The 57671-nt window shown below is 45.4% G+C and carries 62 protein-coding genes, 1 pseudogene and 1 other annotated feature (2 of these 64 cut by a window edge); of the genes and pseudogenes, 44 read left to right on the top strand and 19 right to left on the bottom strand.

The window, feature by feature from the left end:
- From KNO87_RS08710 to KNO87_RS08695, 4 genes are all read left to right on the top strand, one after another.
- Positions 1-392: the 3' portion of a DUF817 domain-containing protein gene (locus tag KNO87_RS08710; RefSeq protein WP_214795094.1), read on the top strand. The gene continues 373 nt to the left of window position 1, outside the view; the window shows 392 of its 765 coding nt (coding positions 374-765); the start codon falls outside the window, past its left edge; its stop codon occupies positions 390-392.
- A 236-nt stretch (positions 393-628) separates the two neighbouring features.
- Positions 629-892 carry a hypothetical protein gene (locus KNO87_RS08705; protein ID WP_214788220.1) on the top strand — a complete coding sequence of 88 codons (264 nt, stop codon included), beginning with the start codon at positions 629-631 and terminating at the stop codon, positions 890-892.
- Positions 893-1055: 163 nt separating this feature from the next.
- Positions 1056-1754 (top strand): ABC transporter ATP-binding protein, encoded by a 699-nt coding sequence (locus KNO87_RS08700; protein ID WP_251126599.1) that lies wholly within the window; start codon positions 1056-1058, stop codon positions 1752-1754.
- Positions 1747-4992, top strand: coding sequence for an ABC transporter permease (locus KNO87_RS08695; protein WP_214795090.1), 3246 nt, complete (start codon positions 1747-1749; stop codon positions 4990-4992). The genes KNO87_RS08700 and KNO87_RS08695 overlap by 8 nt, the downstream gene beginning before the upstream one ends.
- A 120-nt stretch (positions 4993-5112) precedes the next feature.
- On the opposite strand, the gene KNO87_RS08690 is transcribed toward KNO87_RS08695, so the two are convergent.
- Positions 5113-5439, bottom strand: coding sequence for a hypothetical protein (locus KNO87_RS08690; protein ID WP_214795088.1), 327 nt, complete (start codon positions 5437-5439; stop codon positions 5113-5115).
- 208 nt (positions 5440-5647) lie between these two features.
- Here KNO87_RS08690 and KNO87_RS08685 point away from each other — a divergent pair, with 208 nt between their 5' ends.
- The 5 genes from KNO87_RS08685 (at position 5648) to KNO87_RS08665 (ending at position 10328) form a co-directional block, all read left to right on the top strand.
- Positions 5648-6508, top strand: coding sequence for an ABC transporter permease subunit (locus KNO87_RS08685; RefSeq protein ID WP_214795086.1), 861 nt, complete (start codon positions 5648-5650; stop codon positions 6506-6508).
- Positions 6508-7548 carry an ABC transporter permease gene (locus KNO87_RS08680; RefSeq protein ID WP_214795084.1) on the top strand — a complete coding sequence of 347 codons (1041 nt, stop codon included), beginning with the start codon at positions 6508-6510 and terminating at the stop codon, positions 7546-7548. The genes KNO87_RS08685 and KNO87_RS08680 overlap by 1 nt, the downstream gene beginning before the upstream one ends.
- A 103-nt stretch (positions 7549-7651) precedes the next feature.
- On the top strand, positions 7652-8563 hold the full coding sequence (locus tag KNO87_RS08675; RefSeq protein ID WP_214795082.1) for an NAD(P)-dependent alcohol dehydrogenase: 912 nt from the start codon (positions 7652-7654) through the stop codon (positions 8561-8563).
- An 86-nt stretch (positions 8564-8649) separates the two neighbouring features.
- Entirely contained in the window at positions 8650-9693 is a 1044-nt protein-coding gene (locus KNO87_RS08670; RefSeq protein ID WP_214795080.1) for a phosphotransferase, read from the top strand.
- Positions 9690-10328, top strand: coding sequence for a carbon-nitrogen hydrolase family protein (locus tag KNO87_RS08665; protein ID WP_214795078.1), 639 nt, complete (start codon positions 9690-9692; stop codon positions 10326-10328). The genes KNO87_RS08670 and KNO87_RS08665 overlap by 4 nt, the downstream gene beginning before the upstream one ends.
- A 90-nt stretch (positions 10329-10418) precedes the next feature.
- On the opposite strand, the pseudogene KNO87_RS08660 reads toward KNO87_RS08665, so the two are convergent.
- Positions 10419-11098, bottom strand: a pseudogene (locus KNO87_RS08660) (class I SAM-dependent methyltransferase).
- 403 nt (positions 11099-11501) lie between these two features.
- On the opposite strand from KNO87_RS08660, the gene KNO87_RS08655 reads away from it, so the two are divergent.
- The 3 genes from KNO87_RS08655 to KNO87_RS08645 all read left to right on the top strand — a co-directional run bounded on the left by KNO87_RS08655 (position 11502) and on the right by KNO87_RS08645 (position 13667).
- Positions 11502-12179: an HAD family hydrolase gene (locus KNO87_RS08655; protein WP_214795076.1), complete on the top strand. Its 678-nt coding sequence runs from the start codon at positions 11502-11504 to the stop codon at positions 12177-12179.
- A gap of 49 nt (positions 12180-12228) precedes the next feature.
- Positions 12229-12756, top strand: a complete 528-nt coding sequence (locus KNO87_RS08650; RefSeq protein WP_214795074.1) for a DUF2199 domain-containing protein — start codon at positions 12229-12231, stop codon at positions 12754-12756.
- Between the two features lie 221 nt (positions 12757-12977).
- On the top strand, positions 12978-13667 hold the full coding sequence (locus tag KNO87_RS08645) for a glyoxalase (RefSeq protein WP_214795072.1): 690 nt from the start codon (positions 12978-12980) through the stop codon (positions 13665-13667).
- A 514-nt stretch (positions 13668-14181) separates the two neighbouring features.
- Here KNO87_RS08645 and KNO87_RS08640 read toward each other — a convergent pair.
- Complete coding sequence (locus KNO87_RS08640) at positions 14182-14997, bottom strand: diguanylate cyclase domain-containing protein (RefSeq protein WP_214795070.1); 816 nt, start codon at positions 14995-14997, stop codon at positions 14182-14184.
- Between the two features lie 218 nt (positions 14998-15215).
- On the opposite strand from KNO87_RS08640, the gene KNO87_RS08635 reads away from it, so the two are divergent.
- The 3 genes from KNO87_RS08635 to KNO87_RS08625 are packed head-to-tail and all read left to right on the top strand — an operon-like array spanning position 15216 to position 17034.
- Entirely contained in the window at positions 15216-15752 is a 537-nt protein-coding gene (locus KNO87_RS08635) for a Rossmann-fold NAD(P)-binding domain-containing protein (protein ID WP_214795068.1), read from the top strand.
- Positions 15749-16135, top strand: a complete 387-nt coding sequence (locus KNO87_RS08630; RefSeq protein WP_214795066.1) for an NUDIX hydrolase — start codon at positions 15749-15751, stop codon at positions 16133-16135. The genes KNO87_RS08635 and KNO87_RS08630 overlap by 4 nt, the downstream gene beginning before the upstream one ends.
- The gene (locus KNO87_RS08625; RefSeq protein WP_214795064.1) at positions 16132-17034 is read left to right on the top strand and encodes an alpha/beta fold hydrolase; all 903 of its coding nucleotides are present in this window, start codon (positions 16132-16134) and stop codon (positions 17032-17034) included. Before KNO87_RS08630 ends, KNO87_RS08625 begins: the two co-directional genes overlap by 4 nt.
- 16 nt (positions 17035-17050) lie before the next feature.
- On the opposite strand, the gene KNO87_RS08620 is transcribed toward KNO87_RS08625, so the two are convergent.
- The 5 genes from KNO87_RS08620 to KNO87_RS08600 form a co-directional block, all read right to left on the bottom strand.
- A complete protein-coding gene (locus KNO87_RS08620; protein ID WP_353047460.1) occupies positions 17051-18283 on the bottom strand; it encodes an MFS transporter in 1233 nt (410 codons plus the stop codon).
- A 58-nt stretch (positions 18284-18341) separates the two neighbouring features.
- Positions 18342-18596: a binding site (T-box leader), on the bottom strand.
- A 121-nt stretch (positions 18597-18717) separates the two neighbouring features.
- On the bottom strand, positions 18718-19122 hold the full coding sequence (locus KNO87_RS08615; protein WP_214795061.1) for a nucleoside 2-deoxyribosyltransferase: 405 nt from the start codon (positions 19120-19122) through the stop codon (positions 18718-18720).
- Between the two features lie 286 nt (positions 19123-19408).
- On the bottom strand, positions 19409-19888 hold the full coding sequence (locus tag KNO87_RS08610; protein ID WP_214795059.1) for a helix-turn-helix transcriptional regulator: 480 nt from the start codon (positions 19886-19888) through the stop codon (positions 19409-19411).
- Between the two features lie 28 nt (positions 19889-19916).
- Complete coding sequence (locus KNO87_RS08605) at positions 19917-20213, bottom strand: hypothetical protein (protein ID WP_214795057.1); 297 nt, start codon at positions 20211-20213, stop codon at positions 19917-19919.
- Positions 20214-20310: 97 nt separating this feature from the next.
- Positions 20311-21519: a cation:proton antiporter gene (locus KNO87_RS08600; protein ID WP_214795055.1), complete on the bottom strand. Its 1209-nt coding sequence runs from the start codon at positions 21517-21519 to the stop codon at positions 20311-20313.
- 119 nt (positions 21520-21638) lie between these two features.
- On the opposite strand from KNO87_RS08600, the gene KNO87_RS08595 reads away from it, so the two are divergent.
- From KNO87_RS08595 to KNO87_RS08575, 5 genes are all read left to right on the top strand, one after another.
- Positions 21639-22007 carry a PH domain-containing protein gene (locus KNO87_RS08595; RefSeq protein ID WP_031423744.1) on the top strand — a complete coding sequence of 123 codons (369 nt, stop codon included), beginning with the start codon at positions 21639-21641 and terminating at the stop codon, positions 22005-22007.
- A 101-nt stretch (positions 22008-22108) separates the two neighbouring features.
- A complete protein-coding gene (locus tag KNO87_RS08590; RefSeq protein ID WP_214795053.1) occupies positions 22109-22789 on the top strand; it encodes a hypothetical protein in 681 nt (226 codons plus the stop codon).
- Positions 22790-22795: 6 nt separating this feature from the next.
- Positions 22796-23446 carry a hypothetical protein gene (locus tag KNO87_RS08585; RefSeq protein ID WP_214795051.1) on the top strand — a complete coding sequence of 217 codons (651 nt, stop codon included), beginning with the start codon at positions 22796-22798 and terminating at the stop codon, positions 23444-23446.
- A 108-nt stretch (positions 23447-23554) separates the two neighbouring features.
- Positions 23555-24037 (top strand): GNAT family N-acetyltransferase, encoded by a 483-nt coding sequence (locus KNO87_RS08580; protein WP_214795049.1) that lies wholly within the window; start codon positions 23555-23557, stop codon positions 24035-24037.
- 9 nt (positions 24038-24046) lie between these two features.
- Positions 24047-25027, top strand: a complete 981-nt coding sequence (locus tag KNO87_RS08575) for a Gfo/Idh/MocA family protein (RefSeq protein WP_214795047.1) — start codon at positions 24047-24049, stop codon at positions 25025-25027.
- Between the two features lie 145 nt (positions 25028-25172).
- Here the strand turns inward: KNO87_RS08575 and KNO87_RS08570 are convergent, their stop codons facing one another.
- Both KNO87_RS08570 and KNO87_RS08565 read right to left on the bottom strand, forming a co-directional pair.
- Positions 25173-28559, bottom strand: coding sequence for a dynamin family protein (locus KNO87_RS08570; RefSeq protein WP_214795045.1), 3387 nt, complete (start codon positions 28557-28559; stop codon positions 25173-25175).
- Between the two features lie 16 nt (positions 28560-28575).
- The gene (locus KNO87_RS08565) at positions 28576-29196 is read right to left on the bottom strand and encodes an NAD(P)-dependent oxidoreductase (RefSeq protein ID WP_214795043.1); all 621 of its coding nucleotides are present in this window, start codon (positions 29194-29196) and stop codon (positions 28576-28578) included.
- A gap of 175 nt (positions 29197-29371) precedes the next feature.
- Between KNO87_RS08565 and KNO87_RS08560 the strand changes: the two genes are divergently transcribed.
- From KNO87_RS08560 to KNO87_RS08495, 14 genes are all read left to right on the top strand, one after another.
- Positions 29372-30463: an FUSC family protein gene (locus tag KNO87_RS08560; protein WP_214795041.1), complete on the top strand. Its 1092-nt coding sequence runs from the start codon at positions 29372-29374 to the stop codon at positions 30461-30463.
- A 270-nt stretch (positions 30464-30733) separates the two neighbouring features.
- On the top strand, positions 30734-31201 hold the full coding sequence (locus tag KNO87_RS08555) for a hypothetical protein (protein WP_214795039.1): 468 nt from the start codon (positions 30734-30736) through the stop codon (positions 31199-31201).
- A gap of 142 nt (positions 31202-31343) precedes the next feature.
- Positions 31344-32018 (top strand): WGR domain-containing protein, encoded by a 675-nt coding sequence (locus KNO87_RS08550; RefSeq protein ID WP_214795038.1) that lies wholly within the window; start codon positions 31344-31346, stop codon positions 32016-32018.
- A 65-nt stretch (positions 32019-32083) separates the two neighbouring features.
- The gene (locus tag KNO87_RS08545; protein WP_214795036.1) at positions 32084-32611 is read left to right on the top strand and encodes a PH domain-containing protein; all 528 of its coding nucleotides are present in this window, start codon (positions 32084-32086) and stop codon (positions 32609-32611) included.
- Positions 32608-34107 (top strand): PH domain-containing protein, encoded by a 1500-nt coding sequence (locus tag KNO87_RS08540; protein WP_214795034.1) that lies wholly within the window; start codon positions 32608-32610, stop codon positions 34105-34107. The genes KNO87_RS08545 and KNO87_RS08540 overlap by 4 nt, the downstream gene beginning before the upstream one ends.
- A gap of 617 nt (positions 34108-34724) precedes the next feature.
- Positions 34725-35987, top strand: coding sequence for an NCS2 family permease (locus KNO87_RS08535; RefSeq protein WP_214795032.1), 1263 nt, complete (start codon positions 34725-34727; stop codon positions 35985-35987).
- Positions 35988-36095: 108 nt separating this feature from the next.
- A complete protein-coding gene (locus KNO87_RS08530; RefSeq protein ID WP_214795030.1) occupies positions 36096-36563 on the top strand; it encodes a DinB family protein in 468 nt (155 codons plus the stop codon).
- Entirely contained in the window at positions 36560-37051 is a 492-nt protein-coding gene (locus tag KNO87_RS08525) for a DUF3916 domain-containing protein (protein WP_214795028.1), read from the top strand. Before KNO87_RS08530 ends, KNO87_RS08525 begins: the two co-directional genes overlap by 4 nt.
- A gap of 158 nt (positions 37052-37209) precedes the next feature.
- Positions 37210-37983, top strand: a complete 774-nt coding sequence (locus tag KNO87_RS08520; RefSeq protein ID WP_214795026.1) for a hypothetical protein — start codon at positions 37210-37212, stop codon at positions 37981-37983.
- A complete protein-coding gene (locus KNO87_RS08515; RefSeq protein ID WP_214795024.1) occupies positions 37980-38903 on the top strand; it encodes an AAA family ATPase in 924 nt (307 codons plus the stop codon). The genes KNO87_RS08520 and KNO87_RS08515 overlap by 4 nt, the downstream gene beginning before the upstream one ends.
- Before the next feature lie 2 nt (positions 38904-38905).
- Complete coding sequence (locus tag KNO87_RS08510) at positions 38906-39967, top strand: DUF58 domain-containing protein (RefSeq protein WP_214795022.1); 1062 nt, start codon at positions 38906-38908, stop codon at positions 39965-39967.
- A gap of 15 nt (positions 39968-39982) precedes the next feature.
- Positions 39983-40705 (top strand): hypothetical protein, encoded by a 723-nt coding sequence (locus KNO87_RS08505; protein ID WP_214795020.1) that lies wholly within the window; start codon positions 39983-39985, stop codon positions 40703-40705.
- A gap of 122 nt (positions 40706-40827) precedes the next feature.
- A complete protein-coding gene (locus tag KNO87_RS08500; protein ID WP_214795018.1) occupies positions 40828-41415 on the top strand; it encodes a hypothetical protein in 588 nt (195 codons plus the stop codon).
- Positions 41416-41520: 105 nt separating this feature from the next.
- A complete protein-coding gene (locus KNO87_RS08495) occupies positions 41521-42072 on the top strand; it encodes a suppressor of fused domain protein (protein WP_214795016.1) in 552 nt (183 codons plus the stop codon).
- Between the two features lie 34 nt (positions 42073-42106).
- Here KNO87_RS08495 and KNO87_RS08490 read toward each other — a convergent pair whose 3' ends face one another.
- Positions 42107-42817 (bottom strand): GntR family transcriptional regulator, encoded by a 711-nt coding sequence (locus tag KNO87_RS08490; RefSeq protein ID WP_214795014.1) that lies wholly within the window; start codon positions 42815-42817, stop codon positions 42107-42109.
- 136 nt (positions 42818-42953) lie between these two features.
- Between KNO87_RS08490 and bglA the strand changes: the two genes are divergently transcribed.
- From bglA to KNO87_RS08455, 7 genes are all read left to right on the top strand, one after another.
- A complete protein-coding gene (bglA, locus tag KNO87_RS08485; RefSeq protein ID WP_214795012.1) occupies positions 42954-44390 on the top strand; it encodes a 6-phospho-beta-glucosidase in 1437 nt (478 codons plus the stop codon).
- Positions 44391-44483: 93 nt separating this feature from the next.
- Entirely contained in the window at positions 44484-45293 is an 810-nt protein-coding gene (locus tag KNO87_RS08480) for an MBL fold metallo-hydrolase (RefSeq protein ID WP_251126786.1), read from the top strand.
- 69 nt (positions 45294-45362) lie between these two features.
- A complete protein-coding gene (locus tag KNO87_RS08475; RefSeq protein ID WP_214788098.1) occupies positions 45363-45686 on the top strand; it encodes an ArsR/SmtB family transcription factor in 324 nt (107 codons plus the stop codon).
- Positions 45687-45774: 88 nt separating this feature from the next.
- Positions 45775-46599, top strand: a complete 825-nt coding sequence (locus KNO87_RS08470) for an SDR family oxidoreductase (RefSeq protein WP_214795008.1) — start codon at positions 45775-45777, stop codon at positions 46597-46599.
- Between the two features lie 110 nt (positions 46600-46709).
- Entirely contained in the window at positions 46710-46973 is a 264-nt protein-coding gene (locus KNO87_RS08465) for an excalibur calcium-binding domain-containing protein (RefSeq protein WP_214795006.1), read from the top strand.
- A gap of 131 nt (positions 46974-47104) precedes the next feature.
- A complete protein-coding gene (locus tag KNO87_RS08460) occupies positions 47105-47659 on the top strand; it encodes a helix-turn-helix domain-containing protein (RefSeq protein WP_214795004.1) in 555 nt (184 codons plus the stop codon).
- Positions 47652-48605: an alpha/beta hydrolase gene (locus KNO87_RS08455; protein WP_214814651.1), complete on the top strand. Its 954-nt coding sequence runs from the start codon at positions 47652-47654 to the stop codon at positions 48603-48605. Before KNO87_RS08460 ends, KNO87_RS08455 begins: the two co-directional genes overlap by 8 nt.
- A 36-nt stretch (positions 48606-48641) precedes the next feature.
- Here the strand turns inward: KNO87_RS08455 and KNO87_RS08450 are convergent, their stop codons facing one another.
- Positions 48642-49478 carry an alpha/beta hydrolase gene (locus KNO87_RS08450; RefSeq protein WP_214795000.1) on the bottom strand — a complete coding sequence of 279 codons (837 nt, stop codon included), beginning with the start codon at positions 49476-49478 and terminating at the stop codon, positions 48642-48644.
- A gap of 181 nt (positions 49479-49659) precedes the next feature.
- Between KNO87_RS08450 and KNO87_RS08445 the strand changes: the two genes are divergently transcribed.
- The gene (locus KNO87_RS08445; protein WP_214794998.1) at positions 49660-50418 is read left to right on the top strand and encodes a glucose 1-dehydrogenase; all 759 of its coding nucleotides are present in this window, start codon (positions 49660-49662) and stop codon (positions 50416-50418) included.
- 16 nt (positions 50419-50434) lie between these two features.
- Here the strand turns inward: KNO87_RS08445 and KNO87_RS15575 are convergent, their stop codons facing one another.
- The 4 genes from KNO87_RS15575 to KNO87_RS08425 form a co-directional block, all read right to left on the bottom strand.
- The gene (locus tag KNO87_RS15575) at positions 50435-51256 is read right to left on the bottom strand and encodes a helix-turn-helix transcriptional regulator (RefSeq protein ID WP_214794996.1); all 822 of its coding nucleotides are present in this window, start codon (positions 51254-51256) and stop codon (positions 50435-50437) included.
- A gap of 168 nt (positions 51257-51424) precedes the next feature.
- The gene (locus KNO87_RS08435; protein WP_214794994.1) at positions 51425-51754 is read right to left on the bottom strand and encodes a hypothetical protein; all 330 of its coding nucleotides are present in this window, start codon (positions 51752-51754) and stop codon (positions 51425-51427) included.
- 75 nt (positions 51755-51829) lie between these two features.
- Entirely contained in the window at positions 51830-52213 is a 384-nt protein-coding gene (locus KNO87_RS08430) for a hypothetical protein (protein ID WP_214794992.1), read from the bottom strand.
- 25 nt (positions 52214-52238) lie between these two features.
- A complete protein-coding gene (locus KNO87_RS08425) occupies positions 52239-52499 on the bottom strand; it encodes a DUF1294 domain-containing protein (protein WP_214794990.1) in 261 nt (86 codons plus the stop codon).
- A 208-nt stretch (positions 52500-52707) separates the two neighbouring features.
- Here KNO87_RS08425 and KNO87_RS08420 point away from each other — a divergent pair, with 208 nt between their 5' ends.
- Entirely contained in the window at positions 52708-53490 is a 783-nt protein-coding gene (locus KNO87_RS08420; protein WP_214749086.1) for a LysM peptidoglycan-binding and 3D domain-containing protein, read from the top strand.
- A 47-nt stretch (positions 53491-53537) separates the two neighbouring features.
- On the opposite strand, the gene KNO87_RS08415 is transcribed toward KNO87_RS08420, so the two are convergent.
- Positions 53538-54758 (bottom strand): cation:proton antiporter, encoded by a 1221-nt coding sequence (locus KNO87_RS08415; protein ID WP_214794988.1) that lies wholly within the window; start codon positions 54756-54758, stop codon positions 53538-53540.
- A 109-nt stretch (positions 54759-54867) separates the two neighbouring features.
- Here KNO87_RS08415 and cls point away from each other — a divergent pair, with 109 nt between their 5' ends.
- Positions 54868-56334 carry a cardiolipin synthase gene (cls, locus tag KNO87_RS08410; RefSeq protein ID WP_214794986.1) on the top strand — a complete coding sequence of 489 codons (1467 nt, stop codon included), beginning with the start codon at positions 54868-54870 and terminating at the stop codon, positions 56332-56334.
- A 49-nt stretch (positions 56335-56383) separates the two neighbouring features.
- Here cls and KNO87_RS08405 read toward each other — a convergent pair whose 3' ends face one another.
- Both KNO87_RS08405 and KNO87_RS08400 read right to left on the bottom strand, forming a co-directional pair.
- Positions 56384-57361, bottom strand: a complete 978-nt coding sequence (locus KNO87_RS08405; RefSeq protein ID WP_214794984.1) for a hypothetical protein — start codon at positions 57359-57361, stop codon at positions 56384-56386.
- Positions 57358-57671 carry the final stretch of a DUF58 domain-containing protein gene (locus KNO87_RS08400; RefSeq protein ID WP_214794982.1) on the bottom strand. 715 nt of this gene lie beyond the right edge of the window, so only the last 314 of its 1029 coding nucleotides appear in the window; the start codon falls outside the window, past its right edge; its stop codon occupies positions 57358-57360. The genes KNO87_RS08405 and KNO87_RS08400 overlap by 4 nt, the downstream gene beginning before the upstream one ends.

Here is a 57671-nt window from a genome sequence, read left to right as displayed (position 1 = left end):
ATTTACAGTTCACTCAAATGCCTAACCCGATCATCGCCTTTGGACTTGGCATTGCGATTTACTTCAACTTTTTTTGGCACCATGTGTGGTTAGACCTTCGGTGGCTATTGATCGCACTTATCTTTTTGGCGTTTGGCCGCTCGATTGTCTCGTACAGGCTGGATGACCGGCGATTCAAGATGCCGGTCGTGCTTTCGTTCTTCTTGATCGCCTGCTTCATCTGGCTCGCTGAGAATATTGTGACCTTTTACAACGGCTGGGCGTATCCGGACCAGTTGAACGGTTGGGCCATTGTGGATTTAGGAAAACTGTCCTCATGGTTCCTGCTCGTCATCATCAGCATCCTGCTTGTCGCTTGGCAAAAGCGAAAGCTGGAGTATGAAACGACTTAACTCGACGTATGTCGAGTTTTTTTGAGGGATCACGAATCCTTTTTTTGAAGAAAGTCGTATTACAGAATGAGGTGATTGGGTTGTTGGAAATTATATTTTATTGGTTGATTGGATTATTGTGTCTAGGATCTCTTGTCATCTATTGGAGAGAGTGGAGAAAGACTCGGAATCGAGCAAAACTAGGACAAGCTTTTCTCGCGATTTTTTGCTCTGTTCTTGTACTTGGGATGGCAGGCATGGAGACGTACGACCGTATGACGACGAATTACATCGTCGAGACGGGAGAATGTTATGTCGTCGATGACCGATCATCGAAGGGTTCATCGAACGTGACGCTATGGTTCGGTGAGCGGTCATACGGCTTCAAGGAGATTCCGGACGTTGCATATGGTCCAGGACATGTGTTTACATGTCGCGCGACGATGACGAAGCAGTTTCAAAGCGGGATCGATTATGAGTTGAGATCTATGGACGGCGAACTATTGTTTTCGACTGAATAGGAATAGGATACAAGTGACTTGTACTGAATGAATTCAGTACAAGTTTTTTGTTTGCGGTTTCAAGGAAAATAAACCTAATTTACAAAAAAAGGTATCTAAATTCCAAATATTATGTATATTAGAAATATATATATGTTCTGCATATGAAATGAGGAGGGAAGTAATGGGTACATTCGTGTGTAATCAAATGACTCGAACGTTTTCCGGTGAAGGGGTCGAAACAAATGCGTTATCAGATGTTACTTTGACGTTTAAAAGTGGAGATTTCATATCCATCATCGGTCCTTCAGGTTCGGGTAAGTCGACGTTGTTGAGTTTACTTGGAACGTTAGACGCTCCATCGAGCGGTGAACTGTATTACAATGATCAACTCTTGAATAAACTGAAAGCTAAAGAGTTAGCTGACTTCCGATTCGAAAAAGTCGGATTCATTTTCCAACAGTTTCATCTCATCCCGACTCTGACCGCAGTTGAGAATGTGATGGCACCGCTATTCGGTCGTAAAGTCGACTATGATCCGAAAGAACGCGCACTCGCTCTGTTGAATCGGGTTGGGTTGAGCGACAAGGTAGATGCTCTCCCGTCACAGTTATCAGGTGGACAGCAACAGCGCGTCGCAGTCGCACGCGCGCTCATCCATGAGCCGGAATGGCTACTCGCGGACGAACCGACCGGAAACCTTGATTCCGAGACGGGTGAAGTCATTTTTGAACTGTTACGAGAGTTGAACCGGGAGAAGGGATGCGGCGTCATCTGTGTGACCCACGACCCGGGTATTGCCGAGCGAGCCGAGGTGCAGGTTCGGATGAAGGACGGTGAAATCATCGAGGTGATTGATACGAGGGTGACAATCCATGCTTAAGTTCATCTGGAATTCATGGTGGCGTAACAAGGAACGGTTCATCCTGCTCCTCGTCGGTGTCTTGATCGTCAGTACGGGGCTGTCGTATCTCGTAGGTTTGACGGAGTTGAACAAGGGGACGGTTGTCTCTGAGCTCGAGAAACGGTGGAAGTCTTCTTACCATATCGTCGTTCGGCCACCGGGCACGCGGAGCGTGACCGAGGAGTTGAACCTCCTCGAGCCAAACTATATGAGCGGACTACAGGGTGGGATCACGCTCGAGCAGTATGAGCAGATCAAGCAAATCAGCGACATCGAAGTCGCGGCACCGATTGCGATGATCGGGTCATATGACTATTTCAAAGATGTCGGAGAATTTAAACTAGATCAACCAGTTGTCTATCGTGTCAAATTCACGGAGCAAACAGATTCGGGTGCGAAAGTCGAGTCTGACGTCTATTCGACCTATTTTCTAGGACAGTGGCAACCGATGGATGCTGATCCTAATTATGGTCTGAGCCCCGCCATGCCAGGTGGGAAATTTACAGCCGGCTTCGGTTCGAACTTTATGATAGCAGGCATTGATCCAGAAGCTGAGGCGGCGCTTGTCGGGTTAGATGGGGCAATGATTGAGAAGAAAGGCATTAGTCGATACTTCGAGCAGACAGGTCAGACAACAGTGGAGAATGGAATCATTCAAATGCCTGTCATCATGAGTACGAAAACGTTTGTTGATTCAACGATGGCATTTGACTTAGAGGAAGTTAAGTTACCATTTGAATCGACGAACACGAGAGAAATTGCTTCGAAAATTCGAGATGCGGGTGGACAAAAGTACCTTGATACGTTAGATGGAAAGCTCCTTGATCAAATCGAAAGCATTTCCTCCAAACAAGTACACAAAGAGCTAGTCGATACATTTCTAAAAGATGGCACCCTTGATTTTGAGAATGATGATCAAGCCTTTAATTTCCTCGCTTTTAAACCTTCGTCACTCAATTATCAAACTGTCAAAAGTCCATTCGATGAGCGATGGCCATTTGCCTATCAAGTACAACCTTACGAAGTACCCGAGGATAGTATCTATCCTTACAAACAGATGTATCGTCCTTTATCTTTGTATGGCGAAACGAGTGATAATTGGCCGAGAGTCAAACTAAATTACATCGGACTCTTTGATCCAGAAAAGCTAGATATGGCTCGTGACCCGCTCACTGATTTGCCGATGGAAACGTATTTTCCAGCAAAGGCTGATTGGGTGATCGATGCGAATGACGAACCGGTCAACCCGGTGAAGCAGATGCTGCCGGTCAATAACGACCGTGGTTTCTTGACGCGCCCACCTCTCGTCCTGACGACACTCGAGGCGGCCGCCGCCATTATTGGTGAGAAACCTATTTCAGCAATCCGTGTCAATGTGAGCGGGGTCGATGAGCTGAACGAGGAGAGCGAGGCAAAACTCCAAGCAATCGCGAAGGAGATTGAGGAGAAAACGGGACTCATCACTGACGTCACGCTCGGATCGTCCCCGCAAATGGCGCTCACGTATCTGCCAGGCCTCAAAGAAGGAGAAGCGCTCGGCTGGGTTCAACAACCGTGGGTCCGCCTGGGATCCTCGTTCACCATCTTCGAGGAGACGAAGATGGGCATGGGTGGCGTCATTGCTAGTGTCATCCTCGTCGCAATTTTGTACGTGTTCACGTCGAACGTGATTATGCTGTATGCCCGGAAGAAAGAGTTCGCGGTCCTTCTTTCACTCGGCTGGGGACCAAGACAACTCTCACGCCTCCTCTTGATGGAGGCATGCTTACTTGGCAGTGTGGTTGCACTCATCGCATGGTTGATTTTGGGTTCATTTTTGCTCGCAGGTGATACAGGAACAACAGGATTACGTGTGATCCTGATTGGATTCGCAGGTTTAGCCATCTATCTTTTAGGTTCGCTTGTGCCAATGCTGATGATTCGGTGGATTAAACCATATGAGGCTCTACGTTCTGGTGCGACGACACGCGGATTACGGCTCGTTCGGTCCGAAGGCGTGATTGGGATGGCGTTCAACCAGCTCGTCACACAGTGGAAACGAACAATCTTGACGCTCCTCGCGATTGCCGTGCCGACGAGTCTGTTCATGTTCTTCTTATTCGTCTCCGTCCGACTGCAAGGTGTCATGTTCACCTCACTCCTTGGGGAATACGTTGCACTGGAAGTGGGAACGATGCACTATGTCGCCATGGGTGTCTCGCTCCTGATTGCCGTCCTGACAACGACAGAGGTCATGTGGCAGAACATCAACGAGCGCAGAAGCGAGATTGCGATCCTGAAGGCGACCGGCTGGCGCTTTTCGAACATACGTGGACTCGTGCTACTCGAGGGAGGTCTGCTTGGCTTAATAGCAGGGATGCTCGGACTGATAGTTGCAGGAATCCTTGTCTGGAACGTATATGGATCACTCCCGCTCACCGAAGTACTTTTCCTCACGGCGACTTTACTCGTCCCAATTTTGACAGGGCTCGGCGGAGCACTCCTTCCCGCACAGATGGCTGTCAACGTGATGCCTTATCAGGCAATGCGTGGGACACAGGTGAACACGAAGAAGACTGAGAGACGCTTCAAGTGGGTCTTGGGGACCGTCGGAGGTGGTCTCGGAGCAGCCGTAATATTACTCTTTTTCTTTGCATTACCAGAAGGCGGAGAGTTGGAAACGACTGATACGAGCAGACCAGCCGTTCAGGGAACGACGGGTGAGAAATTAGCGGACCTTAAAGAGGATCAAAAGAAAGAGCAACCTGCTAAAGACGAAACTGATTTGGAAGATGCTATTCAAGAGCGAGGGGAAGCCGCATATCAAGTTTTTGAAGTGGATGGCTTAAGACAAGAAAAAGAGGAAATCCAGGTCTTCAAACCGGTTGATTCACCAAAGGAAATTAACATTTCGAATTCTAAATCACGCTTACTCACGATTCCAATAGAACTTACATTGAAAGTAAAAGATGTTCCGGGTCAGGAAGACTTCATCTTTAGATTTATGCCGCAACATTATCCTTTACTAGACGGCAATGGTGACAAATATGAGGTGGAAAAGGTAACGATACTTAAAAAAGATGGATGGGATGGTAAAAATCAATTAACTGCACCGGCGGATATAAGAGCTTTATTGACTTATGAGATCCCAAAAAATGTTGAACAGGTTGCTTTGCTCGTGAATGGGCAATTATTTATTGGTGAGCATGTGTATGTTATAAATTTAGATGTAGAGTAATAGAAGTTGTGATTTGATTATAAGCATATATGATGCCTAAAAAACTAATGTCAAAAAAACTAATGTCAAAAAAACATGTTCGAAGCCAGAAATATAGCTTCGAACATGTTTTATATGTAATTACTTATTTTTAATTGAATCTGATTCCTTTTTTGATTGCATCAGTCTTTTTCGCTTCCCCTCTAAAAATATCGGAAGTATATTCAAAAAGATTGCGGTAATCGTTAAGAACCAAAGCGCGCGTGACATGCCGGGTACGACATCTGTTATGGCACCCCAGTCCTTAGCTTCTACCCAAATGTTGAGCAAGCTATATTCGGCGCATAGCGTGAGAGCGGTCAAGGACAGCGCAATCGCCATCGGTAGTTTGTAATCCTTCTCCATCATAAAGACAGTCAAGTTCAAAAGCGTGGCTCCAATCGCAGCCAGTCCCAAAACAATCCACATCTTTTCAACCTCCTAAATATTTCTATATACATATCATAGCATACATCATTCTCCATATTAATTTCTGAAAATTGTTTCTATTCACATAATAGTTATGCTAGAATCAATGGAAAGTGTCTTTGGATATAATTCCCTTTACAAAATGAAGGAATAACGTACATCCTTCCACACTTATGATTGAGATATGTCATCCAAAGGAGACGGAACTATGGCCTATATTGCACGAAAATCTGCACATCTTGTCATCGCATTCTTTGTCTTGATTGCGATCAGTGCGCTACCGACGCTCGTCGTTCAAACAGATTTTAGTCTGACGAGTTACTGGAACGGCATCCAACAACAGCTGAACCAACTCCAAAAGCTTGATGAGATTACATACTACAACGTCACCGCTCAAACAGATTTACCTTTATTACCTGCACTTGGACCGCTCGTCAAAGAGTCGGTCATCATTTTTACGACGGCGCTTGCCGTGTCGACTATACTTGGTCTCATGTATGCCTACTTCTATTATCGGAGCGGTAAACGGGTTCGTACTGTCCTGCTCCAAACGAGCCAGACGCTTGAGATGGTTCCTGATTTATTTTGGTTAATCTTTTCACAATTTCTCGCCATTTCTATACATAGAGTAACGGGATTTGACCGAATCGAAGTTGCTGGTGGGTTCGCAGAATACATACGATTTCTACCGATTGTTACATTGACACTGACGACGTTGTTCTTCTTTATCAAATGGCTGACCATCCATATTCATGAACAAGAGGCCATCCCTTACCTTGAACTTGCTCAAGCGAAAGGGATTCGACCGAGAGGGCTGTTTTGGAACCATTTGTTGCCGAACATCATCTATCGGTTCTACCTCTTTTTCCGTTCAAACATCATTACCATCTTATCGACGCTTCTCATTGTCGAATATTTATTTAACGTCCAAGGGCTGTTTCGATTCGCCGTCTACAATCCACAGATGGAGATCTTACTCGTCATTTTATTTGTCATCTATATCCCGATTTTTCTGTTGGACCTATTCATTGAGTGGATTATTCCGAATGCTTGGAAAGGAGGGATTTGATGCGACGCGTATTAATGCGGGACCCGATTTTTATCTTCTGCTTTGCAATCGTAGCGGGTCTACTGTTGATGAGTTTTGGAAATACCGTATTTCGTGATGGGAACGTTGATCAAACTCTTATGCTCTACTCGGATGAGGGTAGACTCATCGGTAAACCACCACTTGAACCGTCAAAATATCAATGGCTCGGGACGGACAATGCGGGATATGATTTATTTCAGATGTTCGTCGAAGGTTTTAAGTGGACGGTCGGGATTTGTGCGATTGTCGCGCTTGGACGCATGACGATCGGTTTATTGGTTGGGATACCGCTTGCTTTCAGGGGAGCACGATTGAATCACTTCTTTAAAACGTTGCTCGATGGATTCTTGATTCTACCAATCTCTTTACTCGCATTGATGATGCTCGCGTCGACGATGATCTTTTGGGATTCGACACAAGTACCTCCACTGTGGGATCGAGTGAAGATTGAGCTGATCGTATTGGTCGTTCTCGGACTTCCTGCCGTCACGCTATATCTCATCACGGAGATTCGACAATTGCTACAACAAGAGTTCATGGTTGTTGCCGAGACGCTCGGTGGGAGTGTCTGGCATCGTGTGAGACTACATCTCTTGCCCCACTTGATTCCGACGCTTGTCATCGTCTTCATGCAACAGTTTGTACAGACGCTCATGTTGCTCATTCATCTTTCATTGTTTGGAATCTTCTTTGGGGGGACTGTTCTCTTACAAGAAGGTGTCATGCCAACGATTTATGAATGGTCTTCGATGTTCGGATACTATTTCAGACAATTCACAGCGATGACATGGATGACCAATCATCTATTCATGATCCCGGCAATCGCGCTCGCAGCGCTGATCTTTATTTTTAATGTATTGACGAGTCGACTCGAACGGGCATTCCGTCTAAGGCGTCAAGAGCCGACGGTGACCGAAATGAACGTCGCACAATCAGAAGCAGCTGCCGCATCGCTTGACAATCCGTTTTCCCTCGTCGATGTGAAAGTCTCTTTAAAGAATGGATCGGATGATCTCTAAGAAGGTCATCCGGTTTTTTATGTACCGAATCGACTGAACTGTCATGATTGCGGGAACGTGTATAACAAAATGAAGTGACAAGTCAGAAAAGGAGTGAATCGACGTGAAAGCTGCGATTTGTACCGCATATGGAGGTCCGGAAGTGCTCGTCATCCAAGAAGTGGACCGACCGAAGCCGAAAAGTAATGAGTTACTGATTCAAGTACATGCATCGGCCGTTCATTCAGGAGATCGACGTCTTCGCGCACTGGACGTTCCTGCACTCGGAAAACTACCGATGCGAATGGTGATGGGGTTCAAGGCGCCAAGACAACCGATCCTTGGTGTCGTGTTGGCGGGTGTTGTGGTAGAGGTCGGCAGCGGTGTAAAAAGTTTTCAAGTAGGGGAGAACGTCTATGCGCTCACGGGGATGAGGTTTGGCGGATATGCAGAATTCGCTTGTGTGAACGAATCGAAATGTGTGATGAAGATGCCCGAGCATGCCAGCTTTATTGAGGCGGCGGCACTGCCGTTCGGAGGAACGACCTCGTTACATTTTTTACGGAAGGCACACATCGAACGGGCGAAGAATGTTTTGATTTATGGTGGCGCAGGTGCAGTTGGCTCCACTGCCGTACAGATTGCGAAACATTTCGGCGTACATGTCACGGCAGTTTGCCATGAGCGGAACGTGGAGCTCGTGAAGCGACTCGGGGCAGATGTGGTCATCGATTATTCGAAAGAAGGATACGACCGCGAATTGGGTACGTATGATGTGGTGTTTGATGCGTCTGGAAAAATCGAAAAGCGATTGGCTCGAAAACATGTTGCGGAGAACGGGTCATTCCGTTCTGTTGCGGGACAGGGGCCAGCGAGTGAACGAAAAGAGGATTTGATGTTTTTGAATGAACTGTTCGAATCAGGAGCATTGCAACCCGTCATTGATTCGGTTTACCCACTGGATGAGATTGTCGAGGCGCATCGATATGTGGACCGAGGGAGAAAAATTGGGAATGTGATTGTGAGCATCCAGTGAAAAGAAGGGAAAGCTCGACACAAATTTACCTTTACGACGTAATTGAGATATAAGAAATAAACAAACAGAGAAGAAGTGGTCTAGAAATGAATGATAGTGAAAACAATTATTTGCTTACCATATGTCAGGTTTCTCAACTCGGAGAACTAATGAAGAATCCCGTACAAGTGACAGGTGGATTGATGCACAAGATGTTTAAAATCGAAACAGATCAAGGGCAATTCGCGATAAAATGGTTGAATCCATACATCATGGAACGGAGCGATGCATTACAAAATTTTATCCGTTCTGAAGAAATTGCATCTCTTGCTTCGAGACAGATTCCCGCTTTACCGGCCTTGAGAGTGAGTGCCCAAAGTATTCAACAGGTAGATGGACAATATTTTCTCATTTTCGATTGGGTGGAAGGAACATCCTTAAAACAATACGAGATCACAGCGAAGCATAGTTATGAAATCGGAGTGATTTTAGGAAAAATTCATCAAATGAACTTCTCTCAACAATTATCCAGTCAAGATACGTTTATGGAAGAAGTAAATCGGCTGGACTGGGAAGGTTATATAGCTTTAGGGATAGAGAAACAAGCGGAATGGCTACAGATGTTAGTCGATTTAAAAGATATACTGATTGATTTGAATGAAGCGGCCGTAAGAGCTTCTAACAGTCTTTCTTCTGAACTAGTTTTCAGTCACCGTGATTTAGACTCCAAGAATGTTTTATGGAACTCGATAGGACCGACTATCATCGATTGGGAATCTGCGGGTTCCATTCATCCGATGCAAGACTTAGTCGAGACTATGATTTATTGGTCCCGGGATGAGCAGGGGAAAGATAACCAAAAGAGGTTCAACGCATTTTTAGATGGATACAAAAAGATTCATCCACAGTTACAAGCGGATTGGCAGTCAGTTTTATCAATCAGCCATTGGAGCAAATTGAAGTGGTTAGCGTACAACTTGAAACGTTCAGTCGGAATAGACTATATAGACAGCGATGATCAGTTGATTGGTATGGAGCAAGTCAAATCGACCTTACATGAGTTAACAGGCGAGGTCTCTAACACGCCTCGTCTTCATCAGTGGATAACAGAGCACGGCGATGCAAACAAAGGAGTGGATTCTATTTCATGAATATTTTGATTGGACAACCAAAGATGGAACGAAATCTCGAGCAACTGAAGCTAGAGATTGAGTCGAACCCGACAGTGGACTTGATTCTCTATCCGGAGGGATATTGTACATATACAGAATTAGATAGGGTAAGAGAGTTGGCGATTCAGTTCAAAACGTCTATTGTGTTTGGATATCGAGATGAATCGAATAAAGATCGGGTCCTCATTATAAACAATAAAGGTGAGACACTTTTAACGAGACGGAAGACACCAGAGGATGAATTGTTGTTGATGCCTTCAACTGCTACGGATGGTTCAGAACAATACGGATATTTACTTTGTAGGGAGATTTTTATGGGCAGTGAGGGATTAAAAACGCATGAGCATCTATCAATCATTTTCAATCCAATCGGGGTCGGAATGTATAGTGAAGAACAGTTCACGGAGTGGTCGGAGGAAGCGAGAAAGATTGCGGTAGAACGTAAAGCGATAATCATCGGCACGAGTCATGCGGATGGATCGTATCGTAATTGTGGTGTATCGATACCAATCGCATATTGCTTTGATGAAAAGGGGGAAGACGTGTTCATATCGAAAAATGATACGCGGACGATAGTGGTAGATACAGGTTCAAGAAGTACGAGTATCGTATAACATAAGGGTATTGAAATTAAACTTAGATAGACCATCATAACGAACATCGACTCTTTAAATATTCATTTAAAGAGTCGATGTTCGTGATATTTATTTTTTTCTAAACAAAGCCGTCCACAGACCAGACACGCCGAATACCTCTTCGTCCAAACGCACTTCCTTCATTTCACGCATCTCAACCACTTCATAATCACTAAAGATGGATTGCTACCTTTCAGAAGTGAACCCCAATCCACCATTTAAACTTCTTTGGTGATACACTTCCCAATCCGTGATATTTGAACCACCGATGGCCCCTCCTTCTACAAAACAAGTAATTGCAAAGAGTCCACCGGGTTTTAAAGAATTCCAAACGAGTTCTTTATAGCTAGTACGTCTATGTGGTGCAATATGATGAAAACAACCAGAATCATAAATGATGTCATATGTGTTCGGTTCGAGTTTTACATTAAATAAACTGTCATGAATGAAATGAATATCGACTTGCTTTTCTATCGCGCGTTCCTTTGCCCATTGAATGGACGTAAGAGATAAATCAATTGCATCTACTTCGCAATTCTGTTCTGCAAAATATATTGCATTTCGACCAGGACCGGATCCATGAGACTCGAATTAAAATAGGCTACAAGATTCTCATCCGGTTTATTTTCAAAAAAAGGAATATTTTTATTTCGATCTGCATAAAAGGTATCCCAAAATTCACTCGGTTCCCTCAATAAAGAATCCAGCATCCTTAATAAATCTTCATTCGCTTCAATCGATTCTCTCATACATATTCCACCTTATATTGGTTATTTAATCTCCTCTAATTATACAATTAATGTAATATCTTTGGATTGATATAAGATTACAGTTATTTGATTTCATTCATATTTGATTAATGGTATAAGATGATCAAAATGAATTCAAAGCAATCCAGAAGGTTTTTATAGCTCATTTTGACGATATCTTGTACGTGTGGGAGTCTTCAGTTTCAAATTGAATATACGTACGTTTTTTCCTCTCTGAGAGCTACTCTCTATTTTTTAGAAAAGTATGTTGTTTACAAATATATCTAATTTATTTCATGTGCTACGATTTACTTGACGATTCACTTCGTCTAATTCCGGTCTGAGATAATAAAGCAAGATGAATGTTAAGTGCAAATACAGTCTTTTGAAGGAGAGGAACAATATGTCGCGCATAAAAGCAGTGATTTTTGATCTAGATGGAACGCTATTAAACCGTGATGAGTCGGTACAGAAGTTTATTAAGAGCCAATATAATCGAATCATTTCCTCGGTTGAATCTGTAAACCAAATGGACTATATGGCGAGATTTATTGAACTGGATCGACACGGATATGTATCAAAAGATGAAGTTTATGCACAACTGACATATGATTTTGCCTTTCACACAGTCTCCTCTGACAGGCTGCTCAAAGATTATACGGAACAATTCAACTATTCCTGCGTCCCTTACCCAAATTTGAGCGTAATGTTACACGAACTGAAGCGCCGCAAATACAAACTTGGCATGATTACAAACGGATATGGGCGCTTTCAAATGGATAACATCGAGAGACTAGGTATTGATCATTTGTTCGACACAATCTTGATTTCCGAATGGGAGGGAGTGAAGAAACCGAATCCAGAAATTTTCATGTTAGCACTCGAGCGACTTGGTGTATCATCAAGTGAGGCGATATATATGGGCGACCATCCAATCAATGATATACAAGCTTCAATGCATGTCGGGATGACGTCTGTTTGGAAAAGGACGGATGTGTGGAACGATATTGAAATTGAAGCAGATTTCACGATTGATGAACTAAATGAGATATTAATGAATCCGTTGCTCATCGACATTTAATTATTTCACATACCGAATTATCAACTTAAAAAATAGAAAGTGAGAATGTATGAAACACTTTTTTAAACGAAAACACAACAGTGATTGCAATTGCTCGAAATGTGGCACAAGGAATGAAAGCGAAGTTGGTTTTGGATCGATTATGCCAACCATTTTAGAAGGGCTGTCGAAACGGGAGATGAAGAGGCGCGTCGTCTTGACTGATGATGTGTGTGTCCTCGATGAAACTCACTTTTTCATTTACGGATGCCTCGAGATTCCGGTCATTGGGGAAGAGAATCCATTCATCTGGAACGTCTGGGTATCACTCAGTCCCGATAACTTTTTCAAAGTCATCGATTTATGGGAAGACCCAACACGTGTTGACCTCGAACCGATGTTCGGCTGGCTATCGACAGATCTCCCAATTTACCCGGACACTATCAATCTGAAAACGAATGTTCATATGCGTGAAGTCAGACTACGCCCGTTGATTGAACTCGAACCGACGAATCACCCTCTCGCTGTCGAGCAGCGCAACGGCATCACGAGGTCGCGGATCGATGATATATTCCGACTCGTTGAAAGTAATGGATAAAGGAGGATAACAGGGTGAGTCAATGGAAGTCATCCTTGATTTTCGACGATTCAGGTGAAACGTCAAAGTCAGTGATGGGCTTCAACCCCCACCACTTGGCAGAGGGACGTTTGTAACGAGCTGTTAGGCATGGATATGAGTTTGGCAGCATATAAAAAATACAAACGAATGACCAAGTAAAGGGATGAAGAATAGTGATGAGGAATGTGAGGGAAGATTTCATGAGAATCACAGAAACGATGCTTTACACGAACCGACTTGGTGAAATGAAACGTTTCTATACAAATCAGCTTGGATTATCAGTCATTGAAGAAGACTCGACGAGTTTTCGAATCAATCTAGGTGAAGATGCGTTGGTGTTTCAAGAAGCGACGACCAATCAAGAGCGACAATATCATTTCGCCATCAACATTCCGGCCAATCGATTCAAAGAAGCGAAAAAATGGATCAAATCACGTGTCTCACTTTTACGTGAAGATGGGGAGGATGAGATTTATTTCGAAGGGATTGATGCCTCGTCACTTTATTTTTATGATGCGGACGAGAATGTCGTCGAATTGATTGCGCGACATTCAATTAATGTAGAAAGTGATGCAGATGTATTTTCTACTGATGACTTTCTTGGAATCGGTGAGATGAGCCTGACTGCAATCAATCCGCTTCATGTCGCACAAGAACTTGCGAACATCGAGATCCACCGCCGAGACGGTAACCCAATCGATGAGCGTCACCTGAATTTTTTAGGCGCACCGAATAGCGATACATACATTTTATTGGTTCCACAAGGTCGTGTGTGGCTGTTTTCACCTAAGCTGTCGATACAGAGCCCGATTCAAATGACCATCAATCGACAATACGTCATTGAAATCGATGAGAATCATAAACTTAAAATTCATACGAATAAAAAATGAGTCCAATTCTGAACTCATTTTAGCTTATCGATAAAATAACATGTTCGAACTTGTCCTTCTTTTTTCACGCTCAGATAGAGTGAAGGTCTCACACAATTCCTAGTTCGTTCTTCGAAGATTATTCAAAATATAAAATATATATGGTTCTTATTATTCCCCATAATGAGATAGATGAATAAACTGTCACCATACTCCAATACAATTTAGGATGATTCAATCTTTTAAAGTAATGTACACTTAGAGTTGTAACGCAAACCGAAAAGACCGGAGCCCAAAAAAGGGCTGAAAGTAGCAACAGTGCATAATTTTCAGTTGGAATTAGTATAATCAACTCATCTGCTAATACCCACCAAGCCGTAAAAGAAAGAAGTATAAATATAATTTTTTTCAACATAACCTCCGTATGCAAGGACATATATTCCCACTACTTCTATTTTATGAAGTAATGCCGATTTCACTGCTCGGTAAAATAATTTTTAAAGCCGATATTTTGAAAATGAGTCCATTTCTGAACTCATTTTTTTTCGTCTTCACTCAAGTACATCCGAATCTCATCCAAACTCATAAAGGAATTCTCTAAGGTCACTTCAAATGATTTGTCTAAACAATCAATCACAAGCGGTTCGCTATCAAGACGAGAGTATCCATGTAACAGTGGTTTGATGCGTTCATGAACAATTTGTGCCTTTTCGAGTGAGGTTTGCGGAAAGAGGATGGCGAACGTGTCTGTGGCAACCCGATATTTTTTATCGGTCCGTCGTGTTGCTTCATGTAACTCGTCACTGAAATAATCTAAAAACCATTCATATTCGGATAATCCGTATCGTTTTTCGAAATCGTTTAAAAGCGGCAACGAAATGAATGTGACGACGAACGTTCCACCACTTCGAATCAATCGATCCCGCTCTGCTTCAAGGTCCATGAAAAATCGATTGCGATTATCAAACCCGGTCTCCGGATCGACAGCAATCAGTTGACTGACTCTCGCTTCTGCGACGTTCAAGGCAAATTGTGAGCGGAACAGGATGATTTGAAGCAAGTAAGCTAGAATCGTCAACATCGCTACTACCAGAAGAATCAGTAGTTGAACAATAAAGGGAATCGGAGTTCCAGACATCATGATGAAAAAGTAAACACCAAATCCTATCGAGATCAGGACACCAGAAGCCCGATGGATGAGAAGTGTTGAAAGGTAGAGGACAGGGATATAGATCATCCACCAGATGGGTAGATTGTTCATCATCAGAAGAGAAGATAATAAAGTACTTATTGTCAACGACCCAACGATGAGCGCAATTAGTTGAAGTGACATGGCAGACCAATGCCGCATCTCGTCTCCTCCTCCCTAAAAGAAATAAATTGTAATAGTAACACTATTATCCATTTTCCGAAATAGTGATGGTTCAAACCGATTCGGACACTTGATTCATTATAAGTGATTCTTCAAATGAATAACGGGATATTTTTGAAAAAACGCGAATGTTTCAGAACGCTTCTTTACCGAAAGCGAATTCATTTATTGGTGTATAATGGAAATGAGGTGATGACATGAATCTAAAACATATCTTAATTGTCGGTGGTACCGGAATGTTAGCTGAAGTCACATCTTGTTTGGCAAGCGAACATCTTGTCACTGTTATCGGGCGAGACACGGAAAGAATGGCAAAAGTCGTTCGACAAAACCCTGAAACGTGTCATCCACTAGTTGTCAATTATCGTAACGAACAGGACCTATCAAAAGGGCTTCAAGAATCAATCAAGCGACACGGACCATTTAAACAAGTCATCGCGTGGGTGCACAAGGACTCCGGGAAGGCGATGCAACTCATATTGAATCATTCTTTGCACGCAGATGTTCTACATATTTTAGGGAGTCAGGCGAATCCTGAACATGAGAAGAAGGCTTTGAACATAAGCGAACATCAAACATACCGACAAGTTCAATTAGGTGCGAAGCAGGATGGTGAGAACTTTCGTTGGTTGACGCATGACGAAATTCTGAACGGTGTGATTGATGCGATTGAGCACTCATTCGATTATCAATTACTTGGTCAACTTGTAAATAAGAGAGGTACGAATGGATGAAACAATGGATTGGATCAGCTGCTTTGTGCATCAACAAAAAAAGGGAAATTCTCCTCGTAAAGAACCGTGATGTTCAACGATGGAGTTTGCCATCAGGTGGTCTAGAAGACGGAGAAACTCTGGAACAGTGTTGTCAGCGCGAAGTGTTAGAAGAAACGGGTTATCGCATTTCTGTTAATCAACGACTACACATCAAACAAGCTATCATGTCGAACTATCAAGTCGAGACACATTATTTCTTGGCAAAGTGTGAAGAGCGGGTCGAGACCGCTAGGATTGATTCGGATATAGAGGAAGTCAATTGGTGGTCGCTTCATGAGTTAGAACGATTAGACCATGCGTTTCCAGAGGATCTCGAATTGATTCGAAGGTGGCTTAAATGAATAGAATGATTGAAGTCAATGGGTATGATGTTGAATATCGTTTATTCGGTTCCGGGGAACGCCTGATCGTGGTCATGACAGGTATGGGAGGTTCATTCGAAGAGTGGGTTTCTCTTTCCGAGCAATTAAGTGAGTCGTATCAAGTATTACTTTATCATCGCCCCGGTTATGGTGAGAGTGAGATGAACGATTATTCGAGTCGAATATCATCTCACATTTTGGAATGTACTGAATTATTGAACGCCCTTCAGCTACATCAACCGATTCTAGTAGTCGGTCATTCTTACGGTGGTTTGTGCGCGCAACACATGGCTAAAGTTTTTCCGAATAGAGTAGGAGGAGTCGTACTCGTCGATTCCACTTCCCATGATTTTTCTATATTAGATGACATAGAAACTCCGGTGATGGATCGTCAATATTCCGATGAAGATTGGCGGACGATGTGTCGTTCTTATTCAAATCTAACAAAAGAAGAATTAGAGCGTCTTCATCAACCAGAATTTTCACTCGAGCAACAAGGCTTATCATCAGATGCACGTGCACGTCTTAAACGATTTTATCAATCTCCTCAATTGTATAAAACGATGTTGGAAGAAGAATCGTTCTGGCGTGATGACGCCGCGATCATCAAACAAATGGGCACATTTTCATCGATTCCGTTAATTGTCATCGGCAGAGACCATGAAGCGATGATTCAGGAAGGGATAAATGGAGGGGTGCCTGAGTCAGAAATTCGCTTACTAGAGGAAACATGGCATGAACTCATCCATCAACAATTGAGTTTATCGAATCAATCTGAACTCATCATCGCGGAAAATGCAGGACACCAAATTCACTTACAACGACCAGACATTATCATCGAGGCTATACATCGAATCGAACGAGCCAGTCGCATTTAAACGACCGATCTATGAATTAAGAAGCTTCTTCAATTGAATCGTGAGTGAAATACTCCCGTTTCGAACGGTCACGAATGACGTACAACGTGAAACAACCGATTAAGAAGAAAACAATTGAGAATGCGAGATAGACCGGACGAATCCCGACCAATTCGGCAAGGAGTCCGATCCCGAATGTGAGAACGATGACGAGTAGCGACTCTGCCACACTGATGACACCCGAGAACCGACCCATGATTTCGACCGGGACATGGTGTTGATAGAATGACAAAAAACCGGTATTGGCAAAGGCAAGCGCGAACGTCAGAATGAAAAATCCGATGGAAGCCATCGTGAACGAGGATGAACCTGCGAATAGGAGATAGCCGACTGGTGTCATGATACCCCCGAATCCGATACAAAACGATAAAGAAAGACGGTGACTCCATCTTGAATTGATGAGTGACCCAACGATAATCCCAATTCCAGCGATACTGACGAGAAACCCATATCGGCTCTCAGACAAGTGTAGGACTTGGGTCGCGAATGACGCTTCCAACGAGTCAAGTCCAGACATGAAGATCGTCGTGACGCAGAATAATCCATAAATGAGCGTCACATATCTGGCATTCGAAGCGAAACGGATGACGACCTTCCAATCTTCCATAATCATTCGAACAGAGAATGGTTCAACAGACGCATCTGTTCGAAGATGAGACGGAAGGAGAAGCAGCATGCCTACCGAGACGATGAGTGCGAAGGCGTTCACAAAAATCGCAAATGACGGGCTCCCGACTAGAAAGAGTAATCCCGCAATCGTCGGACCTAAAATAAAACCGGATGACTGCACAAAATTTTTCATCGCATTGAACTTTTGTCGGTTCGAGGCAGGTACGAGTTGCGTCATGTAGACCAGGCTCGATGATTCGAACAATGAACTCATCAAATTCAGGATGAAAACGACTCCATAGATGAGCCACAAAGAATCGATCCAGCCTAAGCTGAATACGAGACATGCGCGCAGGACATCTAGCAACATCATCAATCGTCTCGTATCGACCCGATCAATCAGGCTACCTGACCATAGGTTCGCTGTGATTGAAGCGAGCGGGACTAGTACATAGAGAATCGAGACGGCGAATGGAGACCCCGTCATCTCGAGGACGATCAGGTTGAGCGCGATAAAGTATACCCAGGCACCGAGATTTGAGATTCCGACACTGACGAGCAGCAGCGTAGAGGTTTTTCGAAACGAGTACAAGTCAATCACTCCTTCTATTTTTGATCACTTTCGGAACGCAAAAAAATCCCACCCCCAAGAACGAAGTCTTGGGGACGAGATTCTCATCGTGGTGCCACCCCTGTTCGTCCGCACGTCACCGTACGAACCTTGTTCGGTACTGCCGAACGAGTCGGACTATACCTCAACTCTATAACGGGAGTGCCCGTCGCCATATCGCTCGAGATGAGTTCCATAGCGCTGCTCGGAGTCTTGTTTCGATCCATCCTCTTTACCCTTTTTCACCGGACAGGGCTCTCTTATGAAAGATTCATGAATGTACTCTTCTCTTCATCGCGTTTGTCAGATCATTTTTGTAAGGATAGCATATTGTGAAAATATAGGAAAGATTATTTTGTATAAATATGTATCTATCTAACTCTATGCTGCACCCCCTCGATTTCGTGAGAATCAAGGTCATCTGCTTAAGCGTGAGTAAAGGACTGCAGATGATGATGAATTTGGCGGGGAAGGTCACGGAACGCTCCGTCACAAAGGTGTACCGCATCGACGTGATAGAACGTACTTGTCTCCTCCATATTCATCATCTGATCGCCTAAATCGTATAGGAAAACGAATTTGTTCATCCCGAGAGCGATCCCGAGCTCTACATGTGCGCCTTTTCCTCCAGGTAAGAGGATGACGACGAAGTCCGCTGTTTGAATTCCAGCAACCTCTTCTTCGCCAATCGTACGTAACGCATCGATTGAAGCGGCACGTTCGTTTTGTGTCCAATCGTATGTATGGGCGTGACCGAGCGCAATCAGCTGATCACGGATAAACCGTACTTCTTCGATATTCGCAAAACTTGAACCGACATAAAACCGCATTTGAAACCCTCCAATTCGTTATAGATGCTTCATCTGGTATAATGCTACGACATAAAATAGGATGATTAACAGACAACAGAGTACAAGGAAAAAAATCACGCTAATCAGGACGAATTTCATCAAAGAAAGTGAAACGTATGATTGAATCAAGCGCGTGATTGATAAAGACGAGAGGACGAGTAAAATGATTGTGCCAACGAACCAAATGGAGTCATTCGCGATGTTTGGGATCAGCCAAAAATAGACGATCGTTATGACGATTAGACTGAAAGCCATCATCAAATCTTTATGCTTTTGAGTCATTGGATCCCCCTCGTCGATGTTCCAACTTCAACCGCACTTGTTCGGCATCTTCCGCATCAAACGTGCTGTACCATCTCACATGATCGAGATCGATGACGCGGTAATGTCCGCTGATGATGTTCTGTTGAAGAATGAAGTGGGGACCCTCATTGATTGCATGCCAAAAGACGCGTCCGCCGAGCGTCTTTTCTTTCGGCTCGTATGTGTTCTCGGTTGCAATCAGCTTAACGAACTCGACCGGGTCGTCACCGATTAGATGTATGAGAACCTCACTCTCATTGAATAGTGCACATAATGTCACAACCGTCGACCAACTCGCTTCATTCCGCTCCTTCTCGATTTGAATGAGCGTTTTTTTAGATATGCCAAGTAAATTGGCCATCTCTTCCTGTGAATGCTGGGATTCGATTCGAATCAGCTTGATCTTACGAGAAACTTGTCCGAGAAATTCGGATTTTTGCATATGGGTTCTTCCTTCCTATTCGTAGAACTCAAAGTGACGCCGAGCTAATGAAAATCAGTAACCATGAGATTCCGAGAAACACCGTGAACAAGAGTAGGCAGACAATGATGTAGCAACAAATGTATTGCCAATATGTGAGTCGTTTTGATTGATAGAAGTGGTATGTAAAACTGAACGTCGCAATGCCGATGACTAAGAAGGCGACGAGATCCCAGATGATTCCAACTTTTAAGAACGATGGAGTAAGGTACGATGCAACAAGAGCAAGTACAACCGTCACAACTCCAGTAGAAATGGCAGCGGATGGTGTTGAAGTGTTTTCCAACATAATCACCTCCTAATATATTACAAGTGTAATTTTACACTAAAAGTAGACAAAGTCAATTTTCAATTCGTAAAAAAGCCCTTCTCAAGGAAGGACTCTATCTATCGTCATGCTTGTTCGTTAAATATGTCGTCAGTGGATAGACACCGATGCTTTGCAAAACAAGCGAGAGTAAAATGACGGCGAATGCGAGGGAAATCATCTCGTTCGACCCGTCGATGTTCTCTGCTTCTAGCCAGAGGACGAGGGCAATCGACATCGTCCCTTTGATTCCGGACCAAGTAAGGAGAGAAGTCGCCGTTAAATCATCTTTAAATTCCTTACGCCAGACGGGGACCGAATAGACGAGGCCGCCGACGACGATGAATCGGGTCACGATTGAAAGTAGGAACAAAAGAACGGCGAACGTCCAGAGTGATACAGAAAGATAGCTGGTCGCTTCGATTCCAATCAATAAGAACAAGAGCGCTAGCAACATCGGAATGACAATGTCCCAGAAACCGTCTAGATGACGCTGGACCGATTCGTAATCCTCTTTTGTTCCGAGTTCGTGAGACAACATCATGCCGGCCGTCACCGTTGCGAGGACCCCAGACACTTCTAGCGCATCGGCGAGATAAAAGGCACCATATGCAGTCACGATGGTCAACATGACGAGCTCATGCTTTTTAAAACTGACGATCATCAATTTCTTAAGTAGAAATCCAAAAATAAAGCCGATGCCGATTCCTCCGGCGGACACCATCAAAAATTCGGTCAAAAAGCTGAGTGTGGAGAATCGTTCTCCTGTCGCGAACATACTGAGAAAGATGGTGAAGATGACGACACTCGTTCCATCGTTCACCATCGATTCGCCTTCGACGACGTCAGCAATCCGCTTCTCCCCCTTACTTCGTTTCAAGATAGCCGTCACGGAAACGGGATCCGTCGGAATCAAGATGGATGCTAATAAAAAGGAAGCGGTCAACGTGAGCGGGGTAAACAACTCGCTGATCCAAAACGTACCATATCCCATCAAGATGGCGGTCAAGACAAGCCCGACCGTACTCAATATAGTGATGATCCCGATATTGTCCTTCAAATCCTTATATTTGAACTGGTAAGCCGATGTAAAGAGAAGTGCTGGCAGGAACACCTCGAAAATCATATCTTTTGAGATGAACACCGAATCAAAAAAGGCAATATACGAGAGACCAATCCCAATCAAAACCAAAATAACCGGGACAGGAAAGTAATTTCTTTTGGAATCAATCAAATAAATAAAATAGCCAATCAGTAGTAATGTGATCACCTGCTGCGCGATCATAACGACGTCCTCCTCCACAATCAACATGCTATACAGTATCTTCCCATTCAAGGTCTAATCAAACGAGAATTGTGGAATATAAGAGATAGTACATTTAATTTATTCAGGGAGGAATCAACATGGGAAACCCGATTGGAGATTTATCTTGGACGTTTTATTCGGAGTGTGAGGTGCCGAGTGATATCACGGAGTCATTCATCGATGGGGAGCGGGCGGTAGCGGCTTATAAGACAGTGCGTGACGTCGCTGTCTTCACGAACAAACGACTGATTGTCCGTGACGCACAAGGGTTGACGGGTAAGAAGATTGAGGTCTACTCGCTTCCGTACGATTCGATCAATATGTACTCGACCGAAAACGCAGGACGCATGTTCGACTTGAACTCGGAAGTCCAGCTGTTCACTCGCGCCGGAACGATTAAAATCAATTTGAATAAAAAAGTGGATGTGCGCAAGTTCGACCGATTACTTGCAGAAGCAATCCTTTAAAGCAGGGGACCGAGAAATCTCTCGGTTCTTATTTTTGGATTTTTCTGACAATCCATAATCTTGCATGATACGATAGTACATAATGTGTGACGGAGGTTACGATGAAATTTACAATCCGACTATTGATGGTCATGTTAGGTAGTTTGATGTTGGTGACTGGATTCATCTATCTGGCCCGACTGTTTTGGGACTGGTTTCATGACCCGACAAAAGGTGGGATCGTGCTTCTCTTGTCTGGAGAGGACGGAACCAGCAGTGGTGCTTATGGAGGGAAGTTTCGTCTGAAGGAAGATGAGGACTTTCAAATCTTGAATCATGTCTTTTTAGACTATACGTTCGGAACAGGTGGGACGGTAACAGAGTCGGGAAATTCAGTCTGGTTATGGTTCCTTATAGGAGGTTTGATTGTCTTCCTAATTTTGATGCTCAGCATGATCCGGAAAAGAAAGCGTGTCGCCTCGACTGTTGATTTCTCGAGTGACGTCGTAAAACGAAGAGTGCGAACGGCCAAAGCAAAAGCATTTGTGGAATTTAAAGAGATTCAATGGACCGATAGCGCGATTCGGAATGCGCTCATCCAGTTCAATCTGGATTTACCGGTTTCATTAAAACACCAATCGAATGAGACGGTGTTGGATTGGTTCAAGCGGATTGGTGTAGAAGAGGTGGACCTCTCTCCTTACTGGAGGACGAGGTATGTGGATGAAGTGGTGAGTGATGAAGAGACACGACGATTTCAAGAGGCGTTACAGTTCATGCGATTGGAAGAAGGAAGGGAATGAGTATGTATGTATCAACAAAGAGAATTAGTTGATTTTGATATTCAAGAGCTAATGGGAACCGCTAATTTGGTACAATCCGATCATCATTTCTACATCGAATGGAACGAGTCCGTTATATCTCTCAATCATCACAAACACGTTTCGGGTATTCGGATCATCGACAAGAATCACTTGTTCATCTGGGCGTTTACGTTAGAAGGGGAACCAATCAATGCGTGGGTATTGAATGCACGTGGCCATATCAAGCATTCCTTTCATGCAGGAAATGCGATTGCAGCGGTTGCGATGAATGATACCGGGATTTGGGTCGGGTACGGGGACGAAGGTATCTTTGGAAAAGGAATCTCCACCAATGCACTCGTCTGTTTCTCAAAAGAGGGGGCCGTACGTTTTCGCTATAATCAAGAGGTTAGAAAGGCTCCGGTCCTTCATGATTGTGACGTGATGTGTGCGTCAGAGAAGGGAGTGTGGGTCATTTCTTCAATCGACGGTCGTCTCGTTCATGCCCATGCGAACGGACGGATTGACTCCTTTCCGATGCCACGTCATCTGCTTGACTGTTCTTCGTTGACAATTGAAGACGGTGTTGCCTATGTCGTGAAAGAAGAGCAGGTGTATCGCTGGCCATTCAATGATAGAAAGCGTACCGAAATATGATAAGGGCAATGGAGTCGATAATGAAGAAGCTGAAAAATGGACTGATTTTATATTTCACATACCGTATGTATATAACAGTTTTATATATAAACAACAGAGGTGAGCACCATGATTTTACCAATCGATTCTAGTATGCAAGAACAAGTTCGAGACTTCTATATTAAACAGTGGGGGTCATCTCAAATGGTCGTCTCTTCTGGAACATACGATTGTGCGGAGCTCGGAGGATTCGTCTATATGAAATCCAATAAAATCCGAGGTCTTGTGACATATGTCCTGCGAGATAAGGAAGTAGAGATTGTATCTCTTGATAGTCTGACAGAGAATAGTGGGATTGGGTCTCGTTTACTACGTGCTGTTGAACAAATCGCTATACATCACGGAGCAGTTCAATCGGCCGTCATTACAACGAATGATAATTTGAGAGCGCTCGGCTTTTATCAACGTCGTGGCTATCGTTCAGAACGTATCATTCATGATGCGGTGACGCGGGCAAGAAAACTGAAATCGACAATCCCACAAGTTGGGTATGATAAGATTCCTTTATTGGATGAAATTTTACTCACAAAAAAACTGAAAGAAAAGAAATGAGGAATTCACATGATCCGTTTTGGTATCATCGGAACAAACTTCATCACAGACTGGTTCATCGACACAATCAATCAGTTGGATGACGTAGAAGTGACAGCGCTCTACTCGCGCACAGAATTACGCGCTAAAGAATACGCTGAACGTCATTCCATCGTACATACGTTCACGTCACTTGAAGAGATGGCACAAAGTGATGTCATCGATGCCATCTATATTGCGAGCCCGAACTCACTTCACGCCGAACAGAGCATCTTGTTCATGCAGCATGGCAAGCACGTCTTATGTGAAAAGCCGCTCGCTTCGAACGTCCAGGAAGTCACACGTATGGTTGAAGTAGCGAAGGAGAACCAGGTCGTCTTGCTTGAAGCACTTCGCAATCTATTCATGCCGAACTTTGAACGGATTCAACAGGAGATGGAGCGAATCGCTCCGGTGCGTCGCGCTGTCTTCAATAAATCACAATATTCTTCCCGGTATGACTTATATAAGAAAGGGGAGAACCCGAACACGTTCAACCCTGATTTTTCGAACGGTTCATTGATGGATCTCGGTGTCTATCTTCTAGGGCCCGCTTTAAAATTGTTCGGTCAACCGAATGACGTTCAGGCGAGCGGCGTGAAGCTGGAATCCGGAGTGGACGGGAGCGGAACCGTCGTTCTCTCTTATGACGATTTGGATGTGATCATCATGCACTCAAAGATCCATGCGACATCGATTCCTTCTGAAATTATCGGAGAGAAGGGGCGCATCGTCATCGATGATATTGCGACGTGCGATGAAGTCCGTCTAGAGTTACGGGATGGCAAGTCAGAAATTATTTCAGAATCACAGAATGTTCCGATGTCTTATGAAATCGAAGCGTTCGTTCGTGCAATCGAAGCGCGACATCCGGAGACGATTGTGCATTCAGCAAATGACATGATTCGTCTTGCTGACGTGATGACGAACGTTCGAACACAACTTGGCGTGGTCTTTCCAGCAGACAAATAAATACCAACTTAAAACGGTCCTCGATGTCATGTGCGCATCGAGGACCGTTTCCGTTATTCTTTGTTCAAATAGAGATATCTCAGAAATAGTCCCAGAACAATCGTCATGACGACGGCAGGGATGAGTCCGATGAGCAGTAATGTGTTCATACCGTTTCCTTTCTGAGCGACTCGAGTCGTTCACGCATCTCATCAAAGGAATGGCTGTCCGTCAACATACTGAGCTCTGCATCGGCAAGTTCTTTCAAGTGAGTTGACCATTCTCGTTCAATCTCGACTTCAGCTTTACTGATTTCCGTGTTGGCCCGCTCGACTTGCTTCGCATGAATCGCTTCAAGACGCGACCGAATCATATCGCGAAGAAGTGAGGTCAACTCATCCTTCAGTTGTGTCCGTCCGTCACCTTCAAAGAATTGGCTCGCATTCTTATAGCGCTTCAATACCGATTGATAAGGTGACGTGTCGAGATGAATCGGATCGACGCCATCCCGTAGCCATGCCACGTCGAGTTCACGATCAAATTCAAGCGTGGGAAGGAGAGACGCTTGGCGCTCCGTCTTGCGCTTAATCAATGCTGAAAATTCGCGTTGAACATACCGCTCCAGCCGATACTGGAACACTTGTAGTTCTTGCTGGATGTCGTAGGCGTATTTGTCCAATGTTCTTGCTAGTGCGCGCTCAAGGCTCTTTCTCGACCCGTCGACCTCGACCGGGTGGAATGTCTCCTTGACGAAGTCCGAGAGGCGGAGGAGCGAACGCGTCTCAAGATGGGCGAGAAGTTCTTTCGCTTCTCGGTCAAACAAGTCGATGAGTACTGACACATCGAGTGCCGGCGGGTTGTCAAGTAAGGCAGCCAATTGCTTTCGACGTTGTTCTTTCGCCGTCTCATCTTCTTTTGCTTCGTGCAGGACGCGTTCGAACGCGTCGAGTAGAGCCGTCGTCTCATCTTGGATGCGCATCGCATTCGCGAGACGAAGGTCTTTGTCGACGTAGCGTTCAAGTGTCGAGACGAACCGGTCAAATCCAGCGTCATCCCCTTGGATGGCGTTTCGACTTGAAATCGGGAGGACGGTCGGTCTCCGAACACCAAGTGCGGTCAACTGTTGCGACACATAGTCCGTGACAGCATCCCGTTCTTCTTCATCTTTCGCAAGATCAGACGCATTGACGAGGAAGAACATCTCATGGTCTCCGGTCCCTTGGACACGACCGAGCTGGATGACGAGCTCTCGGTCAGCTTCGGTGAACGCATGATTATAATAGGTGACGAACAAGACAGCATCCGCGTCACGCATATAGCCGAACTGTACCTCGCTATGTCGATTGAACTGTGAATCGGCCCCTGGTGTGTCGACGAAGACGATGCCGCGTCGTGCCCACGGTGAGTCTAGGTACAGTTCAATCTCTTTCACGATACAGCTTTTCTCTTCTTGTGCGACGAACGCGCAGAACGTGTCATAGTCGACGAGCTCCATTTGCCCGAGATAATCGAGCGGTGCTGATTTAACAGCATTGACGAATGGGTGATCGACATCGAGTGAGGCGAGGGAAGTCCCATAACCTTTTAACTCATCCTCAAGTTCATCTCGTGACTTAAAGGTGATTGTCGCTGTACGATTCGTCCGGCCGTTCGGCGGAACAATTTTCGTAATTGACGCCGTGAGCGGGTTCGGCGAGGTCGGTAACACCGTCTCTCCGAGAAGGGCATTGAGGGTCGAAGATTTTCCGGCTGAAAACGCACCGAAGATGGCAAACGTATATTGTTCATGCTTCGCACGCTCGACTTTTTTACGAAGAGTCGTGACACGGGAGCGAAATAAAGGATGATTCTCTAATATTTCACATACCGCATTTTCATAAGAAAAATTAAAATCAAATAAATCGTGATCATCTTCTAACATCGATGTCGACGCAACCTCTGATTGGACAACTCTCGCTTGTTTTTCAGGGAGATACGTTGCATCGACATAGTTTCGAACGGCCAACTGATCTAACTGACCTGAATCAAGTTGCAACGCTTCATATTGACCGATAGCATCTAGACGGTTCAAAAGGCGTAAGCGTAATGCTTCATTATCGAGCGCTTCATACAATTCGTCTCCTTCAGCCGAAAATTGTTCCAAGTGCATGTCGACTTCAGCTTTCATATACATATCCGTCGAATGGACCCAAGGTTCCGAGACTTTCGTCACCCATGACGCAAGGGCCGTCTCGATGTCACGACTGAACTGTAACACTGTATCACCACTGAGTGATGCGCCGGACTTCACTTGTTCAGTGATAAGTGAGCTCGGTGCAATCGGGAGAACATCTCCTTTTGGCAGCAGCGTTTCCGGAAGTTTTAAATCTCGGATGATATCTTCCGCGTACTTCACGAGATGTGGGCGCAAGTTCATGTCAATCAGACGGTTGAACTCTTTGACGGCCACTTCTTCACGGCGCGCACGTTCTTGTCTTGTTTTCTCTTTTGAGAATAAGAGACCGACCTTGAAAGATGGGTCACAACTTTCGAGGTAAGAGCGCAATAACTCACGAAATTCATAGGTCATAATCGGTGCACTTTCGACGATTGGTGCTTGATGTTTAAAGAATTCACGACGGAACGATGTCCACCATGCCCGTTTCTTCTCCAGCCGGTGTAGGCGAGATTGCATTTCCTTCGGACTCTTTTCATACGTTGGCAACTGTTCCAATGTCGACTGAATCGATGTTTCGTTGCGACGGACCAACGTGTCAATCAGAGCATCGGCGTGTTCGACTGTATGCTGTTTTGCCTCGGTGATGACCTGACGTACATAAGACCGCAAGCGCTCGACTTCGTTATGAGGGTGCTGTACATCACGAAGTGAAATATAGAATGTCTCGTTCGGAACAATATCATGATGACGGAACGCCTTTGTTAGTGACGCCTTGAAGTCCACGAAAGAGAGTTCACGCTCATCATGCTTGTCGATTTGGTTGATGATGATGGAGTAGGGCCGTCCTTCCCGGCTAAACTGTTTCATCAGCCCGATGTTTTGTTCCGATTGCACATGGTTGTAGTCCATCATGAAGAACAAGTGGTCTGCTAAGAAGAGCGAACGTTCCGTGGCTTGGCGATGGCGTTCATCCGTTGAATCAATCCCTGGTGTATCCATCAACACGACGTGCTCATCGAACGGGAATCGGTCAATCGTATACTCGACTTCCTTGATCTCCTCGACTTTGCAATAGTCACTGATGTTTGATAGGGAAGAAGAGTCTAATGAAATCCAATCCGTATCATTGATGGCGACGGCTGCCGCTGATTCTCCACCCCGCAACGTGACGATATTGGCACTTGTAGGAATCGGACTTGTCGGAAGGAATCCATCTTCTAGCCAGTCATTGAGCAATGTCGACTTCCCGGCTGAGAAGTGACCACAGACGGCAATCCACACTTCTTCAATCGTTACTTTTTGTAGGGCGGTCCGAGCGAGTCGTGCTGCGTCCGTCATCTCCTCTTGTTCAAACGTTAAAGCAAGTCGTGCTAGTTGTTCTCTTTGTGAGTGCATGTTTCCCATCCCCTAATTATGATTCCGTTGTGATGCCGACACGGTGTCCGACATATTCATCGTCCGTTAAACAAGCCATTACTAAATCGGCAACATCATCTCTCGAAATTGGACCTGAATGTTTAGTCCCCAATACCTCTTTTGATACGATGATTTCACCGTTAGAGGGTTCATTGATCAGTTGAGTCGGACAGATGACAGTGTAGGCTAAACCTGAATCCCGTAATAACTCATAAGCTCGGGCATGATCTTCTGCCGCAGTTGTCATTGAGCGCTTCGATTCTTTTGTTTGAAAGCGGTAGTTGTCACTCTCATGTGCCTGCAAGATGCCGGCGGTCCCAACTGTGATGACACGAGATACGTTGAATTGTTTCATCGCCTCGATCACGAGTGGCGTGAATGTAGACAAGACATCTTGTTTATCCGTCCCTAACGCCGAGATCACGATATCTGATGATTGAACCGTTTCGAAGACGGTCTCGCGGTCCGTCGCATCTCCAATCATTTCAATGACTCCACTGTTCGCATCGATGGAATGTCTCGTTAAAAGTCGGACAGTATGTCCACGTTCAAGTAAGCGTTCAAGTATCCGTTCCCCTGTACGGCCACTTCCGCCGAATAAAGCAATTGTTGACAAGTAAACCCCTCCCCATCAAGATGAAAGAAATATCCAACGCCATCATAACACGGAAGCGTTCACAAAACTGCCTGAAATGGTTCATTTCCCCTTGAAAAGAATATGGTACGTTTTAGAATTGAGGAAGAAGGCAAAAAATACATATGACAGGTGTAAGAGAGGAAGGCACCACTACATGAAATTTGGGGCTAGAACTATTAAGACCGGACTGTCGGTCGCAATCGTCTTGCTGATTGCCGAGGCATTTCAATTCCAACAAATCGTCGTCCCGGCACTCGCTGCGTCACTTGCACTCCTGCCGTCAGTCTATCAGACCGGGCTTCGCTTGATTGAAGAGATGAAAGGGAACTTGATTGGGGCATTGCTCTCCGTCGGGTCCTTGTTGCTCACCCCGAATCCGACACCGATTGCGATCGGATTCGTCATCATCATTGCCATCTCCATCCTTCTGTTTTTAAATTTAGAATCGACGACACGGACCGTCATCTTAACAACGATTCTCATTATGGAAGGGGCAAGTCAGTCGGATATGCCGGTTTGGGTGTTTGCAGGCGAACGTTACTTACTCATTATGATGGGGATCACGGTCGCGTTGATTGTAAATGCACTTTTGTTCCCACCACGATATGAACGGAAACTCGAAGCACAAGTAACCGATGTCTTTCAAATGGTCGTCCGAATCGCGCGCTTATTCTCAGAAACGGAAGGTGGACGCTCCTCTTTCGAGTCGTTACCAGAGACGAAGAAGTTGCATAACGATTCGAAACAGACGTACGCCTATTTCGAAGAAGAAATTAAAGCGAATCGTTGGCTTGAACAGAAAACGCCCATTTTCCGACGAGCCGTCATTAAATCTAAGATGATTGAGACGAACCGGGCAGCACTTCATGTGATTGAGAAACTCGATCATGATTTTTACACAATTGAGCAATTGCCACCACAGTTGAGAGATGAACTGTATCGGCACATTCGTCATCTATTGAGAAGACATGAGCGACTATTTTCTGCCTATGAGCTCGAGAATGAGCATCTTATCGACCGTGAAGAAGATCTCATCCATGAGAACTTTGACTTTGCGAAACTGATGATTGAGCGCATGAGAGAAGAAGAGGAAGAACTCATCTTAATCGTCGTTCCTCTCGTGGCGACAATGACCGACTGGGTCAAGGCGATGAACGAACTCGAACGCTACCTTGTGACGGAAATGAAAAAACATGGAGACAACCTAAAAGTGGAACCACGTAAGAAATGGTTCTTTGAAGATTAAAGGACGAGCAAGCCAGCAATAAAATCGAAATAACTTGTCAAAAAACCGTGATCGAGTACACAGAACCAAGTGTGCCTTCATGGTTTTTTGATGTGATATTTCTTTGATTTTCAATTGAGTATTAGAGATGGACACTGACTATAAGGCAAAGGGTTCTTAACGATGAATTTGGTAATAAACGTAAAATATGTTAGTCTGGAGAAATCGTTGACAATGCCAAGAAGTCTATCGCTATGTTGCTTTCATGACTTACTTTTTAGGGGGATAAAGATGAAAAGGGTTTTAATAATACTCTTACTGATTTTTACTATGATGATGTCGTTGATTGGTTGTGGCGCGACATCCTCAACAGAAGAAGTTGATCCTCGACCGGTTATCGCTTTTGACGCTGGAACCATTCTTGCAGATGCCCAGAATCATCAGATAAAAATGCTGATGTTATCAAGTATATCGATGGATAACGTTGACGTGGCCGGAGCAGTCGAAGAGCTAGAAGGATTCAAAGCAGAAAATGATGCCTATCTTGAAGAACTGAATGGAATGAAACATCAGGAAGCGACTTCTGACGAATACAAAATGTTACTTATCGAATATCTTCAAGAAGAAAATGCCTATATCGACAAAACCATTGAGGCCGTGTACGCCAAAGAACTCTCTCGGCCCAGTCGTTTTTCATTGGAAACACTCTATGCGAGAGCGAACGAAAAAATTGCACGATTCCGTTACGAGCCGAAGTGAAAAATCTGCTCATAAACAAATTCGAGAGCAAAATGATGAAATGACCGAAGAGACGAATCGATTGGACGGTTCGTTTTTTCTGATTCATCCGAGGTACAATTGTCATATGATTGAATGCTCTGAAGACGGGAGGAAACGCTACATGATCAAGCGGTCTTTTGAACATACTACAAAGTATTGGAACATCATCGTTATGGATGATGAGTTTGCTGTAAACTACGGAAAACTAGGAACCATCGGAAAAGTAAAAGTGAAGTCTTTTGAATCCAATGCGGAATGTACGAACGAAGTGGAGAAGCTCATTCGTCAAAAATTGAGAAAAGGGTATGTTGAATCTCTTTTCGATTGGGACAACCATATTTATGTGAATGACCCGGAAGTAGGACCGAGTTTTCTGACCTCACATCCGGAGTATCAGGCATATTTCAATGATGACTTTTATGTAGATTGTACGGAAGAATATGCACCGTTCGGAAATGATGCTGGAGCCGATGCATTGGATATGTATGAAGAAGTGATACGAAAAGACAGAGATCTTTGCTATTTATCGTATGCGTACGCCCTAATCGAAAGTTGGATTAATCGAGATGTATATGCTCCAGAAGACTGGGCCACGTATGAGTATGCCTACACATGTGACCAAGTCGTCGTCGCGGGCGCGTTTGCTTCCGTAAAAATGACCGGGAAGTTAACAGGTGACTTGAAAATGGCAGGATTAGAGGCAGTCCACCGATTAAAACAGGTTTTCGAAATAGAAGATCGGGCGATGATCGAAGGGTTATATGAGCGCTTGAGTACATTCCCGACCGAATCCTGAAACTTTTCGAGGGGAAACGCGTATACAATAAGGACAGATACATATGAACGATAGGGGGATTCATCATGTCAGAAACACCACCGACACCGGAAGAGGGTGTCACATCACAACGAATCAGCGGAACGCTTCCAATCGAGGCGCGGACCGTCTTCAGATTATCGAGCTCAATTTTTTATCTCATCGGTCTTCTCGTGACAGGAGCGCTTGTAGGGGCCTCATATTGGTTTGACTGGCCGACTTGGCTACAGATTGGCTTTATCGTGCTGCTCGTCATCGATGTCGTCTATAGCTTGATTGACATCATCTGGTTTCAAAAGTGGAAACAAGAACGATTCACATATGACGTCCAACCGCTTGAGATCCGGATCCATCATGGCATCATCACAACACATGATGTGCTCATCCCGATGACCAAAGTCCAATATGTACATGCGGCACAAGGACCGCTTCTCCGTAAATATGGGCTACAGACCATCACCATCGGAACAGCTGCCGGGTCTCATGACATTTATGCAATCGAAGAGTCCTTCGCGAAGACACTTCGTGAACAAATCGCCATCTACGCGCGTATCGAAGAGGAGGATGTCGTATGACCGAGACCGCGTTAACGTGGCATCGACTCCCGAGTCGCGTTTTGGTGCTTCGCATTCTTGAGGTCATCAAATCATTCGCCATTCCAATCGTCCTGCTCTTTATACTCAACAATGACTGGGAATCGACGTTTGGCATCATCATCCGGGTCGGTATTTTACTCTTTCTCTTGCTCGACATTGTCCAGAAGTTTTTTGGATGGTTGAACTTTCGGTATGCACTCGACGAAAAGACTGTCTATGTCATCGAAGGAAACTGGTTGAAAAAAGAAAAGTCGCTCCCACTCTATAAAATTCAAAGTGTTCATTCGAACAGCCCGTTCCTTTATCGATTGTTGGGCGTCGTTGAATTGACGTTCGACACGAACGCCAACAGTGATGATGCTTCTTTTAAATTGGCTGGTGTCTTTCCGACAGAAGCCAAGCGACTTGAAGATATACTCGAGCAGGTTCGACATCGCAAACAGAACGAACAAGTTGTGGATGGATCAGAAGAATCGGATGCGATTCCCGAACAGACAGAGCCGTTACCAAGCCGCCTTTTATATGCCTTGTCTACGCGCGAAATCGTGTTGGCTTCCATCACGTCGCTCTCAGTGTTCGCCATCTTTCCGGTCGCTTCGACGATTATCTCGTCAATCGACGACTTCATCAATTTGGATGGGGCATTCAACCAGGTCGAAGATTATGTCGTCCATGCGTCCATCATCGTCATCGGTCTTCTCGTCATCGGGGTATTGATGCTGTCGGTCGTGATCGGTATGGTCATCAACTTCTTGAAGTATGGGAACTTCCGACTCGAGCGGAGAGGAGAACGTATTCGTGTCGAAAAAGGACTATTGAACCGAAGCGCGAAAGAGATCCCGTATGAGAAGATTCAAGCGATTCGGATTAAAGAAACGTTTATCCGTCGCTGGTTCCACATTGTCGGTGTCGAACTCGTCGCTGCAGGGACGATGGATGAACTAAAAGATGAATCATCGACGATTCTCCCGTTCGTCCGACGTGACCGGGCGATGCGTGTCCTACGTGAACACTTCACACATTTCGCATGGTCTGATGAATTACACCGACTTCCGAGACGTGCGATAGGCATCAAACTGCTGCGAATCAGCTGGTTCGGCATCATTATCTCAGGGCTCGTCCTCTACTTCTTCCGAGAGTACGCATGGTGGCTTCTCCTCTTATGGGCTGTCATCATCGGAGGACGTGTACTCAGTTACGTGACAACCAAATATGTCCGCACCGATCAATTCATCCAATTGCGCACTGGAGCATTCAACGTCCAATCATTCTTGACGGACAAACCGAGGATTGAACAGATTCAAGTGAAGCAATCACTCTTACAACGACTCTTCGGGTTATGTACGGTGCAGTTCTCGACACGTGGAGGGTTTCTTTCAGTTGAGACGATTGATGACATTCCGAAAGAGGAAGCGGACGCGATGCTCGTCTGGTTCTCGCGTTATAACGAAATGAAAGAAAAACGCTCAGGATAAAGTTTCCTGAGCGAATGAATTATTTGTGATTTTCGTGCCAAATGAAGTTTCTCATACTGAAAACGCGGATAAAGTATGGTATGATGCAAGTAGAAAGAGACCGGTGCTGGACACACCGACCTCTGGCTTACAGGCTCCCACTTTAAGAGTGGTCCCAGCCGCCACAATGGTTAGTGAATCAGAAAGTGACCCATCTCATTGCGCCGAGGGGGTCATTTTTTTGTGCGTTCAGACGTTGCACGATCGGATGTTCGGTGAATCACCAAGTGAACGATGATCGGAGCGAGGATTGGGATCATAACATAATCTCCAACCCAGGTCCAAAGTTGTTCCATCCGCACCACCGCCTTCCTCCATTGTGGACTTGGCGGCTGACCCCACTATTGCTGCGTTAACCTGCCCTTTCATTATAGCAGATTTGTTCGCAAAAAGTCGCTTGAAATAAGAACAAACGTTCTTGTTTTATAAAATGAATCTTTTGATGGAATCGGTCTCATGAATGGGTCCAAAGACTGAATTGAGTCGAATCGCTCTTGCTTGTTAGATGTCTGACAGGATATAATCAATCTCGTGTGTATACACGGGTGGGTGAGGGTGCCAATAAAGGATTGATTCCTATGGCAAAACAAACAGAATGGAAAACAGAAACATACGGGGGCGTGCTGAACTTCCTGGCGACAGCATATATCCCGGCCGTACATGCGGCAATTTTGACACAAGCCGGACTCCCGTTCGAGGGAGCGCTCGTCGGAGCGATTTTGACAAGCATCATCGGGACGTTGATTGCGGGATTCTTCAATCTACCCCTTCTCTTGTTACCGGGAATGGGGATTAACGCTCTATTCACGTATACGCTCGTCTTACAGATGGGATTGAGTTGGCAAAGTGCGCTCGCCGTCTCGTTCGTCTCAGGTGTACTCGTCGTCCTGTTGACGGTCACGAAAGTGGCGCGTAAATTGGCGAACGCGTTCCCGCCGATCATTCATGACGGATTGACGGTCGGTCTCGGCCTCTTCCTCATTTTGATCGGCCTCGAGGCAGCTGGGATTGTCTCAGGTGGGGGCGGGGCATTGCTCCACATCGGTGATCTCGGAGAGCGTAACGTCCAGGTGGCCTTTTTATCACTCTTCGTCGCCATCTTGCTGTTCTTGAAGATGGGACCAAGCAGCTTCCTTTGGACAATCGGTTTCGGTGTTGGACTCAGCGCCGTGATGGGAACACTGGAGTGGACAGGTAGTTTCTCGTTGACACCGTTCTTCGAGTCATTCGGCACGGTATTCGGAAACATCTCGTTCGCGGAATCTGCGTCTCCGCTCTTCTTGGTCGCGGTCGGTGTACTGACGCTCGTCTTGTTGATTGAAAACATCAGCTTGATCCAGAATCAGACACGGGCAATCGACAAAGAAAAGGATGCGCCGAAAGGTCTCGTTGCACAAGGTCTCTCGACGATGGCCGGTGCCATGTTCGGATCAAGCCCGACCGTCTCGACGGTCGAAGTGGCTGCCGGGATATCGGTCGGTGCAAGAGGCGGGATTGCTTCGTTCGTCACATCGGGATTGTATGTGGTATCACTTTTATTGCTACCACTCTTTGCCATCATCCCCGTGACGGCGATTGCACCAGTTCTCATCATCATCGGAATGATGATGTTCCAGAACGTGAAGCATTTGCCGCTCGATAACTGGGAGCATGCCTTCCCGGCGATTCTCGTCATCATCATGATTCCGTTCACGTATTCCATCGTCGATGGGATTGGACTCGGATTCATCGCATACACGATGATTGTCTTGTTCAAGAAGGGCTACCGGTCACTCAGTCCGGTCGTCGGTGTCTTGACCGTATTGTTCTTAGTTTTCTTCTCATTACCAGTCTGGTTATAGAGATACGCACGGCATCGTTCATGACGAACGGTGCCGTTTTTTAATGATTCGGAAGGGCTAGTTCATGCTATAATCGCAGTAATTTGAAGAAAACGGGGAGGGGATTTGATGCAAGTCATTCAAGAATTCGCAGCGTACACAGAATGGCTCGATTCGTTAGAAAAGCTGAGTGAATTGGATTGGAATAAACAGATCGACTCGGAGAAGTGGTCCATAAAGCAAATCGTCTTACATATCGCCCATTGGGACAACCATCTGTTGAATGTCATCATCCCATCAGTGAAGAACGGCGAAGGAATGATTTTCCCTGACTTTGACTCGTTTAACGCGCGGGCGACGAAAAGAGCGGAGAAGTTGACAGGTGAGGCCGTACTGAAAGAATCCCTTAACAGTCGGCGAACGCTCGTCACGATGCTCGAGTCCTTAAGTGAAGAGGCGCTGACTTATAAAACGACAGCGAATGGCGTCTCACATGATCCGCATCAAAGTGTCCCATATTCACTATATGTGATCATCGGAGAATTCATCGATCATGACCAGCATCATATGAGACAAATCGAGTCGATCCTGAAATGAGACACCGGAAAGTGCGTGGTCTGAAACGAAAGTTAATTCGTCTTCAGCGTAATATGCAAGAAAATCATCATGATTTTCCAACTGAGTTTCACGATGGTTATTGGAATACTAAGATTCCGGTCGGACAAACTTTTTTATTGGATATTCAACACAATGCCCAAATCAAACAGGCGATCATCCATATTCTGCTCGATGAAGCGAAACGACTAGTAGGGTTGCGTGTGGATGAGCGAATGCGAGTTGTCGTGCTGCTAGATTTTCCTACACTCTGGAACTCTGAATTTCTCGTGTTTGAAGATGAAAAGGAGTTACAAACGTTTGTGCGACGTGATTCATCCCATCAAAAGTGGATCCCGATTCCACATGTCAAAACGTTTATGAACCAATGGGACATTCGTAGTGATCAGGAGATTCGCGTGTATGGATTTGTAGAATGGTTGAGCGACGAAGAAGATGAAGGTAGAGAATTGTGGATGCTCGTTCAATGAACGGGCTTTTTCTTTTGTCTAAAAATAACTGAATATTCCGTTAAGGTGCATGGTATAATCCATATAATCCAATTTCCAAATAAAGGATTGAATCTATGGAGGGAGCCGTCACATCAGATGAAAACGATCAAACCGAATATACATAAGCGGAAACACCAATGAAACAAGCCAAAATGATCTTTGTGTCAGGAATTCTTTTCTCCTTGTTACTGGTCGCGCTCATCTCCTATTCCCGTCAACTTGGATACCGTTACTACCAATCATTAGATATCTCAGGAAGCGAGATTACGAGTTGGGTATTGGACTGTAGGGACAAACGAAAGCTATTTGGAATGATTGAAGTCGTTGATGTAGAACAATGGTGTATGAGTAATGCACCTATTGACGACAATGTAAGAGGAATCGATATGGGATCTAAAGGTGAAATTTCAAAAGACAAAGGTGGAACTCCAAGAGAGAAGGTTAATGATGAGTCACCTTCTTATGGCAATCCCTCATCAGAAGAGACGAATAGTGTCTCCTACCTCCCATTCATCATTACCGGACTACTCATCTTGCTCGGATGGTGGCTTTGGAAAAGACGACGTCCTTCGAACAAACAAAGCGAGGTGAGAGAGTTAGATATCGAGGATCACTCACCAGTGACTGCTGATAACTCATCGGAGCAGATAAACCGAACGCTTCATCCATTACCTGCCTCAGCTATTCGGCAACAGTTGATTCATTTCGAAGCAGCACTGCCGCCACAAAAACGTCGCCGCCCGTCCGAGACGTTGTCGACCTGGGCGAAACGAATCGAGCTCGATGCATCACTGATCACCTATTTAGAGACACGCTATGATAACGGGGAAATCTCACAACAACGAGAAGAAGCGTTCACTCAACAACTTGACGCATACCTACTACGCACACAAAAGGAGTCGAACTCATGACCATCCGACACGTATTGGACCAATTAGACCGCATTTACCTCGGGAAACCGGAAATCACAAAATTATGTTGCACAGCCCTATTGGCGAACGGCCATATCTTGTTAGAGGACGTGCCTGGGACCGGGAAGACATTACTTGCGAAAAGCATCGCCAAAAGCTTTGAAGCAGACTTCGCTCGAATCCAGTTCACGGCAGATCTCCTGCCTTCTGACATCATCGGTTCAGACTTCTTCAATATGCAGACGCAGACGTTCGAAAACCGTACCGGTCCCATCTTCACTAATATCTTACTCATTGATGAAGTGAATCGTGCCGTCCCGAGAACACAATCCGCCTTGCTTGAAGCGATGGAAGAACGCCAAGTTTCCATCGGTGGCGTCACCTATCAGCTACCGAAACCGTTCTTCGTCATCGCGACGCAAAACCCGATCGAGTCTGCCGGGACTTTCGCGCTACCGGACGCACAACTCGACCGCTTCCTCATGTCCCTTCAAGTCGGATATCCTGGGGCAGATGAAGAGCGAAACTTGATTCTCCAGACGATTTCAAAGACGAGACATGTGGTAGATGCCTTGATGACAAATGCCGCTTTCTTAGAAGCACAAGAAGAAGTCGAGAACATCCGTATTCATGAAGATGTCGTCACTTACTTACTCGCACTGATCCAAGAGACAAGGCAACATCCGTTAGTCGAAGTCGGGGCGAGTCCACGGGCGACGCTCGCTCTCGTCAAAGCCTCACAAGCTTATGCATACTTGAACGACCGTCAGTTCGTCACACCTGAAGACGTCCAAACGGTTGCGCCACACATTCTCTCGCACCGCTTGACTCTCACCCTTGAAGGCGACATCAAATCGACGAAGCGCCAAGTGCTAGCGGACGTACTCGAATCAGTACCCGTCCCGGTCGAAAGGGTGTAACGATGCGACAGGTTGAAATCAGTACGCCGTCCATTCTTCAAAATCAACTGTGGCCGGCTTATGTCAGTCTCGGTCTTCTCGCGATGTGGATGCCTTATGTGTGGCCCATCTCTTATATATGTGGGGCCTTATTAATCGTCATGTTCATTCGGAAGCGAATCATTCGAACGCTTTCAAATGAAGTTTCGTTTTCCATCCGACAAAAAGAAGACCTCTTATTCATCGACGATGAGACGACGTGTATCATCCACATCGATGGGTATGAACGAATCATTGCCCTCGGTGTTCCGCTATCGATTCGATTAGAGGGGAATGAGCGGATGTCTTTTGAAAACGGGTCACGGGCATATGACTCACGGATTGAAGAAGACATTCATCACGTGTCCGTCTCTGTTGTGAAGCGAGGACCCGCTTCGATTCATACATGTGTCATGCGTGTCACCTTACCGTTTCACTTGGGAACCCTCTTCTTCACGGATGAGGGGATGACGCTTCCCTCATGGATCGTGTTACCCGCCATCACGAAATCGCCGATATCCGAATCGCGCATGATTCGGATGGGTGACCGCATCGTCAAACATTCTCCACTGAAAGACCCTTTGATGATTCAAAGCGCGAAACGATATGAGAAAGAGCCAGCCAAGCATATTGACTGGGTCGCCACCTCAAAGACTGGACATGTCCAGGCGAAAGTCTACGAACGACAAAACCTCGACACGTTCTCGATTTCTCTCGATTTGAGCGGACCGCTTGGGAACGGGCTCCATGCGCAATATGAAGACTTGATCCAACAGACGGCCTATTGGGTCTCATACTTGATCAAAGAAGACTGTAAAGTAGAACTCTTGATCAACCGACTCGACAAACACAATCAAATCGACCATATTGTACTTGGAGAGGGACGAAAACAATTACGCCTCGTTCTCGTCCGACTGGCGATGATTCATGAATCAAATGCATTTGTCGCATCATCTCGATTTACGTCATATGTCAGTCGTCATAAACAGCCACACGCCGAATTGATTCACATCAACCACGCGATGTTGCTGAAGTCATCAGGGTGATGAAAGGAGAAGCACATGAAGCGAATGATGAGCTTATTTATTTGTTCTGTTGGACTACTTGCGAGTACGATAACCGGATCAGCCGAGATGACGGAATCCTCTGCTGAACAATTTGCGAAAACATATTTTTATGACATTGTGATGGATCATATTCAGGGAGATGACCCGACTTCTTATCATATGACGGACAGTGAGAATATCACGTTCGGGCCACTACTTGAGACGTATGTCCCGTCCTCTTCTTGTTACAAGACGGATGAGACGTGTTCGTTCATCCCGACAAAAGAATTTGTGGCGACCGTCTTTCAAGATGATGAACCGGTCAACGTGATCGGGACGTATGAACAATCTGCAAATACATATGCGTTCTCAACGTTCGGTTCTGATAAAGAAACACCAAAAACGTTGATGGACGTACAAGGACATCTCGTGAAATACACAGAAAGGTCGGCATGGTTTGATTATGATGGGGACATGTTGACGGCGTTGACATCTAATTCAAAACAGATGATTAGCGGGAATGAGATTTCAACTGAGGCGTTTCAAGCCTTATTGATTGAAGAGCATGAAAGTGTTGAAGGGAATGCCGAAGAGGGAATGATGGATGGAGCGGATGGCTATTCAGACGAAGCAGAATCAAACAAGCCAACATCGAATACTATCCGATTGATTGGTTTTGCAGTGTTAGCGATGTTGCCATTCGGGTATTGGTTCCTTAAAAGACGAAAAACAACATGATGTCAAAAAAATTATACAATCAACATGAACAACTAGAAATGGTGATCATACCGAGTCATGCACTGAAAGAAGGAGAAGCAAATCGATTAATTTTTCGACATCTGAAGGATGAGGACTTTCCATTGCGCATTGAACGGAAACGAACTGTGAGAGCTACGAGAAAACATCTCTTCTCTTTTGAACGTCAAGAAGAGCATCTGACTACCAAAACCATCAAAAATCGTGAGTTATTAGAGTCGGAATTGACTCTCTCTTCGAATGAGGTCATCGTCTTACGAGGAGAGACGGACTGGATTCTGAGTTATTATGAAGACGGTTTGACACTCCAAGGGAAACAAGTAAATCGTGTCGAGACAACGGAGATAGCCAATATCGAGACATTTTTCGAATATGTCACTATGGGTGTATTCCCGATTGAGGTATCATTTTGTTTAGGTGGAACGTTTGGTTCCCGTAAGAATGTATATCGTTTCATGTTAAATGACGCAGATTGGAAGACATTGATTGTTGACGAACTATTGCCTCAGCTTCAGATTCCGAAAACGAAGAAAGTGTGGCAGTCCCTTTCATTTCCGACACACGAGCAAACAATTGAAACGTTCACTGCTGAATTTCATCCGAACATCGCAAGAAATTTTGTTTTCGCGCACGATGCCCATGATACATATTATCTCTTGGATCACGTGAATGGAGACATCAAAGTATTTTGAATGACCCAAGTAAAGAAGAAGTGAATTTGCGTCAATCGATTGAGTCCATCAAACTCAAAACCCGAATCAAACAGTACACCAATTATGAGAAAGTAGGGATGGAACATGAACTATTTAGAACATCTAGAAAAACATTGTGGCACGTTCGTCAGCGGGTATGATATCCCTCACTTGCTAGAAGATGATGTTCAAATCATCGAACTTGAAGAAGAGTCCTCTAAAATCACAAGTATTTCGACATTAGGACTACATTGGCATACACTTCAATTCGAAAATGGTTCGATCGCTCACCAAGAGTTGCTGTTCCGCTTCAATCAACAGCATGTCAAAGATGAGTTTGCTGAATTGATGTTGCAGCTGACCCTTTATGCGATTAGAAGGCACAAGGCGTTCGAGTTGGGCGAACTCTACGAACTGCCAGATGAAGTGATTGAACAATATTCATTTTCTTCGGTCTATGCGACCGCTCCTTTTTACTCAGATGAGTCGTTCCTCACGTATAAGAACAAGGAGCAGAGCGTCCAAATCGTCTGGTTTGTACCGATTTACCCTTCAGAAGAGCTGTTCATCGAAGAACACGGAACCGAACGGTTTGACGAACTCCTATATGAGACGGATCGCGAGCTATTCGATTTGAACCGAAAAGAACTTGTCTAACAAACAACCCCTCATGCGCGCATGAGGGGTTTCATTACATATAGGGGCCGTTCGCCTGAATGACGAACTGCGAATGTGCGTAATGATAAGTGATGCGTGAGTAGTCGAATGGCTTCCCATTCGTCAGATGAAAGATTGTTTCGATACGAAGCGTCGGATCATCCTCATGCAAACCGAGGTATTCCGCTTCACTGTCAGTCAATCGACCTACCTGTAGATACATGTCAGAAAAACCAATTGTGACACCGAGCGCACTTTGGACGTAATCGAAAATGGAATCTGCCACAATCTCTCGATTCAAGTAAGGTACGATGGCTTTTACGTAATACGATTCTTCATGACAAAGCACTTCGCTATCCACATATCTTACCCGTTCGACACGGTATACATCGTCAGTCACGTCAATCCCGAGGTTTTCAGCCACCAACACATCTGGTTTCATAACAGACACGTCGAGTACATCAGAGGTCAAGATTCGATTTCCAAGGTTACTCTTGAATCCTTGAGTGGAAAAGAGACTCATATAACCGGGACGATTATGGCGTCTGACGAAAATGCCACTACCACGGAGTTGAAAGATGATACCTTTTCGTTCGAGCAGCTCTAAAGCTTTCGTGATCGTACTCTTGCTCACCGCATATTGATTCATCATCTGCTCGAGGACAGGTAATTTATCCCCTTGTTTTAAGTTTTGTTCATGGATGTATTGTTCGATTTCATTTGCGATTTGTTGGTATTTTAACATGGTCATTCCTCACTTTTTCGTCACTTATTGTATTATATCATGAAAAAACAAAATTGTTTTATTGTATCAACCTTGTTTAATTGTACCGGTACAATTATACTTGACGTGTATGATTCATGTGAAGGAGGAATAGAGGATGAAGATGTTACCGAAAGACTTTCTATGGGGAGGCGCACTCGCCGCCCATCAATTCGAGGGTGGTTGGGACGCTGACGGCAAAGGACCGAGTGTCGTCGATGTCTTGACGGCAGGTGCACACGGCGTCGCGCGTCGTATCACGGACAAGGTTGAGCCGAACGAATTCTACCCAAACCATGAGGCGATTGACTTTTATCATCGCTATAAAGAAGATGTGGCCCTTTTTGCCGAGATGGGATTGAAATGCTTGCGTACCTCGATCGGGTGGAGTCGCATCTTCCCGAACGGCGATGATGCAGAGCCGAACGAGGCGGGTCTTCAGTTTTATGACGACTTGTTCGATGAGCTACTCAAACACGACATCGAACCAATCATCACACTCTCTCATTTTGAGATGCCGCTCCACCTTGCTCGTGAATACGGTGGCTTCCGCAATCGTGAGGTTGTCGAGCATTTCGTCCGTTTCGCCGAGGTCTGCTTCGACCGCTACAAAGACAAGGTCAAATACTGGATGACGTTCAACGAAATCAACAACAAGATGGACGTCAACAACCCGCTCTTCTTATGGACGAATTCAGGCGTCCTCCTAGAAGAAGGCGAGAACGCGCGTGAAGTCATGTATCAGACCGGACACCATGAACTGATTGCGAGCGCCCTCGCTGTCGCCAAAGGGAAAGAAATCAATCCGGACTTTGAAATCGGGGCGATGGTGTCGCATGTCCCGATCTATCCATACTCATCGAACCCGGACGACGTCATGCTCGCCGAAGAGATGATGCGTCAACGGTATTTCTTCCCGGACGTACAAGTACGTGGCTTCTATCCGAGCTACGCCTTGAACGAGTTCAAGCGGGAAGGGTATAACATCCCGATCCTTGAAGGAGACGAAGAGATTTTACAGAACGGGAAGGTCGATTATCTCGGCTTCAGTTACTATATGTCGACGACCGTGAAAAGTGATGTCGTCGCGGACAATCAAGGGGATATCGTAAACGGTGGCCTACCGAATGGTGTCGAGAATCCGTACATCCAGTCAAGTGACTGGGGATGGGCGATTGACCCGGTCGGTCTCCGCTATGTGCTCAACCGTTTATATGACCGTTATCAGATTCCGCTCTTCATCGTCGAGAATGGATTCGGTGCGGTCGATGAGATCGTCGACGGAAAGATACATGATGCGGCCCGAATCGATTATTTGAAAGCCCATATCGAACAATTGAAGCAAGCCGTCATTTATGACGGGGTCGACTTGATTGGCTACACGCCTTGGGGCATCATTGATATCGTCTCCTTTACGACAGGGGAGATGAAGAAGCGGTACGGGATGATTTATGTCGACCGTGACAACGAAGGGAACGGATCGATGGAGCGGATGAAGAAAGACTCGTTCGATTGGTATAAGCGTGTCATCGCAACGAATGGGGAAGACCTATAGGAAAATGAATTGAGCAAAGAACTGTGAATGGTCTGCAGGTCTTTGCTCTTTTTCGCTATAATGAAGAAAAGTGAGATATAGGAGGGACACATGATGCAAGTAAAGAACTATGGACCAGTCACGGCCGTTAGTGCCAACGTAAAGAACGGTCCATTCGAAATGTCGATGTATGTGTATTACATCGACGGCATGATCATCGATACCGGGACACGGACGATGCTACCGGCTCTCCAGTCGTTTTATAAATCGGTCCCCATCGATCTTGTCAGTATCACACACCCTCACGAAGACCATATCGGCACGGCCGCTTGGCTTGATCAAACGTACAGGGTACCGATCTACATACGTGAATCCGCGGTGGAAATGTGCCGAACGGGGCTAGACATCCCGGATTACCGGGCGCTCTTCTCCGGTGACCCGGAACCGTTTCAACCAATCGCATATCATGACAATCAAATCACGTCGGAACATCATTCATATGAGGTGATTCACACACCCGGACATGAACCGAATCACGTCGTCTTATTCGATGAGGAGAACGGTCGACTGTTCTCCGGTGATTTGTTCGTCTATCCGTATCCGAAAGTGATGATTCCGGAGGAGTCCGTCCCCGAACAGATCCGCTCGCTCAAACGTGTCCTGAGTCTTGATTTTGAGGAAGTATATTGCCAACACGCCGGGCGTCTCGAACAGGGGAGAGAGCAACTGACCAAAAAGCTCGATTATCTAGAACGCTTGACTGATAACGTGCTATCAAAAACCGCAGCAGGCTATACGATTGACGACATCAATGCCCAGCTCTTTCCCGAACCGTCACCTCTCGTTCAAATCTCAAAGCGAGATTATGACTCGAGACATATGATTTCAAGCATTCTGCGCGAAGTGTACGAACAACTTCGTTGACAGAAGGCGGGTCACCTAGTATTCTAAATACAGGATTAAACGTTTAAACTTTTAAACGGAGTGATGAATATGAAGCAACCAGATGCTACACCTGAGTTATCGTTATCTTTATTTGAAGATGCAATCCCGTTGTTCCAAGTATTGGCCGACGTCAATCGTCAACGTATCATCGTCGAGATCGCCAAACATGAACGCTTGAACGTCAATCAGATTGATGAAAAGATCGAGCTGTCTCGACCGGCCATCTCACATCATCTCAAACTGTTGCGACAAGCGGGCATCGTCTCATCAGAGAAAGTCGGAACAGAGAACTTTTACTTCTTGACGCTCGAGGACGCGGTCGGACTGCTGAAGGCACTGACGCGCGCAATCGAAGACGAATGCATCCTTTGACCTTTCTTTTTGGAAACAAAGAGAAGGGCTTCTTTTCCACTAATTAGTTTAAAAGTTTAAACATATAAACGTTATAAGGAGAATGAATATGAAGCAGAAACAAACGATTGTCATCACAGGAGCGTCAAGCGGAATCGGTCGAGCTACCGTCGAACTGTTCAGCAAACGAGGCTGGCATGTCGCCGCGACGATGCGACAACCTGAAGACCATCAAGAATTGTCGAATTTGAAAGGTGTGTCGCTTTATCAGCTAGATGTGACGAACGAATCGAGTATTCGTGACGCCTTTGAGCAAATCGTCTCCGATCACGGAACGATCGATGTGTTATTAAACAATGCCGGATATGGAGCAGTCGGTATTTTCGAAGAAGCCTCGCCTGAACAGATTCAGCGGCAATTTGATACGAACGTCTTCGGTGTCATGAACGTGATCCGAGCAGCGCTTCCTTATTTACGTGAACAGCGGAGCGGCCGGATTGTGACCGTGTCTTCAGTCGGTGGTCAAATCACATTCCCAATCTATAGCTTGTATCACAGTTCAAAGTGGGCGATTGAAGGATTCATCGAATCGCTTCAGTTCGAACTGGCACCGTTTAATATTGACATGAAGTTGATTGAACCGGGACCGATTAAGACAGACTTTTATAGCCGTTCCCAAGAACTCGTTCGCGATCAACCTCTTGATGTATATGATGGCTATACAGAGGTCGCACTTCATAACACGAACGCCGCTGGTGCGAATGCCGAAGGCCCCGATGTTGTCGCTGAGACGATTTGGCGTGCAGCGAACGACCGGAAGAAACGACTTCGTTATCCATCAGGTAAACAGGCGGGACTACTGATCGCGTTGAAGCGTTTTCTACCGAACCGAGTGTTTTTCTCCATCGTGCGACGTGTCGTGGAGAAGAACTAACAGCAAGTACCTGTTTTGGACTTCATTCGGGTCGGAAAGAATTTTTTATCTCTTTCAATGATGAATATCACACAAATTCACCCGATATAACGGATAAGAGGAGGGATTTGATGAAAAAAATCTTACTGGTACTGTCAACGTTCGTTCTCATGATCGGGTTGAGTGTAGCACCAACGGAATCGGTCGATGCAGCGGCGAAACGCTTCAAAAATTGTACGGAGCTGAACAAGGTGTATAAAGGTGGAGTGGCAAAGTCGAAGACGACGAAAAACAAAGGCGGAAAAACTCGGTATACGCCATATGTGAATAAACCTTTATATGACGCGAATAAATCGAAAGACCGTGATCAAGACGGGATCGCCTGTGAACGTTAATCACAAGGGATGTGTCGAATCAGCCGCCTTATGAGGGCGGCTTTTTTGTATGGACATAGACAACGATTCGACCGCATGATATTATCAAAAATAATAATATTATCAAATGTGATAACATTGAGGTGAAGATAATGAATCAAGATGTTTTAAAAAGTTTGTTGAATCCGATTCGTATGAAAATCTTTCAACATGTTTTGATGAATGAAGGGGTTACGACCGCTGATTTGGCAAAAGCACTTCCAGATGTGCCTCAGGCGAGCCTCTATCGCCATATCAATAAGATGGTACAAGACGAGATCTTATCCGTCGTCAGTGAGAACAAAGTACGCGGGGTGTATGAGAAGGTATATGCGATTCAAAACAACCCGTTGACCAGTATCAATAAGATTGTCGAGGAGGAGGACCGCGGGCAACTGTACATGGTCTGCTATACGTTCACGATGTCACTGCTCATGGATTTCGGGAACTATTTGAAGCGCGACTCGATCGATCTCCCGGAAGACAAAGTCGGATTCCGGAGTATCCCGCTCTACCTGTCCGATACTGAAAGTGACCGATTCTTGAGAGGTCTCTATGACTTATTGGAAGATGTGTTGGACAATGAGCCATCCAAAGAACGCACGTTACGAAAGTTCTCGTATGCGTTCATGCCCGTCGAAGAAAAGGAGGAAATGGATGATGTATAAGCAAGAAGAGGTATTCATTCAAGGAGAATCAACCATCGCGGCTACAATGACGACTCCACACGATGGTCAGTCGCCATTTCCAGCCATCATTCTCATCGGGGGTACGGGTGGATTGGACCGCGACGGGAACGGGACCGGCTTCAAGTCGAACCTGTATAAAGACCTGGCAGAATGGCTGACGACACAAGGTTTCGTCACGTTACGCTTTGACAAACGGGGAATCGGCAAAAGTGGCGGCAATCGAAATAGTGTCGGTCTGACAGGACTCGTTGATGACGTGACGACGGTCGTCCGTTATCTGAAATCTCGTGACCATGTCTCACAAGACATATTGCTGCTCGGCCATAGCGAAGGATGTATCGTTGCGACGCTCGCGGCCGAACGTGAATCCGTTTCCGGTCTCATCCTGTTATCGGGGGCCGGTGTTGCCTTGAAGACGAGCATGCAGGAACAGGCGCATGCCTTACTCGATGAAGTGAAACGTACGAAAGGAATCAAGGGCAAACTGCTTCGACTTAGCTTGAACGAGAAGTCGGTCATCGGGAAACAACAAAAACTATTCGAACGCGTCACAGCAACGGATCAGGACACGATGCGTATCCAATTGATGAAATTCCCTGCCAAATGGTTACGGGAGCATCTTGCTTTCACGGATGAGTCGCTTCGTGAGCGACTAGTTCAGTTGCACATTCCCACGCTCGCAATGACGGGAAACCGAGACGTTCAAACGGACGCTCATCATCTTGACGAGCTCGACGCACTCCACGCGGAACAGATCGAGGTACAAAAGATTAAGGACATGGACCATATGTTGAAACATTTCGACGGTGAGATGAGTATTTTGGACGTGAAAAAGCAATATCGTTCACAACTCAGGCAGCCGCTCCATCCCGAGCTACAACACCAGCTCCACGAATGGCTCGTACGCCACAATCGGACATCATGACGAAAAAGGACAGCGGAGAAGGTTCCGCTGCCTTTTTTATGTACGTAAGAATCGCTCAACGTGTCCCATCGAGAAATGACGGCTCCACTGAACGAAGTGTCCGCCTGGTACGGCAATTAATTGTACAGAGGGATGAAGTTGTCGTTCCGCTCGTTTGACATGATGGAGCGTTCGTTTCGCCTCCTTCAAATCAACACCTGTGAAGTCCGCATAATAGAGTTGCGTCGGCAATTGCACACGTTGTAACAAGTCGTTGAAATCAAGCCCGTCGTACCCGAACAACAAATGTAAGCCACCAGACGACAGACGCGCCGGTCGCTCAAAAGCTGTTCGAACGTTTGCATTCGGTTCGACCCCGATTCGTCTACAGAACAGCTGGAACCGTTCTTCGGAAAATATAGAGTCACGTGTGCTCACTTGTGCTTCCATCCAGTTCAACAGGCGTCTTGGTGCGTTGTGATACAGTAGTCGCAGTAATGGGAAGGTGAATCCGAAGATGCCATATTCACGATAAGGGAGGATGGCGTTTGGTTTATGTCCTTGATCGAGAAGAACCAATCGGCTGACCTGATCTGGATAATGGACCGCATATGCCAAGGCGATAGCACCTCCCATCGAATGACCGATCAGCCGAACCGATTCAAGTTGTCGTGAGATTCGATACGCCTCGACCCAGTCCGCGAATACTTTCGATGTCGCATAAGTATGTAGTCCCTCACTTTCACCAAAGCCAGGTAAATCTAACAGGTGTACTTCGAAATCGTTATGTAGAGCTTCGGCAAATAACTGGCCTTGTGATCCAGTGAATCCCCCACCGGGAAGGAAAAGAACAGGGTCGCCTTGACCGTGAATCGTTGAATGGAATGGTCTCACATCATCTCTCCTCTTTATATAGTCGTCTCCACTCAAGTATAAAGATAGTTGGAAATCAATTGAAGAAAATTCGCCATGTTTCTTCATGTGTACGTTAACAAATACGGGTATAGCATAGTGACAGGTAGCTTGCTGTCATCACGCTTTATATACGTTCTTACTTGTAAAGGAGGAGTGTTCGGTGAAACTTTCAGGAAAAACGGCAATCGTTACAGGTGCTGGTTCTGGTATGGGGCGAGCCATCGCCAAACTGTTCGCGAATGAAGGTGCACGGGTCGTCGCCTTCGACTTGAATGAAGATTCTGTTCAGGCAGTGGTCGAAGAGATCAAGACGGGAGGTGGAGATGTCGTCGGCATCGCTGGTAACGTAGCGAATCAGTCAGATATCGACCGACTCGTCGATACAGCGAAAGAAACGTTTGGGTCGGTCGACATTCTTGTCAATAATGCAGGAATTATGGACAACTTCATGACCGTCGGTGAAGTGACAGATGAATTATGGGACCGTGTCCTTGCCGTCAACTTGACCGGCCCGATGAAACTTTCACGTGCCGCCATCCAAGTGATGGAGAAGCAGGACCGTGGTGGCGTCATCATCAACAACGCGTCGGTCGGAGGATTGTTCGGTACACGAGGTGGTGCAGCGTATGTGGCATCGAAGCATGCGTTAATCGGTTTAACGAAGAACATCGCGGCGACACATGGGACGTTAGGTAAGATTCGGGCAAACGCGATTGCACCAGGTGGCGTCAATACGAACATTGGTTCAACAATCACGGCGCCAAGCGAAATGGGGATGCGTGCCATTCAAGGTGCCGGGGAAGCACCGATGGGAGAGCCGGAGCAGATTGCGAACGTCGCGCTTTTTTTAGCATCGGACGATTCAAGCTTCGTAAATGGCGATGTGTTGAAAGCAGATGGCGGTTGGACGGCAAGATAAACGAAAAGAGCCGAAATCATTCGGCTCTTTTCGTTTGGTATTTTTTTCGATAGGCGAGCGGGGTGATCGTGTGATGTGCTTTAAACGTCTGGACGAAGTGACTGACTGATGAGTATTCGTATAATTGAGCTGTTTCAGCAATAGATATTTGTGTCGTAAGTAATGTATTCGCAGCATCGTGCATACGAACTGATTGGATATATTGAGAAGGGGAAGTACCTAGATATCTAGTGAATAAACGACAACATTCACTTTTACTTAAATTGTTATGATCAGCTAACTGAGTTAATGTCAGACGGGAATATTTTTCTGAATGAATCGAATGAAGAAGATTGGTGACACGATTTAGTGAATTAGAACGATACATCGGTTCCTTCATTCGTTGAATACGATGGCGCCAAATGACAGTTAAGTGAAGGAGTGAATCAAACAATGAAAAGTCATCGTTTGATAATAATCGATCTACCGCTTTCTCAGCTGCTTGAAGTGCGGTACGATCTTGCTTCTGATTAGAATCATAAATGTAGGGTGGGTAATGGTTCTCTATATACGGTCGAACATATATTTCTTCTAATAGGATTGATAGTGTTCCTTGTGGGGTGAAGGAGATTTCATATACGCGACTCATCGATGTTGAGAGACGTATCGAATAGAATTGATTCGGTCCAATCATACATCCTGACTTTGGTGTAAGTTGATAACGAATCCCGTCAATTGATAAATCACATTCACCGTCTATTACCCATATTAAATGGAATTGTTTCGAAACATAAAAATGAGACGTGGGGCAGTATGAAGAGTCCCATATTGTTGCGGACGGGTATTGAGTCCCTTCCAATGGATCACCTCAAAATCATGATATTTTTTAATGAGTTATATCGGGTCATGAAAAATAAAACCGAAAAACATGCCAAAAATCTTACATTTCTCTCAACTGAATGAATGATAATTAAACCAGTTTCTTCTATAATACATATTGATAAAATGCAGCTTACTTTTAATCTTTTCAATTGTAAGGATATTCTGGTCTGATATATGTAACGATTGTTGAAATCGCATCATTGTAGCCTGCGAGTTTACGTCCAATCGCTTCATCTTGATGTTCAGATGTCTTAAATGAATCAGTTACTGTATTCAGTAACGTTAGATACTTGTTAACAAACTCATCTTCATACATAACCCTAACATCTTCTAACATTTGTTCGAATGCTAATAGCTGACCTTCGTCATACGATTGATAGTAGGCTTTATCAAATAATGCCTGCTTATGAATAAACATGATCTCTCTCTCAATCATGTTTACTAGAGTAAATCTCGACAACAATTCATTCTCCAAATGTCTTCCCTCCAGAGCGCCTATCAAATGATTCGGAGACCTTATAAAAGGTTTTCATCAACCATACTCTTCAAGTTAGTACAACAAACCCTCAAAGTGATCTTCTAACGCAAAACAGAATTCGGGATCGATACAAGATAAGATATTGATGACTGCAGTAGTATAGCCATTCAGTTGATCAGTCTGGCCATGGCTCGAAAATTCACCAGCCTTATATCGCTCATTCAAATCATCCATCACTGTTAGGTATTTTTCTAAGAACTGATTCTCTTTCATCTCCATGACATCTGATAACATAGCACGTAAAGCCAGCAACTGACCTGTTTGAAAATTACGTAGCTGACCTATATGTAGATCTTCCACAGATAAATCTTCAAACACATCGTTCGTCTCAACAAAATGAATTTGTCTCTCAATCACATCAATAATAGTGAAAGAAGATAGTTTCAAATGATTCACCAAAATGTTTCTCCTCATAATAGATTCAAAAGATCAGCCACCCTGTAAAAGCCGCATGGACAAGAATAGCAACAGGTACCCCGATCCGGAATTTCGGCTTCAATGTCTTATGTCGGAAGATCCGCATCGCCAAATAAGCCCCGAACGCCCCACCGACCCATGCCATCGTCAGTAACGTACGCTCCGAAATCCGCCAAGCCCCGACGCGAGAACGCCGTTTATCGACAAAAAATGACACAAACGCTAGTAAATTAGTCACAATGTAATATAGCAGTAATAGTTCCAAAGACCAAAACCTCCTTATTTCATACTTTATTATATCTTAAAATGGCTCTGTAAAGCCGTTTTGATGGATTAAAACAATTTTCTGAAACCTCTCATCCTCATGAATTGTTCTGTAAATGAACTGATATCACTCTCATATCGTCCTGTAATCGCTGTGAAATATAGAGGTGTTACAGTAAGGGGGCGTTAGAAAAGGGAGGAATATTCTTATGAAAAAACCACTATTGACACTAACGGCACTCGCTGGCCTTAGTTTAGGAGTCGCTGCTCCAGCTTCGGCAGCATCAACACACACAGTTCAGTCTGGAGATACACTCTATCGTATCGCCGTGAACAACAACGTCTCTGTAAACGACATTAAACAAGCGAACGGCTTAAACTCAAATATGATTTACCCGAACCAAGTCTTGAAACTTGGAAAGGCAGAAGCAAAAGCTTCTACTGCATCTAAAACGTATACAGTTAAATCAGGTGATACACTTTATCGTATCGCATTGAACCACGGGATCTCTGTTAATCAATTGATGACTTGGAACGGTCTTGATTCAGATCTTATTTTCCCAGGACAAGAGTTCGCCGTGAAAGGTGCAGCAGCTGCATCGGTAGCGAATGATGCGAAGACATCAGCACCGAAGACTTCAACATCAACACCTGTTACGAAAACAGCATCGTCTACAACGCAAACCCAAGCTCCGGCTTCAGGTAAGACAATGACTGTTGAAGCAACAGCTTATACACCATACTGTGCTGGATGTTCTGGAATCACAGCGACAGGTATCGACGTTCGTTCGAACCCTAACCAAAAAGTCATCGCGGTCGACCCTTCTGTCATCCCGCTCGGCTCTAAAGTATGGGTTGAAGGATACGGAGAAGCAATCGCTGGAGACACTGGTGGTGCCATCAAAGGTAACAAGATCGACATCTTGATGCCGACACAAGAGCAAGCGCTCAACTTCGGTCGCAAGTCGATCACAATCAAAGTCTTGAACTAATTCAAGCTCATTTAAGACACTGCCATCGGGCGGTGTCTTTTTTGTGTTTATCCTTTCTCCCAAGGATTCTTCACTTTCGTCAAACCTAACCGTTTGGCAAGCGGTTTGATTGTCAATCCATGTAAGGTGACAGACGTGACGACGAGCCCGAGGGTAATCGGCAACATCCGCTCCGCATCTTCAACCCCTAGTTCGGCAATCTCTTGGGCGAAGAATGCCGTCACCGTCATAGCGACGATTCCACGAGGGGCAATCCAGCTGATGAGTGCCCGTTCTTTCGTCGTCAAAGGTGATCCAAGTAACGACGTTTGTACTGAGACCGGACGGACGATAAATAAAATTCCAATAATCGATAAGAGGAGCGGCCAATCGAAGACGGCGAGTAAGCTATCTCGCGTCAAACTCGCGGTCAAGATGATGAATACGGTCGAGACGAGCAAAATCGAGATATTCTCTTTAAACTCACGAAGCTGTTTCAAAATATGGAGATGACCATGCTTGGAATTCGCCATCGTCAAGCCCATCGCCGTCACGGCCAACAATCCGACCTCGTGCATGACCCATTCGCTGATCGAGTAGACGAGAAGGACGCCGGAGAAGGTCAACGTCGTCCGTAAATATTCTGGAACTTTCTCATTTCCGAATAGGCGTATGAGTAAATGACCAACCGCAATCCCAAAGGCGACAGCGACGATACAAGACCAAAAGAACGGTAGATGGCTTGCGAGCCCGTCGTTCTGATACAAGATGAATCCGATCCGAACAACGAATAGGCCCATCAGAGCGCCGAGCGGGTCGACGATGATTCCTTCCCACTTCAACACTTTTGAGGGTCGAAGTGATAAGTTCGCTTGCCGTAACAGCGGAATGATCACGGTCGGTCCTGTCACGACAAAGATGGCGCCGAGTGTGAAGGCGGGTAACCAATGAAAATCACCGATAAATATCAATAATAGAGATGTCAGGATGAACGAGATGAATACGCCCACTGTGACGAGACGAAAAATCGGTCTCCTTAAATCATCAATCTCCTTAAATTCAAGACTTAAGCTTCCTTCAAATAAGATGAGGGCCACCGCAATCGAGATAAGGGGGCTATAAAGGTCGCCTAGTATTTGATCGGGTTCCAACCAACCGAAAATCGGACCGACCAAAATTCCGGCAACGGTCATAATCAAGATGGCCGGGAAGTCAAACCGCCATGCCAATAGCTGTGAAAGTGCACCGATAAGGACAAGTAAGCTGAACCCGATCATCATGTCTTCCATAAACTTCCCCCGTTTCATTACTTCTTCCTATATGTATACCCACATCATGAAAAATATTTGCTAACATTGCTTGATTTCGGGTAAGAATTGAATGAAAGGGAGGGATACGATGGAAGTGACTATCGGACTCATCATCGTCATATTGACATGGCTCATCTTATTACTTAATCTCACGTTCGCCATCACCATCATCTTCTTTGAAAGGCGGGATATCGGCACGACGTGGGCGTGGTTACTCGTCCTCTTCTTCCTACCGCTCATCGGTTTCTTCGTTTACATCTTCTTTGGTCGACTGATCAAATCTCAAAACTTTTATGAAGTCGAAGAAGAGAAACGCGAAGCGTACCATCATCATGTCGAAGAACAGCTCGACCAACTCGACCGTACCCTCGCACCGTTCGACCATCCGCTGCTATTGAAATATCGTCGACTTGCTCGTCTGAACCTCGTGTCGACGAATGCATTGATGTCGTTCCACAACGATATCAGTGTCTTGCACGACGGAACGGAAAAATTTGATCAAATGTTTCAAGACATTGAACGAGCGACGAAAGAAGTCAATATTCAATATTACATCATCCAAAATGATGCGCTTGGCCAGTCACTCATTCGTCTGCTAACGGAGAAGGCAAAACAAGGGGTACGTATCCGTCTCCTTTATGATGCTGTCGGGTCGAGGGGACTGAGACATAAACATTTCAAGGACCTACTCGCGCACGGCGGGGAAGTCAAATCCTTCTTCCCCTCAAAACTTGGGATCAACTTCCGTGTGAACAATCGAAATCACCGAAAACTTTGTATCATCGACGGTGGACTCGGCTATATTGGCGGTTTCAACGTCGGGGATGAATATCTCGGAAAAGATGAGCACTTCGGCTATTGGCGCGATGTCCATCTGCGCATCTCTGGCGACGCCGTCAAGGAATTGCTCGAACGGTTCATCTTGGATTGGAATCGCTCAGTCCCGACGAAAACGAAGGCGCAAAAAGACGATTTCATATGGCCGGTGGAAGGAGTCTCACATCACGCTTCCCCGGTTCAAATCGTGACATCGGGACCGAACTCCTCGACGGAGCATCTGAAGAACATGCTCGTCAAAATGATCACGCAGTCGAAGGAATGTATCTACATTCAGACTCCTTACTTTATTCCGGATGCGAGCTTCCTCGATGCCTGCCGAATTGCGCTCATGGCAGGCACAAAAATCAAACTGATGATCCCGAATAAGCCGGACCATATGTTTGTCTACTGGGCGACCTATGCAAATGCGGCAGAACTCGTACGTTACGGAGCAGAGGTGTTTACGTACGAGGAAGGGTTCCTTCATGCGAAGACCCTCGTCATCGACGGAGAAGTCGCCTCGATCGGGACGACGAATATCGATGCCCGAAGCTTCCGCCTCAATTTTGAAATCTCAGCACTCGTCTTTGACCGAGATGTCGCACAATCGGTCATCGATGCATTCGAACGGGACGAGGCCCGTGCGGAGCGGTTGACGATTGAACGATATGAGTCAAGGACCCGTTGGATTCGCTTCAAGGAGAGCGTGTCACGCCTCCTCAGTCCAATTTTATAACGCAAAGCAAAACATCCGGCAGAGGGTTTCCTCATGACCGGATGTTTTTTTATCGTTTCTTCAACTGTGTGACAAGCCGCTCGAAAGACTCATTCACGTCTTTCGGGGCTTCCTTATCTCCATACTCCGCTGCCTCTAGCCATTCCGCGTACAACGTATGGTCCGTGAACTCGATTCGCTGAAGCCAGTCAGACACCGTCTCTTCGCGCAGACGTGGTTGAAGTTGCTCGAGCTTCCGACCTGTTTCGAGGAGCTGGATTTGCCGTGGCGAGCGGACGATACGTTTATCTGAAAGCGTTGGGTGGTGAATACTTTTTGGAATCATTCCACCTTCCTGGATATCTTTTCGCTTCTGTAGATAGAAGAACAAACCGACACCAATCAACAAGGTGACAACAAAGATGCCGATGAAAAACAGTGACTCATTCGAAGCGGTCTCGAGTAGCGTCTCCTGCGATACCGTCTCTGCATTGATGTTCGGATTGTCTGGGACTAGAATGCGGTTCACTCGATCATTCGGGTCGAGTACAATCCCGTCGAACCAGCTACCGATCCATAAGAAGAAAGGGCTGATCCAGGCGATGACATTTCCGAACAACAGCTCTTTGATCGTACGCAGGATGAGAGAAACGGCTAACCCGATTCCCAGACCGAGCACAAGCATCGTCACCATACGTTTATAGTCACGACGATAATATAAGTTTCGTTGCCAAATTAAAAAGATGAACGGAAAGAGCACCATCGCGAGCGGTTGTGTCGCCGGTGGGAACAACCAGTCCGCCACTAAGAACAGGACACTCGCCATCGCGTAACGATCCGTCCAATCCAACGTTCGGATAAACGCATGGACGTAGGTGAAAACGAGCAGCAAGATGCTCATCTCGTATGAGAAATACAGGGCACCGATACTCATGACCGTCTGCACGATGAGTTGGGTGTTCCGAGGGAGACGAAGCGTCAATAAAAAGAGCAAAGGAAACACATGGCCGATATAAAAAGCTGAAAAGACCCACCATAACCATCTCATTGTCCGTCACCTCCTAACCGTAAAATCGATTGATTCCCGCTGTACTTGGCGACTTTTCGTTCGAACAACGAACGAGCCAATGGAAAATCGCTCTCTGACAGACAGGCGAACGTCGTCATGATTTTACGGAAATGGACTTCTCCACTTCCAGGCGGTAAATCGTACGTGATCCCGTCTTTCGTAAGTGTCGGGACAATCAGGCCGTAACTCGCGTTCTCTTTCTCAAAATCTCGGCATAAGGCCGCAGCTTGTGAGATGAGTCGCTCCATCTGATAGGTGAGGGCACGTCCGTCTTTCGTCAACAAATCGA

Origin of the sequence: Exiguobacterium sp. s34 (assembly GCF_018617435.1) — a bacterium.
Classification (GTDB): Bacteria; Bacillota; Bacilli; order Exiguobacteriales; family Exiguobacteriaceae; genus Exiguobacterium; species Exiguobacterium aestuarii.
This window is presented reverse-complemented; position numbering and strand designations above follow the sequence as displayed.

Coding starts and splice junctions, on each gene's coding strand:
- KNO87_RS08705 (WP_214788220.1), top strand. CDS start 629: ATGGAGACGTACGACCGTATGACGACGAATTACATCGTCGAGACGGGA.
- KNO87_RS08530 (WP_214795030.1), top strand. CDS start 36,096: ATGCAAGTCATTCAAGAATTCGCAGCGTACACAGAATGGCTCGATTCG.
- KNO87_RS08560 (WP_214795041.1), top strand. CDS start 29,372: ATGAAATTTGGGGCTAGAACTATTAAGACCGGACTGTCGGTCGCAATC.
- KNO87_RS08490 (WP_214795014.1), bottom strand. CDS start 42,817: ATGTTAAAATACCAACAAATCGCAAATGAAATCGAACAATACATCCAT.
- KNO87_RS08495 (WP_214795016.1), top strand. CDS start 41,521: ATGAACTATTTAGAACATCTAGAAAAACATTGTGGCACGTTCGTCAGC.
- KNO87_RS08585 (WP_214795051.1), top strand. CDS start 22,796: ATGTATCAACAAAGAGAATTAGTTGATTTTGATATTCAAGAGCTAATG.
- KNO87_RS08680 (WP_214795084.1), top strand. CDS start 6,508: ATGCGACGCGTATTAATGCGGGACCCGATTTTTATCTTCTGCTTTGCA.
- KNO87_RS08455 (WP_214814651.1), top strand. CDS start 47,652: ATGTATAAGCAAGAAGAGGTATTCATTCAAGGAGAATCAACCATCGCG.
- KNO87_RS08645 (WP_214795072.1), top strand. CDS start 12,978: ATGAGAATCACAGAAACGATGCTTTACACGAACCGACTTGGTGAAATG.
- KNO87_RS08655 (WP_214795076.1), top strand. CDS start 11,502: ATGTCGCGCATAAAAGCAGTGATTTTTGATCTAGATGGAACGCTATTA.
- KNO87_RS08550 (WP_214795038.1), top strand. CDS start 31,344: ATGATCAAGCGGTCTTTTGAACATACTACAAAGTATTGGAACATCATC.
- KNO87_RS08580 (WP_214795049.1), top strand. CDS start 23,555: ATGATTTTACCAATCGATTCTAGTATGCAAGAACAAGTTCGAGACTTC.
- KNO87_RS08505 (WP_214795020.1), top strand. CDS start 39,983: ATGAAGCGAATGATGAGCTTATTTATTTGTTCTGTTGGACTACTTGCG.
- KNO87_RS08615 (WP_214795061.1), bottom strand. CDS start 19,122: ATGCGGTTTTATGTCGGTTCAAGTTTTGCGAATATCGAAGAAGTACGG.
- KNO87_RS08665 (WP_214795078.1), top strand. CDS start 9,690: ATGAATATTTTGATTGGACAACCAAAGATGGAACGAAATCTCGAGCAA.
- KNO87_RS08545 (WP_214795036.1), top strand. CDS start 32,084: ATGTCAGAAACACCACCGACACCGGAAGAGGGTGTCACATCACAACGA.
- KNO87_RS08515 (WP_214795024.1), top strand. CDS start 37,980: ATGACCATCCGACACGTATTGGACCAATTAGACCGCATTTACCTCGGG.
- KNO87_RS08510 (WP_214795022.1), top strand. CDS start 38,906: ATGCGACAGGTTGAAATCAGTACGCCGTCCATTCTTCAAAATCAACTG.
- KNO87_RS08570 (WP_214795045.1), bottom strand. CDS start 28,559: ATGCACTCACAAAGAGAACAACTAGCACGACTTGCTTTAACGTTTGAA.
- KNO87_RS08650 (WP_214795074.1), top strand. CDS start 12,229: ATGAAACACTTTTTTAAACGAAAACACAACAGTGATTGCAATTGCTCG.
- KNO87_RS08635 (WP_214795068.1), top strand. CDS start 15,216: ATGAATCTAAAACATATCTTAATTGTCGGTGGTACCGGAATGTTAGCT.
- KNO87_RS08695 (WP_214795090.1), top strand. CDS start 1,747: ATGCTTAAGTTCATCTGGAATTCATGGTGGCGTAACAAGGAACGGTTC.
- KNO87_RS08475 (WP_214788098.1), top strand. CDS start 45,363: ATGAAGCAACCAGATGCTACACCTGAGTTATCGTTATCTTTATTTGAA.
- KNO87_RS08610 (WP_214795059.1), bottom strand. CDS start 19,888: ATGCAAAAATCCGAATTTCTCGGACAAGTTTCTCGTAAGATCAAGCTG.
- bglA (WP_214795012.1), top strand. CDS start 42,954: ATGAAGATGTTACCGAAAGACTTTCTATGGGGAGGCGCACTCGCCGCC.
- KNO87_RS08630 (WP_214795066.1), top strand. CDS start 15,749: ATGAAACAATGGATTGGATCAGCTGCTTTGTGCATCAACAAAAAAAGG.
- KNO87_RS08470 (WP_214795008.1), top strand. CDS start 45,775: ATGAAGCAGAAACAAACGATTGTCATCACAGGAGCGTCAAGCGGAATC.
- KNO87_RS08520 (WP_214795026.1), top strand. CDS start 37,210: ATGAAACAAGCCAAAATGATCTTTGTGTCAGGAATTCTTTTCTCCTTG.
- KNO87_RS08600 (WP_214795055.1), bottom strand. CDS start 21,519: ATGATCGCGCAGCAGGTGATCACATTACTACTGATTGGCTATTTTATT.
- KNO87_RS08670 (WP_214795080.1), top strand. CDS start 8,650: ATGAATGATAGTGAAAACAATTATTTGCTTACCATATGTCAGGTTTCT.
- KNO87_RS08575 (WP_214795047.1), top strand. CDS start 24,047: ATGATCCGTTTTGGTATCATCGGAACAAACTTCATCACAGACTGGTTC.
- KNO87_RS08555 (WP_214795039.1), top strand. CDS start 30,734: ATGAAAAGGGTTTTAATAATACTCTTACTGATTTTTACTATGATGATG.
- KNO87_RS08700 (WP_251126599.1), top strand. CDS start 1,056: ATGGGTACATTCGTGTGTAATCAAATGACTCGAACGTTTTCCGGTGAA.
- KNO87_RS08540 (WP_214795034.1), top strand. CDS start 32,608: ATGACCGAGACCGCGTTAACGTGGCATCGACTCCCGAGTCGCGTTTTG.
- KNO87_RS08460 (WP_214795004.1), top strand. CDS start 47,105: ATGAATCAAGATGTTTTAAAAAGTTTGTTGAATCCGATTCGTATGAAA.
- KNO87_RS08590 (WP_214795053.1), top strand. CDS start 22,109: ATGAAATTTACAATCCGACTATTGATGGTCATGTTAGGTAGTTTGATG.
- KNO87_RS08640 (WP_214795070.1), bottom strand. CDS start 14,997: ATGCGGCATTGGTCTGCCATGTCACTTCAACTAATTGCGCTCATCGTT.
- KNO87_RS08420 (WP_214749086.1), top strand. CDS start 52,708: ATGAAAAAACCACTATTGACACTAACGGCACTCGCTGGCCTTAGTTTA.
- KNO87_RS08595 (WP_031423744.1), top strand. CDS start 21,639: ATGGGAAACCCGATTGGAGATTTATCTTGGACGTTTTATTCGGAGTGT.
- KNO87_RS08525 (WP_214795028.1), top strand. CDS start 36,560: ATGAGACACCGGAAAGTGCGTGGTCTGAAACGAAAGTTAATTCGTCTT.
- KNO87_RS08480 (WP_251126786.1), top strand. CDS start 44,484: ATGCAAGTAAAGAACTATGGACCAGTCACGGCCGTTAGTGCCAACGTA.
- cls (WP_214794986.1), top strand. CDS start 54,868: ATGGAAGTGACTATCGGACTCATCATCGTCATATTGACATGGCTCATC.
- KNO87_RS08625 (WP_214795064.1), top strand. CDS start 16,132: ATGAATAGAATGATTGAAGTCAATGGGTATGATGTTGAATATCGTTTA.
- KNO87_RS08535 (WP_214795032.1), top strand. CDS start 34,725: ATGGCAAAACAAACAGAATGGAAAACAGAAACATACGGGGGCGTGCTG.
- KNO87_RS08405 (WP_214794984.1), bottom strand. CDS start 57,361: ATGAGATGGTTATGGTGGGTCTTTTCAGCTTTTTATATCGGCCATGTG.
- KNO87_RS08690 (WP_214795088.1), bottom strand. CDS start 5,439: ATGTGGATTGTTTTGGGACTGGCTGCGATTGGAGCCACGCTTTTGAAC.
- KNO87_RS08685 (WP_214795086.1), top strand. CDS start 5,648: ATGGCCTATATTGCACGAAAATCTGCACATCTTGTCATCGCATTCTTT.
- KNO87_RS08415 (WP_214794988.1), bottom strand. CDS start 54,758: ATGGAAGACATGATGATCGGGTTCAGCTTACTTGTCCTTATCGGTGCA.
- KNO87_RS08465 (WP_214795006.1), top strand. CDS start 46,710: ATGAAAAAAATCTTACTGGTACTGTCAACGTTCGTTCTCATGATCGGG.